General features: G+C 62.2%; 52 protein-coding genes and 1 tRNA gene (1 of these 53 only partly in view). 26 read left to right on the top strand and 27 right to left on the bottom strand.

The features are described 5' to 3' along the window. Window positions 1–231 precede the first annotated feature (231 nt). The gene (gene gltX / locus AC07Y9_RS00820) at window positions 232–1,713 is read right to left on the bottom strand and encodes a glutamate--tRNA ligase (RefSeq protein WP_102678860.1); all 1,482 of its coding nucleotides are present in this window, start codon (window positions 1,711–1,713) and stop codon (window positions 232–234) included. A gap of 236 nt (window positions 1,714–1,949) precedes the next feature. On the opposite strand from gltX, the gene AC07Y9_RS00825 reads away from it, so the two are divergent. Both AC07Y9_RS00825 and AC07Y9_RS00830 read left to right on the top strand, forming a co-directional pair. After that, window positions 1,950–3,011: an HlyD family secretion protein gene (locus AC07Y9_RS00825; RefSeq protein ID WP_102678859.1), complete on the top strand. Its 1,062-nt coding sequence runs from the start codon at window positions 1,950–1,952 to the stop codon at window positions 3,009–3,011. Then, window positions 3,001–4,551, top strand: a complete 1,551-nt coding sequence (locus AC07Y9_RS00830) for an MDR family MFS transporter (RefSeq protein ID WP_102678858.1) — start codon at window positions 3,001–3,003, stop codon at window positions 4,549–4,551. The genes AC07Y9_RS00825 and AC07Y9_RS00830 overlap by 11 nt, the downstream gene beginning before the upstream one ends. Before the next feature lie 126 nt (window positions 4,552–4,677). Here the strand turns inward: AC07Y9_RS00830 and uvrB are convergent, their stop codons facing one another. Continuing rightward, window positions 4,678–6,693, bottom strand: a complete 2,016-nt coding sequence (gene uvrB / locus AC07Y9_RS00835) for an excinuclease ABC subunit UvrB (RefSeq protein WP_007923725.1) — start codon at window positions 6,691–6,693, stop codon at window positions 4,678–4,680. A gap of 336 nt (window positions 6,694–7,029) precedes the next feature. Between uvrB and AC07Y9_RS00840 the strand changes: the two genes are divergently transcribed. Beyond that, complete coding sequence (locus AC07Y9_RS00840) at window positions 7,030–8,226, top strand: amino acid aminotransferase (RefSeq protein ID WP_007923727.1); 1,197 nt, start codon at window positions 7,030–7,032, stop codon at window positions 8,224–8,226. A 134-nt stretch (window positions 8,227–8,360) separates the two neighbouring features. After that, window positions 8,361–8,555: a hypothetical protein gene (locus AC07Y9_RS00845; RefSeq protein WP_102678857.1), complete on the top strand. Its 195-nt coding sequence runs from the start codon at window positions 8,361–8,363 to the stop codon at window positions 8,553–8,555. 6 nt (window positions 8,556–8,561) lie between these two features. Here AC07Y9_RS00845 and AC07Y9_RS00850 read toward each other — a convergent pair whose 3' ends face one another. Further along, a complete protein-coding gene (locus AC07Y9_RS00850) occupies window positions 8,562–8,795 on the bottom strand; it encodes a hypothetical protein (protein ID WP_007923734.1) in 234 nt (77 codons plus the stop codon). 270 nt (window positions 8,796–9,065) lie between these two features. Between AC07Y9_RS00850 and AC07Y9_RS00855 the strand changes: the two genes are divergently transcribed. Next, a tRNA-Asn gene (locus tag AC07Y9_RS00855) sits at window positions 9,066–9,141 on the top strand. 563 nt (window positions 9,142–9,704) lie between these two features. Next, window positions 9,705–10,862, top strand: a complete 1,158-nt coding sequence (locus AC07Y9_RS00860) for an MFS transporter (RefSeq protein WP_102678856.1) — start codon at window positions 9,705–9,707, stop codon at window positions 10,860–10,862. A 52-nt stretch (window positions 10,863–10,914) separates the two neighbouring features. Here the strand turns inward: AC07Y9_RS00860 and AC07Y9_RS00865 are convergent, their stop codons facing one another. After that, on the bottom strand, window positions 10,915–12,453 hold the full coding sequence (locus AC07Y9_RS00865) for a nucleobase:cation symporter-2 family protein (protein WP_102678855.1): 1,539 nt from the start codon (window positions 12,451–12,453) through the stop codon (window positions 10,915–10,917). Window positions 12,454–12,693: 240 nt separating this feature from the next. Here AC07Y9_RS00865 and AC07Y9_RS00870 point away from each other — a divergent pair, with 240 nt between their 5' ends. Beyond that, the gene (locus tag AC07Y9_RS00870; protein ID WP_102678854.1) at window positions 12,694–13,113 is read left to right on the top strand and encodes a hypothetical protein; all 420 of its coding nucleotides are present in this window, start codon (window positions 12,694–12,696) and stop codon (window positions 13,111–13,113) included. Window positions 13,114–13,174: 61 nt separating this feature from the next. Then, the gene (locus AC07Y9_RS00875) at window positions 13,175–13,597 is read left to right on the top strand and encodes a DUF4952 domain-containing protein (RefSeq protein ID WP_087088552.1); all 423 of its coding nucleotides are present in this window, start codon (window positions 13,175–13,177) and stop codon (window positions 13,595–13,597) included. A gap of 12 nt (window positions 13,598–13,609) precedes the next feature. Here AC07Y9_RS00875 and AC07Y9_RS00880 read toward each other — a convergent pair whose 3' ends face one another. Next, window positions 13,610–14,446 carry an arylamine N-acetyltransferase family protein gene (locus AC07Y9_RS00880; RefSeq protein ID WP_102678853.1) on the bottom strand — a complete coding sequence of 279 codons (837 nt, stop codon included), beginning with the start codon at window positions 14,444–14,446 and terminating at the stop codon, window positions 13,610–13,612. A 188-nt stretch (window positions 14,447–14,634) separates the two neighbouring features. Between AC07Y9_RS00880 and AC07Y9_RS00885 the strand changes: the two genes are divergently transcribed. Next, entirely contained in the window at window positions 14,635–15,219 is a 585-nt protein-coding gene (locus AC07Y9_RS00885) for a GNAT family N-acetyltransferase (RefSeq protein ID WP_102678852.1), read from the top strand. Between the two features lie 27 nt (window positions 15,220–15,246). On the opposite strand, the gene AC07Y9_RS00890 is transcribed toward AC07Y9_RS00885, so the two are convergent. Then, the gene (locus tag AC07Y9_RS00890) at window positions 15,247–16,809 is read right to left on the bottom strand and encodes a sensor domain-containing diguanylate cyclase (RefSeq protein ID WP_102678851.1); all 1,563 of its coding nucleotides are present in this window, start codon (window positions 16,807–16,809) and stop codon (window positions 15,247–15,249) included. A 257-nt stretch (window positions 16,810–17,066) separates the two neighbouring features. Between AC07Y9_RS00890 and AC07Y9_RS00895 the strand changes: the two genes are divergently transcribed. Then, window positions 17,067–17,555, top strand: a complete 489-nt coding sequence (locus AC07Y9_RS00895) for a hypothetical protein (protein WP_087088560.1) — start codon at window positions 17,067–17,069, stop codon at window positions 17,553–17,555. Between the two features lie 51 nt (window positions 17,556–17,606). Here the strand turns inward: AC07Y9_RS00895 and AC07Y9_RS00900 are convergent, their stop codons facing one another. Next, window positions 17,607–18,461 carry a LysR family transcriptional regulator gene (locus tag AC07Y9_RS00900; RefSeq protein ID WP_087088562.1) on the bottom strand — a complete coding sequence of 285 codons (855 nt, stop codon included), beginning with the start codon at window positions 18,459–18,461 and terminating at the stop codon, window positions 17,607–17,609. A 94-nt stretch (window positions 18,462–18,555) separates the two neighbouring features. Here AC07Y9_RS00900 and AC07Y9_RS00905 point away from each other — a divergent pair, with 94 nt between their 5' ends. The 3 genes from AC07Y9_RS00905 to tal all read left to right on the top strand — a co-directional run bounded on the left by AC07Y9_RS00905 (window position 18,556) and on the right by tal (window position 21,537). Then, window positions 18,556–19,194, top strand: coding sequence for an FMN-dependent NADH-azoreductase (locus tag AC07Y9_RS00905; RefSeq protein ID WP_102678850.1), 639 nt, complete (start codon window positions 18,556–18,558; stop codon window positions 19,192–19,194). Window positions 19,195–19,419: 225 nt separating this feature from the next. After that, entirely contained in the window at window positions 19,420–20,421 is a 1,002-nt protein-coding gene (dusA, locus tag AC07Y9_RS00910) for a tRNA dihydrouridine(20/20a) synthase DusA (RefSeq protein ID WP_102678849.1), read from the top strand. A gap of 189 nt (window positions 20,422–20,610) precedes the next feature. After that, window positions 20,611–21,537: a transaldolase gene (gene tal, locus AC07Y9_RS00915; RefSeq protein WP_007926971.1), complete on the top strand. Its 927-nt coding sequence runs from the start codon at window positions 20,611–20,613 to the stop codon at window positions 21,535–21,537. Between the two features lie 74 nt (window positions 21,538–21,611). On the opposite strand, the gene rssC is transcribed toward tal, so the two are convergent. Beyond that, window positions 21,612–22,094 (bottom strand): anti-sigma factor antagonist RssC, encoded by a 483-nt coding sequence (rssC, locus tag AC07Y9_RS00920; RefSeq protein ID WP_007926970.1) that lies wholly within the window; start codon window positions 22,092–22,094, stop codon window positions 21,612–21,614. Beyond that, entirely contained in the window at window positions 22,094–23,275 is a 1,182-nt protein-coding gene (gene rssB, locus AC07Y9_RS00925) for a two-component system response regulator RssB (RefSeq protein WP_007926968.1), read from the bottom strand. Before rssB ends, rssC begins: the two co-directional genes overlap by 1 nt. Before the next feature lie 277 nt (window positions 23,276–23,552). Here rssB and AC07Y9_RS00930 point away from each other — a divergent pair, with 277 nt between their 5' ends. Then, window positions 23,553–23,852 carry a PilZ domain-containing protein gene (locus AC07Y9_RS00930; protein ID WP_102678848.1) on the top strand — a complete coding sequence of 100 codons (300 nt, stop codon included), beginning with the start codon at window positions 23,553–23,555 and terminating at the stop codon, window positions 23,850–23,852. Between the two features lie 57 nt (window positions 23,853–23,909). On the opposite strand, the gene AC07Y9_RS00935 is transcribed toward AC07Y9_RS00930, so the two are convergent. After that, entirely contained in the window at window positions 23,910–24,563 is a 654-nt protein-coding gene (locus tag AC07Y9_RS00935; RefSeq protein ID WP_371858174.1) for an MlaA family lipoprotein, read from the bottom strand. A gap of 232 nt (window positions 24,564–24,795) precedes the next feature. Here AC07Y9_RS00935 and pcrP point away from each other — a divergent pair, with 232 nt between their 5' ends. Both pcrP and AC07Y9_RS00945 read left to right on the top strand, forming a co-directional pair. Beyond that, window positions 24,796–25,416 carry an HAD superfamily inactivated hydrolase PcrP gene (pcrP, locus tag AC07Y9_RS00940; protein ID WP_102678846.1) on the top strand — a complete coding sequence of 207 codons (621 nt, stop codon included), beginning with the start codon at window positions 24,796–24,798 and terminating at the stop codon, window positions 25,414–25,416. Window positions 25,417–25,529: 113 nt separating this feature from the next. Next, entirely contained in the window at window positions 25,530–25,793 is a 264-nt protein-coding gene (locus tag AC07Y9_RS00945) for a DUF4404 family protein (protein ID WP_007926964.1), read from the top strand. 45 nt (window positions 25,794–25,838) lie between these two features. On the opposite strand, the gene queF is transcribed toward AC07Y9_RS00945, so the two are convergent. Both queF and copI read right to left on the bottom strand, forming a co-directional pair. Further along, window positions 25,839–26,669, bottom strand: a complete 831-nt coding sequence (queF, locus tag AC07Y9_RS00950; RefSeq protein WP_007926963.1) for an NADPH-dependent 7-cyano-7-deazaguanine reductase QueF — start codon at window positions 26,667–26,669, stop codon at window positions 25,839–25,841. A 68-nt stretch (window positions 26,670–26,737) separates the two neighbouring features. After that, window positions 26,738–27,292 (bottom strand): copper-resistant cuproprotein CopI, encoded by a 555-nt coding sequence (gene copI / locus AC07Y9_RS00955; RefSeq protein WP_102678845.1) that lies wholly within the window; start codon window positions 27,290–27,292, stop codon window positions 26,738–26,740. 155 nt (window positions 27,293–27,447) lie between these two features. On the opposite strand from copI, the gene AC07Y9_RS00960 reads away from it, so the two are divergent. Both AC07Y9_RS00960 and AC07Y9_RS00965 read left to right on the top strand, forming a co-directional pair. Then, window positions 27,448–28,128, top strand: a complete 681-nt coding sequence (locus tag AC07Y9_RS00960; RefSeq protein ID WP_007926961.1) for a heavy metal response regulator transcription factor — start codon at window positions 27,448–27,450, stop codon at window positions 28,126–28,128. Next, window positions 28,128–29,489 carry a heavy metal sensor histidine kinase gene (locus AC07Y9_RS00965; RefSeq protein ID WP_102678844.1) on the top strand — a complete coding sequence of 454 codons (1,362 nt, stop codon included), beginning with the start codon at window positions 28,128–28,130 and terminating at the stop codon, window positions 29,487–29,489. Before AC07Y9_RS00960 ends, AC07Y9_RS00965 begins: the two co-directional genes overlap by 1 nt. A 57-nt stretch (window positions 29,490–29,546) precedes the next feature. Here the strand turns inward: AC07Y9_RS00965 and AC07Y9_RS00970 are convergent, their stop codons facing one another. From AC07Y9_RS00970 to AC07Y9_RS00980, 3 genes are all read right to left on the bottom strand, one after another. Beyond that, window positions 29,547–30,791, bottom strand: a complete 1,245-nt coding sequence (locus tag AC07Y9_RS00970; RefSeq protein ID WP_102678843.1) for a lipoprotein-releasing ABC transporter permease subunit — start codon at window positions 30,789–30,791, stop codon at window positions 29,547–29,549. Window positions 30,792–30,855: 64 nt separating this feature from the next. Then, on the bottom strand, window positions 30,856–31,539 hold the full coding sequence (gene lolD / locus AC07Y9_RS00975; RefSeq protein WP_164523762.1) for a lipoprotein-releasing ABC transporter ATP-binding protein LolD: 684 nt from the start codon (window positions 31,537–31,539) through the stop codon (window positions 30,856–30,858). A 7-nt stretch (window positions 31,540–31,546) separates the two neighbouring features. Then, window positions 31,547–32,797 (bottom strand): lipoprotein-releasing ABC transporter permease subunit, encoded by a 1,251-nt coding sequence (locus AC07Y9_RS00980; protein WP_007926943.1) that lies wholly within the window; start codon window positions 32,795–32,797, stop codon window positions 31,547–31,549. Between the two features lie 94 nt (window positions 32,798–32,891). Here AC07Y9_RS00980 and AC07Y9_RS00985 point away from each other — a divergent pair, with 94 nt between their 5' ends. Together AC07Y9_RS00985 and AC07Y9_RS00990 are read left to right on the top strand one after the other, a co-directional pair. Further along, window positions 32,892–33,479 carry a PilZ domain-containing protein gene (locus AC07Y9_RS00985; protein ID WP_007926941.1) on the top strand — a complete coding sequence of 196 codons (588 nt, stop codon included), beginning with the start codon at window positions 32,892–32,894 and terminating at the stop codon, window positions 33,477–33,479. Window positions 33,480–33,540: 61 nt separating this feature from the next. Then, a complete protein-coding gene (locus tag AC07Y9_RS00990) occupies window positions 33,541–34,263 on the top strand; it encodes a glycerophosphodiester phosphodiesterase (protein ID WP_007926940.1) in 723 nt (240 codons plus the stop codon). 42 nt (window positions 34,264–34,305) lie between these two features. Here AC07Y9_RS00990 and sthA read toward each other — a convergent pair whose 3' ends face one another. Together sthA and AC07Y9_RS01000 are read right to left on the bottom strand one after the other, a co-directional pair. Continuing rightward, complete coding sequence (gene sthA, locus AC07Y9_RS00995) at window positions 34,306–35,700, bottom strand: Si-specific NAD(P)(+) transhydrogenase (protein WP_007926939.1); 1,395 nt, start codon at window positions 35,698–35,700, stop codon at window positions 34,306–34,308. A 201-nt stretch (window positions 35,701–35,901) separates the two neighbouring features. Continuing rightward, window positions 35,902–36,879: an FAD:protein FMN transferase gene (locus AC07Y9_RS01000; protein ID WP_102678842.1), complete on the bottom strand. Its 978-nt coding sequence runs from the start codon at window positions 36,877–36,879 to the stop codon at window positions 35,902–35,904. A gap of 373 nt (window positions 36,880–37,252) precedes the next feature. On the opposite strand from AC07Y9_RS01000, the gene AC07Y9_RS01005 reads away from it, so the two are divergent. Further along, entirely contained in the window at window positions 37,253–38,551 is a 1,299-nt protein-coding gene (locus AC07Y9_RS01005) for an MFS transporter (RefSeq protein ID WP_092418195.1), read from the top strand. A gap of 185 nt (window positions 38,552–38,736) precedes the next feature. On the opposite strand, the gene AC07Y9_RS01010 is transcribed toward AC07Y9_RS01005, so the two are convergent. Then, window positions 38,737–40,200 (bottom strand): glyceraldehyde-3-phosphate dehydrogenase, encoded by a 1,464-nt coding sequence (locus tag AC07Y9_RS01010; RefSeq protein WP_007921292.1) that lies wholly within the window; start codon window positions 40,198–40,200, stop codon window positions 38,737–38,739. A gap of 350 nt (window positions 40,201–40,550) precedes the next feature. On the opposite strand from AC07Y9_RS01010, the gene mfd reads away from it, so the two are divergent. The 3 genes from mfd to AC07Y9_RS01025 are packed head-to-tail and all read left to right on the top strand — an operon-like array spanning window position 40,551 to window position 47,279. Then, entirely contained in the window at window positions 40,551–44,000 is a 3,450-nt protein-coding gene (gene mfd, locus AC07Y9_RS01015) for a transcription-repair coupling factor (RefSeq protein ID WP_102678841.1), read from the top strand. A 10-nt stretch (window positions 44,001–44,010) separates the two neighbouring features. Then, entirely contained in the window at window positions 44,011–44,574 is a 564-nt protein-coding gene (locus AC07Y9_RS01020; RefSeq protein ID WP_092418193.1) for a CsiV family protein, read from the top strand. Between the two features lie 11 nt (window positions 44,575–44,585). Further along, window positions 44,586–47,279, top strand: coding sequence for a DEAD/DEAH box helicase (locus AC07Y9_RS01025; RefSeq protein WP_102678840.1), 2,694 nt, complete (start codon window positions 44,586–44,588; stop codon window positions 47,277–47,279). A gap of 125 nt (window positions 47,280–47,404) precedes the next feature. On the opposite strand, the gene AC07Y9_RS01030 is transcribed toward AC07Y9_RS01025, so the two are convergent. The 3 genes from AC07Y9_RS01030 to AC07Y9_RS01040 all read right to left on the bottom strand — a co-directional run bounded on the left by AC07Y9_RS01030 (window position 47,405) and on the right by AC07Y9_RS01040 (window position 50,070). Then, window positions 47,405–48,148, bottom strand: a complete 744-nt coding sequence (locus tag AC07Y9_RS01030; protein ID WP_102678839.1) for an S-methyl-5'-thioinosine phosphorylase — start codon at window positions 48,146–48,148, stop codon at window positions 47,405–47,407. Between the two features lie 11 nt (window positions 48,149–48,159). Next, on the bottom strand, window positions 48,160–49,158 hold the full coding sequence (nagZ, locus tag AC07Y9_RS01035; protein ID WP_173679758.1) for a beta-N-acetylhexosaminidase: 999 nt from the start codon (window positions 49,156–49,158) through the stop codon (window positions 48,160–48,162). 204 nt (window positions 49,159–49,362) lie between these two features. Beyond that, a complete protein-coding gene (locus AC07Y9_RS01040) occupies window positions 49,363–50,070 on the bottom strand; it encodes a TetR/AcrR family transcriptional regulator (RefSeq protein ID WP_102678837.1) in 708 nt (235 codons plus the stop codon). 252 nt (window positions 50,071–50,322) lie between these two features. Here AC07Y9_RS01040 and lexA point away from each other — a divergent pair, with 252 nt between their 5' ends. Together lexA and sulA are read left to right on the top strand one after the other, a co-directional pair. Continuing rightward, on the top strand, window positions 50,323–50,931 hold the full coding sequence (lexA, locus tag AC07Y9_RS01045) for a transcriptional repressor LexA (protein WP_007921301.1): 609 nt from the start codon (window positions 50,323–50,325) through the stop codon (window positions 50,929–50,931). A gap of 10 nt (window positions 50,932–50,941) precedes the next feature. Further along, complete coding sequence (gene sulA, locus AC07Y9_RS01050; RefSeq protein ID WP_102678836.1) at window positions 50,942–51,415, top strand: SOS-induced cell division inhibitor SulA; 474 nt, start codon at window positions 50,942–50,944, stop codon at window positions 51,413–51,415. A 104-nt stretch (window positions 51,416–51,519) separates the two neighbouring features. Here the strand turns inward: sulA and AC07Y9_RS01055 are convergent, their stop codons facing one another. The 6 genes from AC07Y9_RS01055 to fadA all read right to left on the bottom strand — a co-directional run. Continuing rightward, complete coding sequence (locus AC07Y9_RS01055; RefSeq protein WP_009042980.1) at window positions 51,520–51,753, bottom strand: hypothetical protein; 234 nt, start codon at window positions 51,751–51,753, stop codon at window positions 51,520–51,522. Between the two features lie 110 nt (window positions 51,754–51,863). Beyond that, complete coding sequence (locus AC07Y9_RS01060; protein ID WP_256580872.1) at window positions 51,864–52,040, bottom strand: hypothetical protein; 177 nt, start codon at window positions 52,038–52,040, stop codon at window positions 51,864–51,866. Then, window positions 52,030–52,554 (bottom strand): DUF6586 family protein, encoded by a 525-nt coding sequence (locus AC07Y9_RS01065; RefSeq protein ID WP_007921306.1) that lies wholly within the window; start codon window positions 52,552–52,554, stop codon window positions 52,030–52,032. Before AC07Y9_RS01065 ends, AC07Y9_RS01060 begins: the two co-directional genes overlap by 11 nt. A gap of 142 nt (window positions 52,555–52,696) precedes the next feature. Continuing rightward, on the bottom strand, window positions 52,697–55,309 hold the full coding sequence (gene topA, locus AC07Y9_RS01070; RefSeq protein WP_007921310.1) for a type I DNA topoisomerase: 2,613 nt from the start codon (window positions 55,307–55,309) through the stop codon (window positions 52,697–52,699). 114 nt (window positions 55,310–55,423) lie between these two features. After that, entirely contained in the window at window positions 55,424–55,660 is a 237-nt protein-coding gene (locus tag AC07Y9_RS01075) for a DUF1653 domain-containing protein (RefSeq protein ID WP_007921312.1), read from the bottom strand. A gap of 89 nt (window positions 55,661–55,749) precedes the next feature. Beyond that, window positions 55,750–56,581 carry the 3' portion of an acetyl-CoA C-acyltransferase FadA gene (fadA, locus tag AC07Y9_RS01080; protein ID WP_053260302.1) on the bottom strand. 344 nt of this gene lie beyond the right edge of the window, so only the last 832 of its 1,176 coding nucleotides appear in the window; its start codon lies off the right edge, out of view; it ends in the stop codon at window positions 55,750–55,752.

The following is a 56,581-nucleotide window of genomic DNA, read 5'->3' on the forward strand; positions in this document are numbered from 1 at the left end:
AGCCCCTCGTCGGTGAGGACGGGGCGAATCTTAAGGGCGTATCGGAAGGCTGTCAAATTTTTTTTCAGCTTTTTTTAAAAAAATTTGCCGGCATAACAATCACTTACCGCCCTCCCCCGTAAATCCGGGGCTTTTTCCGACCGTTGTGCCCTCCAGCAACGGTCGCGATCTCACTTCTTGCGCAGGTCCGTGGGAGCCAGCATGCCGGCTCCCGCGAATCAGCAGGCTGAATCAGGCGATCGCGCCCAGCAGCTTTTCCCACTCTTTGTTTTCTTTCTTCGACACGCCACCCAGCAGGTCGATGGCCTGGCGCAGGCGGAAACGGGTCAGGTCCGGGCCCAGAATTTCCATGGCATCAAGCACCGAGACCGAGCTGGCCTGACCGGTGATCGCAGCGAACATCAGCGGCATGGCATCACGCAGCTTCAGCCCCAGGGATTCGACCACGGCCTGGATGGTCGCGGTGATGCTGTCCTTTTCCCACTGGCGCAGGCTTTCCAGCTTCCATAGGATCAGTTGCATCAACTGCCGCACCTGATCGCCCGAAAGCTTCTTCGACTCGAACAGCTTGGCATCCGGGGTCACGCCACCGGCGAAGAAGAACCCGGCCAACGGCGCGATCTGGCTGAAGGTTTCCACCCGGCCTTGCACGTGCGGCGCGATCTTCATCAGGTATTCGGGGTTCAGCGCCCAGGTCTGCACGCGGCTGGCGAACTCTTCCACCGGCAGGTCGCGCAACCACTGGCCATTGAGCCAGGACAGTTTCTCGATATCGAAAATCGGTCCACCCAGGGAGACCCGCGACAGGTCGAAGTTGTCGACCATTTCCTGCAGCGAGAACTTCTCGCGCTCGTCCGGCATCGACCAGCCCATGCGGCCCAGGTAGTTGAGCATGGCTTCCGGCATGAAGCCCATGCGCTCGTAGAAAGTCACGGAGGTCGGGTTCTTGCGCTTGGACAGCTTGCTCTTGTCCGGGTTGCGCAGCAGCGGCATGTAGCACAACTGCGGCTGCTCCCAGCCGAAATACTCGTAGAGCAGAATCAGTTTCGGCGCCGAAGGCAGCCATTCTTCGCCACGCAATACGTGGGTGATGCCCATCAGGTGGTCGTCGACCACGTTGGCCAGGAAGTAGGTCGGCAGGCCATCGGTCTTCATCAGCACCTGCATGTCCATGCGATCCCACGGGATCTCGACATCGCCACGCAGCATGTCCGGCACCACGCAGACGCCTTCGCTCGGCACCTTCATGCGGATCACGTGCGGTTCACCAGCAGCCAGGCGACGCGCGACCTCTTCCTTGGACAGCAGCAGCGCGCGACCGTCGTAGCGTGGCGTCTCGCCACGGGCCATCTGCTCGGCGCGCATCTGGTCCAGTTCTTCGGCGGTGCAGAAGCACGGGAAGGCATGGCCCATGTCGACCAACTGCTGGGTGTACTTCTGGTAGATCTCGCTACGTTCGCTCTGCCGGTAAGGACCGTGCGGGCCGCCCACGTCCGGGCCTTCGCTCCAGTTGATGCCCAACCAGCGCAAGGCGTCGAAAATCTGCTGCTCGGACTCGCGGGTCGAACGCAGTTGATCGGTGTCTTCGATGCGCAGGATGAACTCACCGCCATGCTGCTTGGCGAAGCAGTAGTTGAACAAGGCGATGTAAGCGGTACCTACGTGGGGATCCCCGGTAGGCGATGGCGCGATGCGCGTGCGGACGGTGGTCATGGCATGTCTCGGAAAGAATATGAAAAGCGAAGATCAAACAAGAGGCGAATGGTAACAGGCGATGCCGGCCCCGCTCCAGTGAGCAGGGCATTTAAGCCAAGGTTGAGGCTACTCGAGTCGCCCGGGCCGCCGAACCGTCGATTGTCCGCCCGTGGCATTTACCACTGGTCGGCCGTATGCCAGATTCGCCCTCTGACAAATTTCCTTACATTTACCAGAGCGCAGCCTGCCGCCCCATGCCAGTTCAACTCAAGCGTCGCCTGTTTATTTTCCTGTTCCTGGTCCTGCTGATTGCCCTGGGCTTTCTGGCGCAGTGGTTTTTCCATGGACGCTTTTATGAAAGCACCGATAACGCCTATGTCCAGGGTGAAATCACCCGTGTTTCCAGCCAGCTTGGCGCGCGTATCGACGAGGTGCTGGTGCAGGACAACCAGCACGTCGAAAAAGGCCAGCTGCTGATCAGGCTCGAAGGCGATGATTTCCACCTCGCCGTGGATCGCGCCAATGCCACCCTGGCCACCCGCGAGGCCGAACGCCTGCAAGCCCAGAGCAGACTCACGCAACAGGCCAGCCTGATCGCCGCCGGCGAGGCCCAGGTGGCCTCCAGCCAGGCCAGCCTCGGGCGTTCGCAGATCGACCTGTCCCGCGCGCAAACCCTGCGCAAGCCGGGTTATGTCTCGGAAGAGCGGGTCACCACCCTGTCCGCCGACAACCATATCGCCCGCTCGCAAGTGGCCAAGGCCCAGGCCGACCTGCAAGGCCAGCGCCAGCAGGTCAACGCCCTGAGTGCCGAGATCAAGCGCCTCGACGCGCAGATCGCCAACGCCCGCACCGACCTGGCCCAGGCCGAACTGAACCTGACCCGCAGCGAAATCCACGCCCCCATCAGCGGCCTGATCGGCCAGCGCGCGGCGCGTAACGGCCAGTACGTGCAGGCTGGGGCCTATCTGCTGTCGATCGTGCCGGACCAGGACATCTGGGTTCAGGCCAACTTCAAGGAAACCCAGATCGGCCATATGCAACCCGGACAAAAGGCCGAGCTGCTGTTCGACGCCTACGGCGACACGCCCATCGAAGCCCGCGTCGACAGCCTGTTCGCCGCCTCGGGCGCGCAGTTCAGCCTGCTGCCGCCGGACAACGCCACCGGCAACTTCACCAAGGTGGTGCAGCGCATTCCGGTGAAGCTGACCTTTGCCGCCGACAACCCGCTGCACGGCAAGATCCGCCCGGGCATGTCAGTCACTGTCAAAGTGAATATCCAGCTCCTGAACCCAGAACCCTCGAACGATGGCCGGTGACCAACTGTTGCGCCCGGTCGGCGAACCGACCCGGCGCGACTGGATCGCGGTGATGAGCGTGATGCTCGGCGCCTTCATGGCGGTGCTGGACATCCAGATCACCAACGCCTCGCTCAAGGACATCCAGGGCGCGCTGTCGGCGACCCTCGAAGAAGGCTCGTGGATCTCCACTTCCTACCTGGTGGCGGAGATCATCATGATCCCCCTCACCGCCTGGCTGGTGCAGCTACTGTCGGCGCGGCGCCTGGCGGTCTGGGTGTCGGCGGGTTTCCTGATCGCCTCCCTGCTCTGCTCCATGGCCTGGAGCCTGGAAAGCATGATCGTGTTCCGCGCCCTGCAGGGCTTTACCGGCGGCGCGCTGATCCCGCTGGCATTCACCCTGACCCTGATCAAGCTCCCCGAGCACCATCGCGCCAAGGGCATGGCCATGTTCGCCATGACCGCCACCTTCGCCCCGTCCATCGGCCCGACCCTGGGTGGCTGGCTCACGGAGCACTGGGGCTGGGAATACATCTTCTATATCAACATCCCGCCCGGCCTGATCATGATCGCCGGCCTGCTCTATGGCCTGGAGAAGAAGGAAGCCCATTGGGAACTGCTGAAAAGCACCGACTACGCCGGCATTCTCACCCTGGGTGTCGGCCTCGGTTGCCTGCAGGTGTTTCTCGAGGAAGGTCACCGCAAGGACTGGCTGGAATCGAAGCTGATCGTCAGCCTGGGCAGCATCGCCCTGCTGAGCCTGATCACCTTTGTCATTGTCCAGGTGTCCAAGCCCAACCCGCTGATCAACCTGGGCATCCTGCGCAACCGCAACTTCGGCCTGTCGAGCATTTCCAGCCTGGGCATGGGCGTCGGGCTGTACGGTTCCATCTATCTGTTGCCGCTGTACCTGGCGCAGATCCAGAACTACAACGCCTTGCAGATCGGCGAAGTGATCATGTGGATGGGGGTGCCGCAGCTGTTCCTGATTCCGCTGGTGCCGAAGCTGATGCAGTTCATCTCACCCAAATGGCTATGCACCCTGGGCTTTGGCCTGTTCGGCCTGGCGAGTTTTTCTTCGGGGGTGCTCAACCCGGACTTCGCCGGACCGCAGTTCAACCAGATCCAGATCATCCGCGCCCTGGGACAGCCGTTGATCATGGTCACCATTTCTTTGATCGCCACCGCCTACATCCTGCCCCAGGACGCCGGCTCGGCCTCCAGCCTGTTCAACATCCTGCGCAACCTCGGCGGCGCGATCGGCATCGCCCTGCTCGCGACCCTGCTGGATGCGCGGACCAAGACTTACTTCGACTACCTGCGCGAATCCATAGTGCCGAGCAACCCGCAAGTGGCCGAACGCCTGGCGACCCTGGCCGAGAAGTTCGGCAGCGATACCGCCGCCCTCGGCAAACTCAGTGAAATCACCCACCAGCAGGCGCTGATCATGGCCTACAACGACGCCTTCCATTTTGTCGGGATCGCCCTGGGCGTCAGCATGCTGGCGATTCTGCTGACCAAGGCGCTGCCGGCCGGGATCAAGGCCGGGGAAGCGCACTGACTTGCCAGGGTAACCGCTGCAGCCGCTGCCGCAGGCTGCGATAGGCCCGAAGGACCTTCAGCGGTAGTGATATCGCCACGGCCGTACCGGCCGATCGCAGCCTGCGGCAGCGGCTACAGGTGAGGCTCAAACCGTCAGCAAACGCTCGCGCAGCTTGCCGATTTCGTCACGCATCTGCGCCGCGGCTTCGAACTCCAGATCGCGGGCCAACTGGTACATCTTCTCTTCGAGCTGGCGAATGCGCTTGGTGATCTCGCTGGGCGAGCGCAGTTCGTTTTCGTAGCGGGCGTTTTCCTCGGCGGCCTTGGCCATGCCTTTTCGCTTCTTGCTGCGCGAACCCGGCACGGTAGCGCCTTCCATGATGTCGGCGACGTCCTTGAACACGCCTTTGGGGGTGATGCCATTGGCCAGGTTGAAGGCGATCTGCTTGTCGCGACGGCGCTCGGTCTCGCCGATCGCCCGCTCCATGGAGCCGGTAATGCGGTCGGCGTAGAGAATCGCCCGGCCGTTGAGGTTACGCGCGGCCCGGCCGATGGTCTGGATCAGCGAACGCTCGGAACGCAGGAAACCTTCCTTGTCCGCATCGAGAATCGCCACCAGCGACACTTCCGGCATGTCCAGGCCTTCGCGCAGCAGGTTGATCCCCACCAGCACATCGAAGGTGCCCAGGCGCAGGTCGCGGATGATCTCGACCCGCTCCACGGTATCGATGTCCGAGTGCAGATAACGCACGCGCACACCGTGATCGGCGAGGTAATCGGTCAGGTCCTCGGCCATGCGCTTGGTCAGGGTGGTCACCAGGACCCGCTCTTCCACGGCCACGCGCTTGGTGATTTCCGACAGCAGGTCATCGACCTGGGTCAGCGCCGGACGTACTTCCACCTGCGGGTCGACCAGGCCGGTCGGGCGCACCACCTGCTCGACCACGCGGCCGGCATGCTCGGCTTCATAGTTGCCCGGCGTGGCCGAGACAAAGATGGTCTGCGGGCTGACCCCTTCCCACTCGTCGAAGCGCATCGGCCGGTTGTCCAGCGCCGAGGGCAGGCGGAAACCGTACTCCACCAGGGTTTCCTTGCGGGAGCGGTCGCCTTTGTACATGGCGCCGACCTGCGGCACGCTGACGTGGGACTCGTCGATCACCAGCAAGGCGTCCGCCGGCAAATAGTCATACAGGGTCGGCGGCGCGGCCCCGGCAGGCCGCCCGGACAGGTAGCGCGAGTAGTTTTCGATGCCGTTGCAGTAGCCCAGCTCGAGGATCATCTCCAGGTCGAAACGGGTGCGCTGCTCCAGGCGCTGGGCTTCCACCAGCTTGTTGTTGCTGCGCAGGTACTCCAGGCGCTCCTGCAACTCGACCTTGATCCCCTCGATGGCATCCAGCAGGGTTTCCCGCGGCGTCACGTAGTGGCTCTTGGGATAGAAGGTGAAACGCGGCAGCTTGCGGATCACTTCGCCGGTCAGCGGGTCGAAAGCGGAGATGCTTTCCACCTCGTCATCGAACAGCTCGATACGGATCGCTTCCAGGTCGGATTCCGCCGGGTAGATATCGATCACGTCGCCGCGCACGCGGAAGGTGGCGCGGGCAAAATCCATGTCGTTGCGGGTGTATTGCAGGTCGGCCAGGCGGCGCAGCAAGGCGCGCTGGTCGAGCTTGTCGCCGCGATCGACGTGCAACACCATCTTCAAATAGGTTTCCGGGCTGCCCAGACCATAGATGCACGACACCGTGGTGACGATGATCGCGTCCTTGCGTTCCAGCAGCGCCTTGGTCGCCGACAGGCGCATCTGCTCGATATGGTCGTTGATCGAGGCATCTTTCTCGATAAAGGTGTCGGACGAAGGTACATAGGCTTCCGGCTGGTAGTAGTCGTAGTAGGAAACGAAGTACTCCACCGCGTTGTTCGGGAAGAACGCCTTGAACTCGCCGTACAACTGCGCGGCCAGGGTCTTGTTCGGCGCCAGCACCAGCGTCGGACGCTGTACCTGGGCGATCACGTTGGCGATGCTGAAGGTCTTGCCCGAGCCGGTCACACCGAGCAGCGTCTGGTGCGCCAGCCCGGCCTCGATGCCCTCGACCATCAGCCGGATGGCCTCCGGCTGGTCGCCGGCGGGCTGGAAGCGGGTGACTAGCTGGAATTCAGACATAACGTACCTCTGGGTTCACTCCAGCACGACGCCGCCGCACAGGAACGAGAAAGACCACAAACGACGAGTGTCGCCGGGAAAATACTGGATTGTGCTGGATGTGGAGGCAAATTCCACAGCTTTCAAGGCAAAGGTCCCTGGGCCCTGTACGACTTTGACGTTGCAATAAGACTAACGGTCGAAAAATAAACCGAAAAACTTGCCGGAAAAGCCCTTTCAGCTGTCGCCGCGCGCAGTGATGTGCCTCTATACTAGCTCCCCGTTTGTGCACCGCTCTAGTGCATTCGGCTGGAGCGCGACACGTCCCTCCACACTCCATTCAGAGCCGCCGTAATAATGAGCCTGTTCTCCGCTGTCGAAATGGCACCACGCGATCCTATCCTGGGCCTCAACGAAGCATTCAACGCCGATACCCGTACCAACAAGGTCAACCTGGGGGTCGGTGTTTACTGCAACGAGGAGGGGCGAATTCCACTCCTGCGCGCCGTTGTCGAAGCCGAGACGATCCGCGCCGCTCAACATGCCTCCCGTGGCTACCTGCCGATCGACGGTATCGCCGCCTACGACCAGGCCGTGCAGAAGCTGCTGTTCGGCAACGACTCGCCGCTGCTGGCCGCCGGTCGCGTGGTCACCACCCAGGCCGTCGGCGGTACCGGCGCGCTGAAGATCGGCGCCGACTTCCTCAAGCAGCTGCTGCCTGACGCGGTCGTGGCCATCAGCGACCCAAGCTGGGAGAACCACCGCGCGCTGTTCGAAACCGCCGGTTTCCCGGTGCAGAACTACCGCTACTACGACGCCGCCACCCACGACGTGAACCGCGTCGGCCTGCTGGAAGACCTGAATGCCCTGCCAGCCCAGTCGATCGTGGTCCTGCACGCCTGCTGCCACAACCCGACCGGCGTCGACCTGAGCCCGGAAGACTGGAAAAACGTGCTGCAGGTGATCAAGGCGAAAAACCTGGTGCCGTTCCTCGACATGGCCTACCAGGGCTTCGGTGACGGCATCGCCGAAGACGCCGCCGCCGTGCGCCTGTTCGCCGAATCGGGCCTGACCTTCTTCGTCTCCAGCTCGTTCTCCAAGTCGTTCTCGCTGTACGGCGAGCGCGTTGGCGCCCTGTCGATCGTCAGCGAATCGAAAGAAGAAAGCGCGCGCGTGCTGTCGCAGGTCAAGCGCGTGATCCGTACCAACTACTCCAACCCGCCGACCCACGGTGCAAGCATCGTCGCCGCCGTGCTCAACAGCCCGGAACTGCGCGCCCAGTGGGAAGCCGAACTGGCCGAAATGCGCCTGCGGATCCGCGGCATGCGCCTGCAGATGGTCGACCTGCTGGCCAAGGGCGCGCCACAGCGCGACTTCAGCTTCGTGGCCCGCCAGCGCGGCATGTTCTCCTACTCCGGCCTGACCGTCGAACAAGTGACGCGCCTGCGCAACGAGTTCGGCATCTACGCCCTGGACACAGGCCGCATCTGCGTGGCCGCGCTGAACCAGAACAACATCGACGTCGTGACCAAGGCCATCATCCAGGTGATCTGAGCCACCCGCGGTGAGTGAAAGGGGGAAGCCTTTGGGCTTCCCCCTTTTTTGTGGGCCGCCCTCGCCGACCCGATGCCCACTAGACTGAATTCAGCTTGCCTTCTTCCCTATCGCTTCCCTATCGAGAACGCCCCATGAGACACGACGACCTGCGAGCCGACCGCGACGAACTGGACCACTTCCCCCGCCCGCAGAAACGCGAAAGGAACCTGGTCCTGCAAATTGCCCTGGGGGTATTTCTCGGTGGCCTGGCGCTGTGGCTGGTGCAACTGGCGGTCACATCGCTGGCCGCGAAATTCATGCTGGGCACCTTCACTTTCGGCGGTTGAGAACGCTCAACCGGCCAGTTCAGCGCTGCGCTGGCTGGCGGCATCATCGAAAGCCACGTACAGCGACTCGGCGACCTGGCTCTTGATGGCCTTGGCGCTTTCCAGCCCGAGGACAAAACCTTCGGCCTTGCCACCCGCGCGGTTCAATTCAGCAGCCGACCCGGCCTGGGTAATGGCATCCCACAGTTTCATGGCCTGGGGACCGACACCTTTGGGCAGGCTGATCTGCTCGATGCTCATAAAACCTCCTCAGGCAGAGGCGACAGGGCAAGCAGTGTGGCGGGTAAAAACTTGAACAGGGTCATGAGCGTTACCTTTTCGGCTGGAGGCCGGGAGCGCGTGAAACCACTGCCGGGGCGCCATGGTAGACCTGTGCTGCGATTCCGGTAACCGCCAACGGCCAAATAGCCGCGGATTGGCACAGTGGCCAGGGTCGACCAGGCTCACTCAAGCGGAAAATTATTTGGGGATGCTTGACTTCTCCTTCTTAATCAGTAAGATACGCCGCATTCCGCGATAGCTCAGTTGGTAGAGCAAGTGACTGTTAATCACTGGGTCCCTGGTTCGAGTCCAGGTCGTGGAGCCATCTTCCTACACTGATTGGCCAGCAACACGTCAAGGAGCGCCCTGCTCCTGCGGCGAATCAGTTCAGCGTCACCCTCCCCCAAGATCGATTCAGCGCATGCCAGACCGGCATGCGGATACGCGTTTGCGCTGCAGCCGATTCCAGCCTGTCTCCGATTGCCTGGCGCCAGCGCCTGAAGTAGGCTGTGCCCCTTCTCACGCCAGCCGTCACGACTCATGTTTTTCCCCACACAGCTCCATAACAGCTTTCTCTCGATGAGCCCATCGCAGACCTTCGCGGTGTCGCAATCCGACTGCGCGATCAATCGACGCCGCCGCAGCGTGCTGTTCGCCTTCACTTTCTCCCCTCACGCCTGAACCCCACCGTTGCGCCTGAAGCCGGCGCGGACCTGATACAGCTGCAGCGCTTGTTCGCCGCGCACTGCCCCATCCGCCGCTTTGCACCGCAGAACCCCGGCCCGACCTACGCCCGCGTATGCCGAACCGCAACCCTGCCCGAGCAAAAGCGCCGCGCCACAACAAACCGTCTTTAAGCACCCGCCCCATCGGGTGCAGGTGTATTCCATGAATAAAACCCTGTTGGCCGCGCTGATCCTCGGCATCTCGATTGTCGGCCTGAGCATCGGCTCCACCGTGCCGGTCATTGCCTTGCGCCTGTATCAGGCCGGCGCCTCGAACACCCAGATCGGCATCATGTCGGCCCTTCCCGCCGCCGGCATGATGCTGTCGGCATTCCTGGTGAACGGCCTGTGCCGGAAACTCAGCCGCCGGCAGATCTACCTGCTGTGTTTCAGCCTGTGCGCCCTCAGCATCGGCGCCCTGGAACTCCCCGGGATCAGCCTGACCGGCCTGGGGCTGGCGCGGATCGTCATGGGCTTCGGCGCCGGGCTGATCATCATCCTGGGAGAAACCTGGGTCAACGAGATGGCCGCGGACGCCGTGCGCGGCCGAGTGATCGCGGTCTACACCACCTGTTTCACCGTGTTCCAGATGATCGGCCCCAGCCTGGTGGCCCTGCTCGGCCCCGAGGGGCCGGCGGTGATCGCCACGGTCAGCACCGGTTACCTGCTGGCCATTGCGGTGATCTGGCTGACCCTGCCACGCCAGCGCCCCGTTGCCGGACATACCGAGAACCAGAGCTTCTCGGTGCTGGGCTTTATCCGGGTGGCGCCAGCGCTGTGCGTGGGCATTCTGTTCTTCGCCTTCTTCGATACGGTGATTCTCTCGCTGTTTCCGGTCTACGCCGCGACTCACGGCTACGCCATCAAGCTCGCGGCGCTGATGGTCAGCATCATTCTGCTGGGGGATGCGGCGTTCCAGTTTCCTCTGGGCTGGCTGTCGGACAAGGCTGGACGCGCCGCCATCTACCTGGGCTGCGGCGTGGTGTCGTTGGTGATCGGCCTGGGACTGCCGCTGCTGATGAACTACCCGGCACTGCTCTGGCCGAGCCTGGTGATACTCGGCGCGGCGGCCGGCGGGGTGTACACCCTGGCGATCATCCTGATCGGCCAGGAGTTCAGCGGCCCCGACCTGGTCACGGCCAACGCCAGCGCGGGCTTGTTGTGGGGTATCGGCAGCCTGCTGGGACCGCTGCTCAGCGGCGCAGCCATGAGCGGTGGTGCCCACGGCCTGCCCTTGACGCTGTCGGCGGCAGCCGCCGTGGTGGTGCTGTTCGCCTTGGCGCTGGTCCGCCAAGGGCTGCCGGAGCGGGTCGCGGAGTAGCTAGCCGGCCAGGACTGGACTGATTGCGTCCAGCCTGGCGACTCGGCCGACCCTAGACCTTGCTGGTTTCGGCCGCGCCCGAGGCATGGGACGACGCCTGATGAGCAGCCGGAGAATGCTCGCCATGGGACGTATCCACCACCGGAATCTCGTTGCCCTCGGCATCGTGCAGCTTGCCGCCGCTGAAATAATCGCCCTCACGCAACGCTGCCAGGTCCTGGTAGCGCAGGGTGCGCTCGGACGCCACGGCAAACACCGATTGCTGGTCCGAGTTGCCCAGGGTGAAGTGGTTGAAGGTGAGGTTCAGCACAATGGCCATGATCGCCGAGGAGCTGATGCCGGAATGGAAGATGGTGGCGAACCAGCTTGGGAAATGGTCGTAGAAGTTCGGCGCAGCGATGGGAATCATGCCGAAGCCGATCGAGGTGGCAACGATGATCAGGTTGACGTTGTTGCGGTAGTCGACCTTGGACAGGGTCCGAATGCCGCTGGCCGCCACGGTGCCGAACAGCACGATACCGGCCCCGCCGAGCACCGAGGTCGGTACGGCGGCGATCACCCGCCCCATGAACGGCAGCAGGCCGAGGATCACCAGGAACACCCCGCCGGTGGCCACCACATAACGGCTCTTGATCCCGGTCACCGCCACCAGCCCGACATTCTGGGCAAAGGCGCTCTGGGTGAAGGAGCCGAAGATCGGCGCGATCATGCTCGACAGCATGTCGGCGCGCAGGCCATTGCCCAGGCGCTTGGAGTCGACCTTGGTGTCGATGATCTCACCCACCGCAAGGATGTCGGCCGAGGTTTCCACCAGGGTCACCATGACCACGATGCACATCGACAGGATGGCGGCGAAATGGAAAGTCGGCATGCCGAAATGAAACGGCGTCGGGAAGCCGAACATCGGCCCCTGGGTGACCATGGAGAAATCGGCCATGCCCAGGAACACCGCGATGATCGTGCCCACCACCATGGCCAGCAGGATCGACAGCCGGGAGATGGTCGCGCTGCCGATCTTGCTCAGCAGCAACACCAGGACCAGGGTGATCGCCGCCAGGCCGATATTGGCCATGCTGCCGAAGTTTTCCGCATGGCTGTTGCCACCCATGGCCCAGCGCGCCGCCACTGGCATCAGGGTCAGGCCGATGGTGGTGATCACGATGCCCGTGACCAGCGGTGGAAAGAACTTGGTGATGCGTGAAAACACCGGAGTGATCAGCAGACCGATCAACGAGGCGGCGATCACCGCCCCGAGAATCGACTGGAAGCCCCCTTCGCCACCGCTGCTGACAATCGCCACCATGGTCGCCACGCCCGAGAAGGACACGCCCTGGACCAGCGGCAGCTGACAGCCGAAAAACGGCAGGCCGAGGGTTTGCAGGAGAGTTGCCAGACCGCCGGCGAACAGCGACGCCGCGATCAGCAGACCGATGTCCGCCGGCGCCAGGCCGGCGGCCTGGCCAACGATCAAAGGCACCGCAACGATACCGCCGTACATGGTCAAGACATGTTGCAGGCCGTAAGCCATATTCGCGCCAAGACCCAGGTTTTCATCTTCAGGCCGTTGCGGTGAAACAGAGGGCGTTTTCATGGTTGGGGGGTTCCCTGGTTTTTGTTATGGGGCACACTGTATTCAACAGTCGGGACAAATGTCTATAGAGTTGTATACACTTTATTCGGCGCCGCCCAACCTCAAAAACCAGCGAAACCTGATCGCCAGCCTCTGCCTTTTTCCCGCCGAACCCCGTCCCAGACAGCCACCCTGATAGAATCCCAGCCCCCGCGGCGCCCACATAGGTGACGCCCTCCGTCCGCGCATGGAAGCGATCGAATGAATCATCTCTGGCATACCTTCCGCCTCGCCTATGGCAGCTTCCGCACGGTGCTGGCCTTGCAAGGCTTTGTGCTGGCCGTGTTCAGCACCAGCTTCGCCGACAGCCTGTGGCAAGGGTTCTGGGCTGGCCTGGGGACCTTTGCCCTGTTCGTCGCCGGCGGTGCGATATTCGGCTTTCTGCCCATGGCGCTGGCGTTTACCCCGCTGTACGCCCTGCTCTGCGCCAAAGGCCTGGCCAATTGGTTCAGCAGCCTGCTGCTGGGGCTGTCGATCGCCGGTGTACTTTGCCTTCACCCGGCCTTGCGCCTGCTGATGCCGCTCTGGCTGCTGGACAGTGCATTGATTGCGCTGCTGACTCACTGGACGTATCGCCGCCAGCTGAAGGATGGTTATGAGCAGATGCCTTTATGGCGCTGACCCTGAGCTGGCTGGGGGCTTTGCTCAGCAAAAGAGTGCTCAGCCTGGAAGGAATCGCCACGTGAACAGATGCCTCTCGATCCTGATCAGCCCTGCGTTATTGATGCTGGCGTCCGGCGCCCAGGCCGCGCCGGTCTGCGGCGACTTCCTGGCACGGATCGGCAACAAACCCGCCTTTATCGAGTTCCTCGAATGTCACGCCGAACCCGAGTTGCAGACCAAGCCGCTGCGCGCCACCTATCGCCTGGCTGGGCGTGATGCCCAGGCTGCCGAACGCTACCTGGGCGAGCAGTTCCGGATGCCGCCCCTGCGGCGCTCCTGTTGTGTCTGGGATGCGCCGCCTGGCTTCTACCGCGACCCGCGCAGCCAGTTGGGCTACAGCCTGTTCATGGGGTCGGCGGAAACCTTCGTCGATCGCCGCGAAGCCTGGGGGGATATCGACTATTTCTATCTGACTATCGACCTCGACACCGAGGAACCCTGAAGCCCGGACCGATCAGGCCGGTTGCGGCAGCGCGAGCAATTCGCCAAGGACCTCTCGCAGCCGCGGGTGCTGCGGCACCCGAATGGCGAACTCGTTCTGCAACAAGGCAATCAACTCGTCGGGGTCGGTGATCTGCCGGCGCTCGCTGTCCTGGCCCAGGCGATGCACGGCGTAGCTGCCGTTATTCAGGGTCCGGCGCAGGCCTTCGCCCATCAGCGCGACTTTCAGTTGACCGAGAAACGGCGAGTTCTTGTGGGTCGAGACGAACCAGTTACCCATTTCGTAATCCACGGCTTCCTGCCGCTGCAGGTCAAATACATACATCGCCCGCCACTCGCCGGCGACCTTGGCGCGCAGGGTGTAACTGCCATCACGCTGGGTGATGCGATAGGGCTCGTGGGGCGTGGCCTGCTCGTCCTCGGTATCGAGCAGCAGCGGCGCGGTGGGCACCATGCCGCCAAAGCCGACATCCGAGACATAACGCACGCCGTCCAGGGTCAGCAGTACCAGGCGGTGAGCGCGCGCGGACCAGGCATCTTCCGGCCCGCCCATCACCACTCGCCCGGTAATGCCCCGCGTCTCATAGCCCAGGTGCTGCAACAGCACCTGGTACATCTGGTTGAGTTCGTAGCAGTAGCCGCCACGGCCCTCATGCAGGACCTTGTGCTCCACCGAAGCCAGGTCGATCGGCACCGGCACGCGCAACAGGGTCGACAGGCTTTCAAAAGCGAAGGTGCTGGTGTGGCGCAACTGCAGCTCGCGCAAGGTCGCCAGGATTGGTGGCGGTGCGCTGTCATAGCCGAGCCGTTGCAGGTAAAGCGCGAAGTTCATCAGGTGGGGCTGACTCATGGGGTGGTCCTTATGCATGAGGTGTCGCGTATCGGCGCTATGTATAAGCCATTGAAGCCCCGAACCGACAATTGATTTGGCCAATATCCCTGCTCGAAACAGCCCATGAATGGACCTTGCCAAGGCTTAGGTGTCTGCCTGTAATAGACGGCCGAAGCCCACTCCTTCACTGCTGGAAAAAACCTGCCATGGACATACTGGAAGGCCCGCGAATCCTCCTGCGACCGCTGCAACTCTCCGACGCCGACGCCCTGGTCAAGGCCGCCGAGGATGGCCAGTTGTGGAACCTGCCGTTCACCGTGGTGCCGTCCAGCGCGACGGTGGACGACTATCTGCAGATCGCCCTCAGCGGTCGCGACGCCGGTACTGTCCTGCCCTTCGCCACGGTCCTCAAGGCCAGCAACGAGGTGATCGGCTGCACCCGCTTCTGGAAGATCGACCGCAAGAACCGCAAGCTGGAAATCGGCAGCACCTGGATCGCCACGCGCTGGCAGAAAACCTTCGTCAACACCGAAGCCAAGTACCTGATGCTGCGCCACGCCTTCGAGAGGCTCGACTGTGTGCGGGTGCAGTTCACCACCGACGAAATCAATGAAAAGTCGCGTAACGCCATTCTGCGCCTGGGAGCAAAACAGGAAGGCATCGTGCGCCATGAACGGATCATGCCCGATGGCCGCAAGCGCAACTCGGTGCGTTTCAGCATCATCGACGATGAATGGCCTGGCGTGAGGCAACATCTCGAACACAAGCTGGGCTACCTGGATCAGGACTGAGCGCCCAAAGGCACAGGCAACGAGCTGTCAGCGATCCGAGCGGGCCAACGGTTGGCTAACGCTCTCGATCGCCACCTGATTGCGTCCGGACTTCTTGGCCTGGTACAGCGCGGCATCGGCGTGTTCGAGGAACGCCTCGATGCTGTCGTGCCCGTTCGGCACGAAGCAGTAGCAACCCAGGCTGAGGGTGACTCGTGCAAAGGGCGAGCCGGTATGCGGGATGTTTTTCTCCATGACGCCGCAGCGAATCTGCTCGGCCATGGCCAGCGCCCCGTGCATCTCGGTATCGGGCAACAGGATCACGAATTCCTCCCCGCCATACCGCACCGCCAGGTCGGCCTTGCTCTGACAGCAATCCCTCAGCACCTGCGCCACCTCGGCCAGGCACTGATCCCCGGCGACATGGCCGTAGGTGTCGTTGTAGCGCTTGAAGAAATCGATATCGAGCATGATCAGGCTCAGCGGGCTCGCCTGCCGCCCGCCGCGCCCGAACTCGGTTTCCAGCGCCCGCTCGAGCAGCCGGCGATTGGCCAGGCCGGTCAGGCTGTCATGGGTCGCGATCACCTCCAGCGCTGCCTGCGCGGTCCGCAGGTCGGCCTCGATACGCTCGCCGTTGCGTACCTGGTGCACGAAGACCCAGCCGAACAAGCCGATCCCCAATACCACCAGGGCGACAATGGCGCTGGACTGGTAGGCGCTGGCGTACCAGTCCTTGAGGACCGCATCCTTCGAACTCGCCGCGCTCACCACCAGCGGGTAGGCGTCCAGTTGCCGATAGCCGTAGAGCCGCATCTTTCTGTCGACCAGCGAACGAATCATCGCAGTGCCCGAAGAAGACTCAGGCAAGTACTTGCTGAAAATCTCCCCGCGCGCCAGGGATGCGCCGATCTGCCGCTCCTCCAGCGGACGCCGCGCCAGCAGGGTGCCATCGGACAGGGCGAGGAACATGCTGCCGTTGTCATCGATGTCGAAGCTTTTGAAGAACTGGTCGAAATAGGCCAGCCGGATACCGGCCAGCAGCACGCCTTCGAAATTGCCCTGCTTGTCGTTCAGGCGCCGCGTCAGCGGAATGATCCACTCGCCGTTTTCCCGACTGCGGATCGCAGGCCCGACGTGGGCCAGCAAGGAAGCGTTCTGCTGATGAAAGCGGAAGTAATCGCGATGGGCCACGCCTGCGCTGCGTGGCAAGCGCTCGAACGAGGTGACCACCCAATACCCCGCCCGGTCGAACAGGAACAGGCCATGCAGCTGTTTGAGCGCTTGCGCCCTCTGCGCAAAGATCTTCTGCAGGAAAGGCTTCTGCTCAGGGCCATAACCATCCTTCTGAATCCAGTCGGCCAGGCTGGCCAGCACTAGGTCGGCCTCGATGAAGGTGTCCTCGGCCTGTTGCGCCATGGCCCGGGTCAGGTTCGACGAGGCGACCTGCGCCCGCGCCATATCGTAGTGATAGGACTGCGCCAGTTGCAGATAAAGCAGGCCGCACAGGCACAGGCAAACCATCGAAATGAATACCACCGCGGCCTTGAGCAGCGGAAGCCGTTTCAAGGTTCGATCGGAGGCATGGTGAGGATCGTGAATCGGGATAGGCAAAGCATCATCCTGGCAGGGTAAGGCATCCAATGCAGCCGGGCCGGCCAATCCTAAGAGGTAATAGCGGACAGTTCAGGGTGGCGACGTCTGAAAATGTAGAGCATTTTTCTGATGCTCATCAGGGATATATAAAAAACACCCTGCCACAATACAAACATCGGCATCCAACAGATGGTCATGAATCGCTGGCCACCCTCCGCCAAGGTAAAGTACCTTCCGAGACTACACTTACCCTCACATCACGATAGGAAGTCGGAATGAGTAAGGTCGATGAACTCGCCGCAAGGCTGAAACAAAAACAGGACAGCTGGGCCAAGGAAGACATCTCGGCAGACAAGGCCATCGAGCTGTGGCCTGCACAGGTCTATGAGATGTACCACCAGGTCGAGACCTGGCTGACTCCACTTTCAGAGGTCGGCCTGAATATCCGGCGCGTCCCCACTCGCGTGTTCGAGAGCCACCCCTCTGGTGCGACCTTCAACTATGCCATCGATCAACTGCTGATCGAGGGCAACCATAAAAGCATCCTCCTCGACCCTATCGCCCGCTTCACCACCGGTGGCGCCGGGCGTGTCGAAATCCACGGCAAAGGCCCTGAACGCTACCTGCTGCGCAACGGCAGCGAACATGGAGAGGGGCACTGGCTGATCCAGACGGTTCCCGGCTCCGGTAAATCCAGGCCGGACCCGCTCGAACTCAATGAAGACACCTTGTTGTCCGTGATCCAGGAAGGCCTGGATCTCTGAACCCCGCTCAAGCGACTGCCCCTCGGGCAGTCGCGTCGCTGAAGCCGACGGCTAGAGCCGCCGCGCCGCACAATACGCCACTATCACCCGGGACAACGCAGCCACTATGCCCTGATCGGCGTCCTTGGCCGTGAACAGCCGAAACTCCGCGTCAGGCAGTACCGGCAAACCATGCTCAGCCCCCAATACCGCAAGCCCTTGCCCCAACTGACTGGTGGCTATCGGCGCCACCGCGAACCCGGAGAGAGCCGCCGTGCGCAACGCCGCGGTGCTCGGGCAAAGCATTGCCGTGCGCTGGGCGATTCCCGCTTGCGCCAGACGCTGCAGGGCTACCGCCCGATAAGGGCATGGCTCGGGAAACAGTGCCAGTGGCAGCGGAGTCGGCAAGCGACCCACCAGGTACGCGGAACTGGCCCATACCAGCGGTTCCTGCCACAACAGCAGGCCCGGCTCACGGGTTTCACACAGCGAACCTATGACCACCTCCAGGCCGCCCTGCTGCATGCGCTCCAGCAGCGTGCCGGGAATATTCACCTGTATATCGATTTCCATGCCCGGATACTGCGCCGCGAACTCCTGCAAAAGGCGCAGCAGGCGGGGCTCGACAAAGTCCTCGGACATGCCGATCCGCACCCGGCCGTGAAATGGCGAACGCGTCAGCTCGGCCCAGGCATCGCGGTTCAAGGCGAGGATGGCTCGCGCATAGGCCATCAGGCGCTCGCCATCGGCAGTCAAGTGCTGGGAACGCGTGGTACGGGCCAGCAGCGGCTTGCCGACCTGCTCTTCCAGGCGTCGCAGATGCCCGCTGACCGCCGACTGTGTCAGGTGCAGCCGTTCGGCGGCACGGCTGAAACCTTCCTCGTCCACCACCGTTACAAAGGTCTTGAGCAACAGAACATCGAACATATAAAGATACGTGATCAATCAGCCATTTATTTACAATTTATATTCCGTAAATCGCTATGTTGCAATGTCGGCATTCCTCATCCGAGATGCCGTCATGACCCGCCTGCTGCATATCCAATGCTCCCCCCGCAAAGAGCGCTCCGCCTCGCAACAAATCGCCCGAGGTTTTATCGACCGCTATCAGACCCACCATCCACACACCGAAGTCAGCACCCTGGACCTGTGGAGCCTGGACCTGCCGGAATTCGACCAGCACGCCATGGACGCCAAGTACGCCGGCCTGCAAGGCATGGCCCTGTCCCCCGACCAGCAAGACGCCTGGAACACCCTCGAAACTCTCGCCGCCCACCTGCACCACGCCGATCTGCTGGTACTTTCCGTCCCCCTGTGGAACTACAGCATCCCCTACAAGCTCAAGCACTTCATCGACCTGGTCACGCAGAAAGACATCCTCTTCAGCTTCACCGCCGAACACGGCCTGCGCGGCCTGCTGCACAACAAAACCGCGGTCGTCGCCTACGCCCGCGGCCTCGACTTCTCGCCGCTATCCGACACGCCTGCGGAACGCTTTGACTTCCAGAAGACCTATGTCGAGGCCTGGTTGAAGTTCGTCGGCGTCACCCAGGTGCATGCACTGATCGTGGAAAAGACCATCCTGGGGCATGAGGTGGATCAGGTGGCGCGGCGAGAGGCCGGGAATCGGGCCAGGGAACTGGCGGACAGCTTCAAGTGATTCAAATGCAGCGAACATTCGCCTAGCCATGCGGCTATCGAATCACACAAAAAAGCGGGTGACCTTAAGATCGCCCGCTTTTTATTAGCCTGCCGTTGTTCATACAACCGACCGGAATATAGGAACCGAAGACCATTCATCTTCCTGGTACGCGCGCCCTTCCAACCCCGGAACTCCATTCCTGATAAACTTCCCCTCCTTCGCCTCACCCATCCAGATTGCCCAATGCTCTTATCTCCTGCTCCAACTGCCTCGCCAGCCCTCTCCCGCCGCTTTTCCGTGGCGCCGATGATGGACTGGACAGATCGCCACTGCCGCTTCTTCCTGCGCCTGCTGTCCAAGCACGCCCTGCTCTACACCGAGATGGTCACCACCGGTGCGTTGCTCAATGGCGATCATGAGCGTTTTCTGCGTCATGACGAGTCCGAGCATCCCCTGGCGTTGCAGTTGGGTGGCAGTATGCCGGCGGATCTGGCGACTTGCGCGCGGATGGCGCAGGAGCATGGTTACGATGAAGTGAACCTCAACGTCGGCTGTCCGAGCGATCGGGTGCAGAACAATATGATCGGCGCGTGCCTGATGGGGCATCCGGGCCTGGTGGCCGATTGCGTGAAGGCGATGCGCGATGCGGTGAGCATTCCGGTCACGGTCAAGCATCGGATCGGCATCAATGGCCGCGACAGTTATGAACAACTGTGCGATTTCGTCGGCCAGGTGCGCGACGCTGGGTGCACCAGTTTTACCGTGCATGCGCGGATCGCGATTCTCGAAGGGCTGTCGCCGAAGGAAAACCGTGACATTCCTCCGCTGCGTTATGACGTGGCGGCACGCTTGAAGGCGGACTTCCCCGAGCTGGAAATCATCCTCAACGGCGGCATCAAGACCCTGGAAGCCTGCCATGAGCATCTACAGACTTTCGACGGGGTGATGCTGGGCCGCGAGGCCTATCACAACCCCTACCTGCTGGCCGAGGTGGATCAGCAGCTGTTCGGCAGCACGGCACCGGTGATTTCCCGGGCCGAAGCGTTGGCGCAGTTGCGGCCTTATATCGCCAGGCACCTGGCCACGGGCGGCGCCATGCACCACATCACTCGCCATGTGTTGGGGTTGGGCACCGGTTTTCCGGGAGCGCGCAAGTTCCGCCAGTTGCTCTCGGTGGACATTCACAAGGCCAAGGATCCGCTGGCGCTGCTGGATCAGGCCGGGCAGTTGCTCGAAGGTCGCTAACGATCGCTCGGGTTGAACCTGATGGGTGTTTTGGCATCGTAGTAAACGGATAGCGCCCCAGCATTCAAACACCTGTTTTTCAGGTTGTTGCCCTTGGGGCTCGTTTAGGCATCCGGTTACGCATTCGCGCCCTTGAGCGGCTGTCAGCGCTCGGGTAATGTCAACAGACCCACAGGACAGAGCACTCTCATGACTTCCAAGCTGGAACAACTCAAGCAGTTCACCACCGTGGTTGCCGACACCGGCGACTTCGACGCTATCGCCCGGGTCAAACCGGTAGACGCCACCACCAATCCTTCCCTGTTGCTCAAGGCCGCGGCCATTCCGGGTTACGCCGAGCTGCTGAACGCCTGCGTCAGCGACGTCAAAGGCGATGTCGGCCTGGCCAGCGACCGTTTTGGCGTCGCAGTGGGCAAAGAAATCCTGAAAGTGATCCCCGGCCGCATTTCCACCGAAGTGGATGCCCGCCTGTCGTTCGACACCGACGCCATGCTCAAGCGCGCCCATCGCCTGATCGAGCTGTACGACAAAGCAGGCATCGGCCGCGAGCGTGTACTGATCAAGATCGCCTCCACCTGGGAAGGCATCCGTGCCGCCGAGCAGCTGGAACGCGAAGGCATCCAGACCAACCTCACCCTGCTGTTTTCCTTCGCCCAGGCGATCGCCTGCGCCGAGGCCGGGGTGTTCCTGATCTCGCCATTCGTGGGGCGCATCTACGACTGGTACAAAAAGGCCAGCGGCAACGACTACACCGGCGCCGACGATCCGGGCGTGCAGTCGGTGACCCGCATCTACAACTACTACAAGGCCAATGACTACAAGACTGTGGTCATGGGCGCCAGCTTCCGTAACCTGAACCAGATCGAGCAACTGGCCGGCTGCGACCGTCTGACCATCAGCCCGGATCTGATCGAGAAACTGGCCGCCGACACCGGCAAGCTGGAGCGCAAACTGGCGCCCGGCCACGCTGGCGAAGCTCGCCAGAGCCTGAACGAAGCGCAGTTCCGCTGGGCCTCCAACGAAGACGCCATGGCCACCGAAAAACTGGCCGAAGGCATCCGTCAGTTCGCCCGCGACCAGGAAAAACTCGAGGCACTGCTGGCCGCCAAGCTCTGATCGAGCGAGCGCCAACGCAAAAAGGGCGGCCCCTCACGGGTTCGCCCTTTTTTATGTGCTGCCGCTTTATAGGATCAGTTGCGTTCCAGGGCATTCACCAGATCGTGGAAAGCCTCGCGGTTGGAGTCGTTCAAGCCCATGAGGATCTTGTGCGCTTCCAGCACCTTGAGCCGCACCACCTCTTCCGACTGGTCCTGGGATGGCAGGTCGGTCAGGCATTCCGGGCATGGGATCGGACGGTCAACGATGTTGAACACCTGATCAAAGCCCATGGACTGCAGCAGTCGGGTGATGTCTTCGTGGGTGGTGACGACGGTCGGCAACAGGCCGACCTTCTGCCGCGACAGGATCGACAGCTTGGCCAGCAGGCCCAGGGTGGTGCTGTCAATGCTGCGGGTTTCGGTCAGGTCGATCACGATCGCCGAGAAGTTCAGCGCCGTGAAGATTCGCTCAATAGTCGCATCCAGCGCCGAACACAGGGTCAGGCGCACTTCACCGATAAACTTCAGGACAAAGGTGCCGTCCTGCTCGGCGAACTGGATTCTACCGGTACTCATTAAAGATTCCTGCTCAACACCAACAGGGCGATATCATCCGGCATCTCCCCTAGCGTGGCCAATCCAAAAACCTGCCGCAGACCATCCAGGCTGCCGCCTGCCGTTCTCACCCGTTCAGGTAAGGCGGCCTCTTTCTCTTTGAGTGTGGGTTCCGGCAAAAGGTCCAGAATGCCATCAGACATCAGCGTCAAGCTGAAGCTCGGAGGCAGTTCCAGAATGTGGTCTTCATAGGTGGCTTCATTGAACAAGCCTACCGGCAGACCCCGCCCTTCCAGGTAACGCACACTGTCTGGCGTGTACAACACAGGCAATGGCAGGTGTCCGCCAATGCTATAGGTCAACAAGCCCGTCTCCTCGTCGATGACGCCACCGACCATTGTCACGTGTTTGCCCAGCTTACAGCTGATCAGGCCACGGTTGATATGGCCCAGGACTTCCGACGGCTTGAATTCCGGCAAAGTGCCGTTGCGCTTGGACTCGAACAGCAAGCGCGTGGTCATGAACTTGAGCAGCACCGTGACAAAGGCCGAAGACGCGCCATGCCCGGAAACATCCGCCAGGTAAAAGGCTACGCGGCGCTCGTCGACACGAAAGTAGTCGACGAAATCGCCGGACAGGTACAACGACGGAATGATCTGGTGCGCGAACTTGAACTCATCAATGGTCCATGGGCTCACCGGCAGCATGTTCATCTGCACCTGGCGCCCGGCGTTCTGATCTTCCTGCAGCAGGCTCAGGCTGGCTTCGAGCTCGCGGTTGGCGGCTTCCAGCTTCTCCCGATAGCGCTGGTTTTCCAGCAACAGGCGCGCGCGATCCAGGGCCCGGCGCACCGAGTGCTCCAGCACCGCGAGGTCTTCCAGCGGCTTGATCAGGTAGTCCGCCGCGCCCAGGCGCAAGGCCTCGACGGCATCGTTCATCACACCGGCACCGGAAACCACGATGACCGGGGTTTGCGGTTCGATGTCGGTTACCTGACGGATAAGTTCGAGGCCGCCCATCTGCGGCATGCGCAGATCGCAGATCACCAAGTCGGGCTTTTCCTGCTCGAACACCTGAAGTCCCTGCTGACCGTTACTGGCCTGCAGGACGCTGAAGCCACTGTCTTCCAAATAGGCCGCGAGGCTCGCGCGCACTACTTCGTCGTCATCGATTATCAGCAGCGTGGCACTGGTTTTTGGCATGTGGGCAAACGGCGCCAGAATTAGGTTGGCGTAGGTGGCTGGGCACGAGGCCTGGACACACACTACTGGATTCGCTTTCTAGCCACTCTGGAAATGGAGTCAGGGCCCGTAGCCCTGCACGCTCGACCATCAGAGGTGCCCTTCTAAGGCGCAGACGGTACTCCCATCCGCGGGGCGTTTCAAGCTCATGCCGATGGTCGCCGGACGTCTTTACACCTCAAATCACCGGGAGTTATAAGAACAGGCAAATCCGCAACTTAAACGCAGGTTGGAGCCTATGAGCCCAAACGATCGTGACTACAGTGAAAAGCGCGATTACATCCGCATGCGAGTGGATGCAGAGGTCACGCTGATCCACCAGGGCCAGGTGATTGCGGCCGTCTGCATCGACCTTTCCAGCGGTGGCATGCAGGTTCAGGCTCCGCGCTCATTCAAGGTCGGCGACCTGCTCAGCGTGCGTATCGATTCCGAGCACGCCGCCCTCAGGGGACTGGAAGCGGACACCGAAGTGGTCTGGGTCAACGAGCTGGAAGGCAAGGGCCAGAAACTTGGCCTTACAATCCTGAAGATGAGCTGATTCTAAGCTCAACAAAAAAGGCGGCCCCAAGGGCCGCCTTTTTCATGGACAGGTCGCTTAAAAATCGTCTTCGACCTTGCCGTCCTTGACCTTGAATTCGCGGTTCTGCAGGTACGCATTGCGAATGAAGGTGTACTTGTCGCCACTGATCAGCTTCTCGCTCGACAGCAGGCTCGCGCGGGTGTCGACGACCTCCAGGGCAAACACGCTGTTACGCACCGGCACGTCGTTCACATAACGGTAACCGTCGGTGAAGCTGTCCACATACTTGGCCGGCGCATCGCGCAGGGTGCTCGGACCGAAGAACGGCAGCATCACGTAAGGACCACTGCCGACGCCCCAGTAACCCAGGGTCTGGCCGAAGTCTTCATCGTTACGTTGCAAGCCCATCTTGGTGCCCACATCGAAGAAACCCGCCACACCGATGGTGGTGTTCATCAACAGCCGCGCGGTGTCGACGGCAGCGGCATGGGGCTTGGCTTGCAGGATATCGTTGGCCAGGTTGCCGACATCACCGATATTACGGAAGAAGTTGTGAATGCCGTCTTCGAGAAACTGCGGCGTTACTGCCTGATAACCTTGCGCCAGAGGTTTCAGCGCATAGGTGTCGATGGTGTCGTTGAACGTGAAGATCGGGCGGTTGATGCTTTCCCACGGATCGTCTTCCGCAGCGTGGGCCATAACCGGCACCAGCAGCATGCCGGCACACATAAGCTGAACGAGACGATTGCTCCAGCGCATAGCAGAAACTCCTTGGATTGTACTGTCGCGGGCGCTATGCCCTGGCGGTAAGCGCGCTAGTATAAGTCGGATATATCCATTTATGCAGCACTGGTGCAGTGCTTCGCCCTCTCCCCCCTCGTTTGCATGGCCTGTTCACAGGGATGTCACCCAACGGTCATCTGTCGTCGATACTCTTGCAAGGTATTTCAGGGACGTCACGATGCCTCACGCCGAAGCCTTGCCTGTATCCGCCCCCACCTTGACCGCCGTGCTCTTTGGCCTCAGCGGTTGCCTGGTGGATTTCGGCGCGCGGATGCGCCTGCATAGCGCCGACCACCCGGTCCTGGAACAGGCCCACGCCACTCACGGCGCCCTGGACATTCTGCACAGCCTGCAACACCAGGGCGTGCCCTGCGCCTGGCTCGACGAGTTGCCCGCCCCCCTCAGCCAGCACCTGGCAAGTTCACTACCCGACTGGGTCACCCCCTCCCCCAACACAGGCTCCCGCTGGCCGGCTCCCGATGCCTGTTGGCAGGCGCTGATGGCCCTGAATGTCAGCCGCCTGGACGGCTGCGTGCTGGTCAGCGGCGAACCGCGCCTGCTGCAATCTGGCCTCAACGCCGGCCTGTGGACCATCGGCCTGGCGTCCTGCGGTTCGCTCTGCGGCATGAGTCCGACGCAATGGCAGGCACTGAGCCAGCAGGAGCGCGAGCTCAAGCGTGGCAAGGCCACCCTGCATCTATTCAGCCTCGGCGTGCACTCGGTGATCGACCATCTGGGCGAGCTGCCAACCTGCCTGGCCGATATCGGCCAGCGTCGCCAGAAAGGTGAAAAACCCTGACTTGATCAAGATCATGCACATTGCCCGCGAGTGGATTACGCTAAGGCTCAGACATGGACCTTTAGCGAATCGGCGCGGTCCATGGCTGTGCCTATCAATGAAGGGAGAACGCCATGCCTGCCCGCGAACTGCAAGAACAGCTCAATACCCTGCGCGAGCAATTGGAGCAGAACCCACCGCTTTCGGAAGCAGAACGCGCCAATCTGCAGGAATTGATGCAACAGATCGAGCTCGAGCTCAAACTGGAAAACGCCACCCAGGACACCAGCCTGGCCGACGGGGTCAACCTCGCCGTCGAACGCTTCGAGCTTGAACACCCCGCCATTGCCGGCACCTTGCGCAACATCGTGCAAACTCTCGGCAACATGGGGATTTAACCCCTTACAGACAAAAAAGCCCCGCTACCAGAGCGGGGCTTTTCATTACTGGCGAACCAGTCGGAAGTTGGCGAAACTCGCGGTTTCGGTGCTGCGGTACGGGTTGATGTCCAGGCCGCCACGACGCACATAACGCGCATACACCGTCAGCTTCTCCGGCTGCAGCAAACGCTGCAGGTCGAGGAAGATCCGCTCCACGCATTGCTCATGGAAGTCCGAGTGCTGGCGGAAGCTCACCAGGTAGGCCAGCAGGCTGGCGTGGTCCAGCGCCGGGCCACGGTACTCCACCACCACGCTGCCCCAGTCCGGCTGGCTGGTGACCGGGCAATTGGATTTGAGCAGATGGCTGTGCACGCTCTCCTCGACGATTCGCGACCTGTCGCACTGCAGCAGTTCCGGACGTGGGTGTTCATAGCTGCTGACGCTGATATCCAGCTCATCGATGCAGGCACCCGGCAAGGCCACCACACCTTCCGCCTCCACTTCGCCCAGGCTGCGGATGCGCACGCCCACCGGCTTGCCGGCCGCCGCAGAGAGGTCGGCACGCAAGGTTTCCTCCAGGCTCTGGCGATCCGCGAAAGGGGTCTGGTTCAGTGAGTTGAGGTACAGCTTGAACGACTTCGACTCGATGATGTTCGGTGAGTCCGCCGGAATGCTGAACTCGGCGATGGCCACCACCGGCTTGCCGGAGGGCAACAGCCAGGACAGCTCGAAACAGTTCCAGAAGTCCACGCCTTTATAAGGCAGGGTGTCGGCGCTCAGGCCCAGCTCGGCCCATTTTGCCGCCCGCGGGATTGGGAACAGCAAGGATGGCGTGTAGGTGGAGACGTATTCACTGGACTTGCCCAGCGGCGAATGTTCGGCTGCGGGATGCATGGCGGAAACCTGACTGAAGAATCAGGCGATTCTATCAGTCTTTGCCTCCGCCTTTGAGCCCCAGGCGCTTACTGGCTGACCGTCAGCTTGCCGACCATGCCTGCCTGATAGTGCCCCGGGATATTGCAGGCGAACTCCAGGCTGCCGGCCTTGCTGAAGGTCCAGGTCAGCTCAGCGGTCTTGCCCGGCTCCACCAGCACGCTGTTCGGGTCATCGTGCTTCATACCGGGCATCGCGCCATGGCCCATGGCGGCGTGATCCATGGCCCCGGCGGGCATGTTCTTCATCGCGGTGGGCGTGAGCATGCCGCTCTGCTGCATCTTCAGCATTTCCTGCTGGTGCTCGGCATGCATGGTCGCGGTACCGATATTGAGCTCATGCAGCAACTGGCCCTTGTTGATCAAGACAAAGCGCACGGTTTCGCCAGCCTTGATGTCCAGGCTCTTGGGGGTGTAGGACATGTCGTTCATGACCACTTCCACCGTACGCGTGGCCTTGGCCGCCGAGGCCGCCTGACCGAAATCGTAGGTCTGCGCCGGCGATGCCCAGGCCGGCGCACCCAATGCCAGCAAACACGCGGCCAGCGTCAACGAACGAGGTAAAACACCCTTGGGCAAAAACATAATCGCACTCCAATAAGATGAGGTTCAGCTTGTGTGAAACTCTAAGGCCGCAGCGCTGCCAGCTGGCTGACTGCTAGATTACAACTTTGTCAGCTTGTGCCCTGCGGCCGTCACCCAGGGTATAAAGCCCGCGTTCCATTTGCCATGAGCCGCCCATGAAACTGCTGATCGTCGAAGACCAACCGAAAACCGGCCACTACCTGCGCCAGGGCCTGAGCGAGGCAGGCTTCAACGCCGAGCTGGTGGCCGATGGCACCACAGGGCAACACCTGGCGTTGACCGGCGACTACTCCCTGTTGATTCTCGACGTGATGCTGCCGGGCCGCGATGGCTGGCAGATCCTGCAAGCCGTGCGCGGCGCCGGGCTGGAGATCCCGGTGCTGTTCCTGACCGCGCGCGATGCGGTGGAAGACCGGGTCCACGGCCTGGAGCTGGGCGCCGACGATTACCTGGTCAAGCCTTTCGCCTTCTCCGAACTGCTGGCCCGGGTCCGCAGCCTGCTGCGCCGCGGCAGCTCCACGCCCCAGGAAACCACCCTGCAACTGGCGGACCTGCGCCTGGACCTGATTCGCCGACGGGTCGAACGCAACGGCCAGCGCATCGACCTCACCGCCAAGGAATTCTCGTTGCTGGAAATGCTCCTGCGGCGCCAGGGCGAAGTGCTGCCCAAGACGCTGATCGCCTCCCAGGTCTGGGACATGAACTTCGACAGCGACACCAACGTCATCGAGGTGGCGATCCGCCGCTTGCGCCTGAAGATCGATGACGATTACCCGAACAAACTGATCCACACCGTGCGCGGCATGGGCTACGTGCTCGAAGAGCGCCAGGCCTGATGCGCCGCTTGTCCCTGAGCGGCCGCCTGGCCTTGTTGTTCGCCGGCTGCACCGCGGTGGTTTCGTTGCTCGCCGGGGTGCTGTTCAGCCGCGCCAGCGAGGCGCACTTCATCGAACTCGACCAGCAACTGCTGGAGGGCAAGCTCATCGCCATGCGCAGTGCGCTGGAGGGCGCCGACACCCCGCAACGCTTTGCCGAACGCAAGGCGCAGTTGCAGGATGAACTCAGCCATCAACCGGACCTGACGCTGCGGGTCACAGGGGCGGACAGCGCCGTCTGGTTCGACAGCGCCAAGGCACTGCCGGCCACTTCGGCCCAGCCGAGCGGACTGCACAGTCTGCAACATGACGGCACCGCCTACCGTGTCTACAGTGCGGCCCTGGAGCCTGGCCAGGCCGGCTCGCCAGAGCTGACCCTGATGCTCGACATCACCCACCACCAGCACTTTCTGCAGCGTATGCAGCACCTGATCTGGCTGACCGTCGGCCTCTCGGCCCTGGCCACCGCGCTGCTCGGGGCCTGGGCCGCGCGCAGCGGCTTGCGTCCGCTGCGGCGGATGAGCGAGGTCGCCGCGGGCGTGTCCGCCAGCTCCCTGACCCAGCGCCTGCCGGAGCAGCAGATGCCCGGCGAACTGGCCGAACTGGCCCATGCCTTCAATGCCATGCTCGGGCGCCTGGACGACTCCTTCCAGCGCCTCTCCGCGTTCTCGGCGGACATCGCCCATGAGCTGCGCACCCCGCTGTCGAACCTGCTGACCCATACCCAGGTCACCCTCACCCGCCCACGGGCGCTGGAAGACTATCGCGAAGCCCTGCACAGCAACCTCGAAGAGCTGCAATGGATGGCCCAGTTGGTCAACGACATGCTCTACCTGGCCAAGGCCGACCACGGCCTGCTGACGCCGAAACGTGAAGCCCTGGAGCTGGGTGAGGAAACCGACATGCTGCTGGAGTTCTATACGCCGCTGGCCGAAGACGCCGGTATCGCCCTCGGGCGCGAAGGCAGCGCGAAGATCCAGGGCGACCGCAGCATGTTGCGCCGCGCCCTTTCCAACCTGCTGGACAATGCCCTGCGCTTCACCCCGGCCGGCGGCGAAGTGCGGGTGCGACTTGGCGAGACCGCCAAGGGTTCATACCTGCGGGTGGAAAACACCGGCGAAGGCATTGCGCCTGAACGCTTGCCACGGCTGTTCGACCGCTTCTACCGCGCCGACCCGGCGCGCCATGAAGGCAGCAGTGAACATGCAGGCTTGGGGCTGGCCATCACCCAATCGATCATCCGTGCCCATGGCGGGCAGATTCATTGCGAATCGGCGCAGGGCCGGACGAGCTTTGTGATTGAGTTGCCGAGGCAGGAATAGCGCAGGGTTGGCGAGCAAGCTCCCCCCATAGGAGCGAACTTGCTCGCGATAGCGAGATTACGAATAACGCAATGCAGTCGCCGGCTCGACCTTCGCCGCGCGCCAGGCTGGATACAGGGTCGCCAGGAAGCTCAGGACAAAACCCGCGGTACAGATCAGGGCCACATCGCCGCCCTGCAGCTCGGAAGGCAGGTTGCTGACGAAGTACACGTCGGAACTGAAGATGTGCTGGCCGCTGACCCGCTCCAGCCAACCCACCAGCGCACTGACGTTCAACGCCGCGATCACCCCCAGCACGCCGCCGATCAAGGTGCCGACGATACCGATCACCGTACCCTGGACCATGAAGATCGCCATGATCTGCCGTGGCGTGGCGCCGATGGTGCGCAGGATCGCGATGTCCGCACCCTTGTCATTCACCACCATGATCAGCGTGGCGATGATGTTGAACGCGGCCACGGCCACGATCATCAACAGCAACAGGCCGATCATGGTCTTTTCCATCTTCATCGCGCTGAACAGGCTGCCCTGGGTGTGGGTCCAGTCATCGGCCTTGAAGCCAGCGCCCAGGCTGGCCGCGATATCGCCGGAAACCTTAGGCGCGGCGTACAGGTCCTTGACCGCCAGGCGCACGCTCTGCACCTGGTTCGGCTGCCAGTGCTGCATCTCGGCGGCATCGGCCACATGGATCAGGCCCATGGAACCGTCGAGCTCAGCCCCGACCTTGAACACACCAACCACATTCAAACGCTGCATGCGTGGGGTGATGCCGCCCGGCGCAGAGCTGATTTCCGGCACGATCAGGGTCAGCTTGTCGCCAACATTCAGGCGGAAACGCCGTGCCGTGATCTCACCGATCACCACCCCGAACTCGCCCGGCTTCAAGGCATCCAGACGGCCCTGGACGATGTGCTGGGCAACGATGGACACCTTGCCTTCCTGGGCCGGGTCGATGCCGCTGATCTGGATCGGCTGCATCGAGCCCTTGTAGGAGAGCATGCCTTCCATCTCGGTGAACGGCACCGCGGCCGTCACCTCGGGATTTTTCATCGCTGCGGCGGCCACCGGCTGCCAGTCGTCGATCGGTTTGACGCCGACGATGGTGGCGTGGGGCACCATGCCGAGGATGCGCGAGCTCATTTCGCGCTGGAAACCGTTCATCACCGACAACACCACGATCATCGCCAGCACGCCCAGGGCGAGGCCGATCATCGAGGTCATGGAGATGAAGGAAACAAAGCGATTGCGGCGCTTGGCGCGGGTATAGCGCATGCCGATAAAGATCGATAACGGTCTGAACATTCGCTGGGGCACCGTATGGAAATTAAAGACCCGGCACCTGTTTCAGGCGCCGGGCTGCGACCAATCAGATGGGCGTCAGGAAACCTTCCTGCAGGTGCAGGACGCGGTCCATCTGGCGAGCCAGGTTCATGTCGTGGGTCACCACCAGGAACGCGGTGCGCATCGAGGTGCTGAGTTCCAGCATCAAGTCCTGGATGCCTTGCGCGGTGTGGGAGTCGAGGTTGCCGGTCGGCTCGTCGAGCATCACCAGCCCTGGCTTGTTGACCAGGGCACGGGCGATGGCCACACGCTGGCGCTCACCACCGGACAGTTCGGCCGGCTTGTGCTCCAGGCGATGGGCCAGCCCTACCCGCTCCAGCAAGGCGGTGGCCCGCTGACGGGCTTCCGGGATCGCGGTCTTGCCGATCAGCAGCGGCATGCAGACGTTTTCCAGGGCGGTGAATTCCGGCAGCAAATGGTGGAACTGGTAAACGAAGCCGAGGGCGCGGTTGCGCAGCAGGCCGCGGCCCTTCTCGCTCAGCGCTGAAAGCTCCTCGCCGTCGAGCCAGACGCTGCCCTTGGTCGGCGTGTCGAGGCCACCCAGCAGGTTGAGCAAGGTACTTTTGCCCGAACCTGAGGTACCGACGATCGCCACGCGCTCGCCCGGGTGCAACTCCAGTTGCAGGCCGGACAACACCACCACCGATTCCGGACCTTCCTCGTAGGACTTGCCCAGGTCGCGGCAGCTCAGAATTGCTTTTTCACTCATGCCCAACTCACTCATAACGTAGCGCCTCCGCCGGCTGGGTGCGCGCGGCACGCCAGGCTGGATACAGGGTGGCGAGGAAACTCAGGACCAGTGCCGCGCCGCAGACCATCAACACATCCTCGGCCATCAGTTGCGATGGCAGGTAGTCGATGAAGTACACGTCGGCATTGAGGAATTTGTGCCCGATCAAGCCTTCGAGGGCGGAGATCGCCGCGCTCACGTTCAACGCTGCGAACATCCCGACCACGGCGCCGATCAAGGTACCGATCACGCCGATCACCGTGCCCTGGACCATGAAGGTCGCCATGATGCTGGCCGGCGTCGCACCCAGGGTACGGAGGATCGCGATATCGCCCTTCTTGTCGTTCACCACCATCACCAGGGTGGAGATGATGTTGAAGGCGGCCACGGCGACGATCAGCAGCAACAGCAGGCCGATCATGGCCTTTTCCATGCGGATGGCCTGGTACAGGTTGCCGTGGGTACGGGTCCAGTCACGGGCGTAGTACTGGTTCTCGCCCAGTTGCTCGGCAATTTCCCAGGCGGTGCGTGGCGCCTGGAACAGGTCGTCGAACTTCAGGCGCAGGCCCTGCACCTGATCCGGTTTCCAGCGGTGCAGGCGGCCCAGGTCGTCGAGGTTGGTCAGGCCCAGATAGCCGTCCAGCTCGCCGGCGCCGACATGGAAGATGCCGACCACAGTAAAACGCTTCATGCGCGGGAACATCCCGGCCGGGGTCACCGTGACCTCGGGCGCGACAAAGGTCAGCTTGTCGCCCAGGCCAACCCCCAGCTTGGTCGCGGCCTTGTCGCCGATCACGATGCCGAAGCTGCCGGGGGCCAGGTCGTCCAGCTTGCCCTGCTTCATGAAGTTATCGATGATCGAAACCTGGCGTTCCTTGGCCGGATCGATGGCGTTGAGCAGGACTTTCTGCACCTGGCCGTTATTGGTCAGCAACCCCTGCATCTGGGTGAACGGCGCAACCGCCAGCACCTTGGGGTTCTGCTTGACCTTGTCGGCCAGGCCTTGCCAGTCGCTGATCGGCTCACCGGACTCGATGGTCGCGTGGGGCACCATGCCCAGCACGCGGGTGCGCATCTCATGGTCGAAGCCGTTCATCACCGACAGCACGACGATCATCACGACCACGCCAAGGGCGAGTCCGATCATCGAGGTCAGGGAAATGAATGACACGAAATGATTGCGGCGCTTTGCACGGGTATAACGCGTGCCAATAAATACGAAGAGAGGTCTGAACATGTCGGGGCTTGTTCGGAGGAAAAGAAGACGTCCTTGTGGCGGGTCCTGGTAAGCAGCTTTACACTCAGACCACCGCCGCTACCATGGGTTCGCCATGTCGACATTAGATGAAGAAGATCGCCGCGAATACTACCGTATCGAGGACACGATCGCACTGGAAATTAGCCCCTTGTCCGCCCACGAAGCGGCGAGCAAGGAAGTGTTGCAGGATGCGTCGCCGCTGTTCAACCTGCTAAGCGAACTGCATCTGAGCGAATTCGAATCGCAGCACCTGCTGCGCCAGGTCAGCGAGCGTGACCGGACCCTGGCCAACTACCTCAAGTCCATGAACAAGCGCATCGACCTGCTCAGCCAGGTGGTGGCGCAGACTGTGCTCGGCAAGTTCGGCGAGCCGCAGCGGGTGATTCTCTCCGAAGGCGGCATCGAATTCGAACATCACCTGTCCTACCCGGCCGGCACCCACCTGGCGGTCAAGCTGCTGCTGATGCCCCAGGCCTTGGGCCTGTTGTTGCGGGCCAAGGTCACCCATTGCGAAACCCGCAGTTTCGGCACGTTCGAAATCGGTACCGAGTTCGAATCATTGACCGACGCCCAACGCCAGTTGCTGGCGCGCTATATCCTGCAGAAGCAAGCCCAGGAACGTCGCCAGGCCCGAGAACAGAACGACCCGGCAGCCGATTGACCTGCGGCCCCACCGCGCAGCACTGACCATCTAATGGAAAAATTTCCGTGAAGGAGCAATCGTGACCCTGATTTATGGCCACCGCGGCGCTAAAGGCGAAGCACCGGAAAACACCCTGACCAGCTTCCAGCAGTGCCTCAAGCATGGCGTGCGTCGCTGCGAACTGGACCTGCACCTGTCCATGGACGGCGAGTTGATGGTGATCCACGACCCGACCCTCAAGCGCACCACCGACCGCCGCGGCAAGGTGGTCGAACACAGCGCCGAAGAACTGGTGTCCTATGACGCTCGCAAGGGCGGCCCGGGCTGGGTCACGCCCTGCCCGATCCCGCGCCTGGAAGAACTGTTCGAAAAATGCGACTTCGAGCACTGGCAGCTGGAGGTCAAGAGCGCCTCGCGCACCCGTGCCGCCACCACGGTGCTGGCGATTCGCGAGATGGCACAGCGTTTCGGCCTGCTGGACAAGGTCACCGTCACCTCCAGCTCACGGGAAGTGCTCAAGGCGGCTGTCGAGCTGACCCCGGATCTGTCGCGCGGGCTGGTGGCCGAATACGCCTGGCTCGACCCGTTGAAGGTCGCGCAAAGCTACGGCTGCGAGATTCTGGCGTTGAACTGGACACTCTGCACCCCGGAGCGGCTGCAACGGGCGCAGCGTCAGGGCTTGCATGTGTCGGTATGGACAGTCAACGAGCCTGCGCTGATGCGCAGACTCGCCGACTTCGGCGTAGACAGCCTGATTACAGACTTTCCCGGTTTGGCCAGCGCCACGCTCGAGAGTTACTGAAATCGGTCTCCCCGGCCGGCTCAGGCCACCGGCCGGAGTCGCTCAAAAAAGCCGGTTGAGGCCGTCGTAAGCGGCTACCCGATAGGCTTCGGCCATGGTCGGGTAGTTGAACGTGGTGTTGACGAAGTACTTCAGGGTATTGAGTTCGCCCGGCTGGTTCATGATCGCCTGGCCGATGTGCACGATCTCCGAAGCCTGGTAACCGAAGCAGTGCACGCCCAGGACTTCCAGGGTTTCGCGGTGGAACAGGATCTTCAGCATGCCTTGCGGCTCACCGGCGATCTGCGCGCGGGCCATGCTCTTGAAGAAGGCCTTGCCCACTTCGTACGGCACCTTGGCCTGGGTCAGTTCCTGCTCGTTCTTGCCGATCGAACTGATCTCCGGAATGGTGTAGATCCCGGTCGGCACGTCGTTGACGAAGCGCCAGCTGCCGTTGTCGACGATGCTGCCGGCGGCCGAACGCCCCTGGTCATGGGCGGCACTGGCCAGGCTCGGCCAGCCGATCACGTCGCCGGCGCCGTAGATGTTCGGCACGCAGGTGCGGTAGTTCTCGTCCACCTCGATCTGGCCACGGCTGTTGACCTTGACCCCGATGTTTTCCATGCCCAGCCGATCGGTGTTGCCGGTCCGGCCATTGCACCAGAGCAAGGCGTCGGCCTTGATCTTCTTGCCCGACTTGAGGTGCAGGATCACGCCATTGTCGAGGCCTTCGACGCGGTCGTATTCCTCGTTGTGGCGCACGGTGATGTTGTTGTTGCTGAAGTGGTAGCTCAGCGCCTGGGAGATCTCGGAATCCAGGAAGCTCAGCAACTGGCCGCGGTTGTCCACCAGCTCGACCAGTACCCCCAGGCCACTGAAGATCGAGGCGTATTCACAACCGATCACGCCAGCGCCGTAAACGATGAGTTTGCGCGGGGTGTGGCCGAGGCTGAGGATGGTATCGCTATCGTAGATGCGCGGGTGGTGGAAATCGATATCGGCCGGGCGATACGGACGCGAGCCGGTGGCGATGATGATGTGCTTGGCCACCAGCTTCTCGACCACACCGTTGGCGCAGACCACTTCGATGGTCTGCTCGTCGGCGAAGCTGCCGGTGCCGAAGAACACGTCGACCCGGTTACGCGCGTAGTAGCCGGTGCGCGAGGCGACCTGCTTGGAAATGACCTTCTCGGCGCTTTTCAGTACGTCGGGGAACGAGAACCAGCGTGGCTCGCCAATGGCCCGGAACATCGGGTTGGTGTTGAACTGCATGATCTGCCGGACCGAGTGACGCAAGGCCTTGGACGGGATGGTGCCCAGGTGGGTGCAGTTACCGCCGACCTGGCGACGGCTATCGACCATCGCTACCTTGCGCCCAGCTTTTGCGGCGTTCATCGCCGCACCTTCTCCAGCGGGGCCTGAACCCAGCACCACTACGTCGTAGTTGTAGACAGCCATGCGTACTCCTCAGAACAGGCCGCGGCACCCGATGTGGCACCTGCGGCTAAATCATGCCGCGGCCAGCGGCATGAAGGATCAATTTGGCTCGGTTACGAACCCGGGCACAGTCTATAGAAGCGTCGCCGCCGCGCACATTAACCCTTGGTCGCGTCGCCGGCTACTTTTGCCTGCGACATCGCGCCGCGGCACCGCGCAAGATTACTGCTTTTGTCCGGCAAACAGGCGATCAAACGCGCGGTTGCTGCGTGTGACGAAGCCTGTATCGGCACGAATCACAAAAAATGCGGCGATATCGTGTTTTTCCGCGTAATCCCAACCGCGCTCGGGACCGAGGATCAGCAGCAGGGTCGACAGACCATCGGCCATCACGGCCGCGGGATGAATCACCGTGACCGAAGCCAGCCCATGCTCGACAGGCCTGCCGGTGCGGGCGTCGAAGGCGTGGGAATAACGCTGTCCGTCGCGCTGGAAATAATTGCGGTAGTCGCCGGAAGTCGAGACCCCATAACCATCGACGGCGATGACCCGCTCGGCCAGCTGTCGATCGTCCCGCGGCTCCTCCAGGGCAATGCGCCACGCCGAACCGTCGGGTTTCCTGCCGACGGCCTTGAGTTCGCCGGTGGCTTCGACCAGGTAACTGTCGATGCCCATTTCCGCGAGCCTGGCGGCAATCCGGTCCACCGCATGACCGGCGGCGATGCTGTTGAAATCCACCTCGACCGCGGCGTCCTTGCACAGCTGGTCGCCCTCGATACGCAGATGGGTATAGCCGACTCGCTGCCGCACCTGCGCCAGCGCCGTATCGCTCGGCACCGCCTCCCCGCGCCCCTGCGGACCGAAGCCCCAGAGGTTGAGCAACGGCTCGACCGTCAGATCGAAGGCGCCCTGGCTGTCCCGCGACAGCTGCTGGCCAATCTCGATCAAGCGCAGGACCGCCGCCGGCATCGCCTGGCAGCTATTGGCCGGCAGATCGTTGAAGCGTTCGATGTCCGAGTCGCTGCGATAGGTCGACATCTGCCGGTCGATCTGCGCAAGTATCCGCTCGACCTGGGCCTGCACCTCACTCGGCGCAGCCAAGCCTGCCCGCCTCACGTACTTGATCGAGTAGGTGCTGCCCATGGTCGGGCCGCCAAAACTTTCCAGCGAGTCGCCCCGACCGCATCCGGCCAGGGCCATTGCCAGAACGACAGGAAGCCACCCTCGCACCCAAGATCCACCCAGCAAGACTTCGCCTCCCGACAATCAATTTCCCTCTCGGCTTCGTCCGACCAGGGCGGGCCATTATGCGGCAGACAGCGCGGATTTGATGCAGGCCGAACCCGGCTCATCGCGAGCTCGCTCCTGCGGGTTTATTCCGCGAACTGGCTGGCAATAAATCCCAAGCCGTCCATCTACTTAGCAAGCAAGCTAAGAGTTTTTGTTGCCTCGGCAGACTCATACACATATTGTTACAAACTGTCTGGCCTGCGGCTTAGCCGCCCCAGACCGTGCAGCCAGGACGGATAACGACCAGGGATCGCTAACAAAATAGCCAAAGTGAGTGAATAAAATGTCCACGACCACGGGCAAAGGCAAGGCGATCTTTCGCGTTGTCAGCGGCAACTTTCTGGAGATGTTCGACTTCATGGTCTACGGCTTTTACGCCACGGCCATTGCCAAGACCTTCTTCCCTGCCGACAGTGCTTTCGCGTCATTGATGCTGTCGCTGGCGACCTTCGGCGCCGGCTTCCTGATGCGCCCGCTGGGCGCGATCTTTCTTGGCGCTTATATCGACCGTCATGGCCGGCGCCGGGGCCTGATCATCACCCTGCTGCTCATGGCCGCGGGCACCGTGCTGATCGCCTGCGTCCCGGGTTATGCCACCCTCGGCGTCGCCGCGCCGTTGCTGGTGCTGCTCGGCCGCTTGCTGCAGGGCTTCTCTGCCGGGGTGGAACTGGGTGGCGTCTCGGTTTACCTGGCGGAAATCTCCACCCCGGGCCGCAAGGGCTTCTTCGTCAGCTGGCAATCGGCGAGTCAACAGGCCGCCGTGGTCTTCGCCGGCCTGCTGGGCGTTGGCCTGAACCACTGGCTGAGCCCGGAACAAATGGGCGACTGGGGCTGGCGCATGCCGTTCCTGGTGGGCTGCATGATAGTGCCGGCGATCTTCATGATCCGTCGTTCGCTGGAAGAAACCCCGGAGTTCCAGGCACGCAAGCACCGCCCTACCCTGCGGGAAATCATCCGCTCCATCGGCCAGAACTTCGGCATCGTCCTGGCCGGCATGGCACTGGTGGTGATGACCACTGTGTCCTTCTACCTGATCACCGCCTACACCCCGACCTTCGGCAAGGCCGAATTGCAGCTGTCGGACCTGGACGCTCTGCTGGTCACCGTGTGCATCGGCCTGTCGAACTTCTTCTGGCTGCCGGTGATGGGCGCCGTATCGGACAAGGTCGGGCGCAAGCCGCTGCTGCTGGCGGCGACCGTCCTGGCGATCCTCACGGCTTACCCGGCCCTGTCCTGGCTGGTGGCCAACCCGAGTTTCAGCCACCTGCTGATCGTCGAGCTGTGGCTGTCCTTCCTCTATGGCTCGTACAACGGCGCCATGGTGGTGGCTCTCACCGAAATCATGCCGGTTGAAGTGCGCACCACCGGCTTCTCCCTGGCCTACAGCCTGGCCACCGCCACCTTTGGCGGCTTCACGCCGGCGGCCTGCACCTACCTGATCCATGCGCTGGACAACAAGGCGGCGCCGGGGATCTGGCTCAGCGGCGCAGCGGTGCTGGGCCTGATCGCGACCCTGGTGCTGTTCCGCGGCAACAAGCATGAACTACGCACCGCGCAGGCAGCAGTAGTGGGTGGCGCCTGATCGACCGTCTTCGCGGGCAAGCCTCGCTCCTGCAGGTTATGCGTCAGTTCTGAAATCGCATACGCCCCGTAGGAGCGAGGCTTGCCCGCGAAAAGGCCCGCCCAATCAACTCATCCCTCCAGCCATCAAACGCCACAAACAAAAACGCCCCGACAAGTCGGGGCGTTTTCATATGCGGCTAAGGCTTAGCGCGGGAACGCAGGCGGGTTCACACCAGCCATGTCTTCCATCACGCGAACCACCTGGCAGCTGTAACCGAATTCGTTGTCGTACCAGACGTACAGAACAACGCGGTTATCCTGGGTGATGGTCGCTTCAGCGTCCACCACACCGGCGTGGCGCGAGCCCACGAAGTCGGTGGAAACCACTTCCTGGGAATTGACGAAGTCGATCTGCTTGTGCAGATCGGAGTGCAGCGCCATGTAGCGCAGGTACTCGTTCATCTCTTCACGGGTAGCGGCTTTCTCAAGGTTCAGGTTGAGAATGGCCATCGACACGTTTGGCGTCGGAACGCGGATCGCGTTACCGGTCAGCTTGCCGGCCAGCTCAGGCAGGGCCTTGGCGGCAGCGGTGGCAGCACCGGTCTCGGTGATCACCATGTTCAGCGCGGCGCTACGGCCACGACGATCGCCCTTGTGGAAGTTGTCGATCAGGTTCTGGTCGTTGGTGTACGAGTGAACGGTTTCGACGTGACCGTTGACGATGCCGAACTTGTCGTTCACGGCCTTGAGCACCGGCACGATGGCGTTGGTGGTGCAGGAAGCGGCGGAAACGATCTTGTCGTCAGCGGTGATTTCGGCGTGGTTGATACCGTGAACGATGTTCTTCAGCTTGCCTTTGCCAGGCGCGGTCAGAACGACACGGTCGATACCCGGGCAGGCCAGGTGCTGACCCAGACCGTCGGCGTCACGCCATACACCGGTGTTGTCCACCAGCAGCGCGTCTTTGATGCCGTACTGGGTGTAGTCCACCTCGGTCGGGTTCTTCGCGTAGATAACCTGGATCAGGTTGCCGTTGGCGGTGATGGTGTTGTTGGCTTCGTCGATGGTGATGGTGCCGTTGAACGAACCGTGCACCGAATCGCGACGCAGCAGGCTGGCGCGCTTGGTCAGGTCGTTTTCGGCGCCTTTGCGCACCACGATGGCACGCAGGCGCAGGCCGTCGCCGCCACCGGTTTTTTCGATCAGGATGCGCGCCAGCAGACGGCCGATACGACCGAAGCCGTACAGGACCACGTCGGTGCCTTTGCGGGGCGAAGCGTTTTGCTGGCCAACCACGTCAGCCAGTTCTTCGCGAACGAATTGCTCGGCGGTGCGGCCATTGCCTTCGTTACGGAATTTGAACGCCAACTTGCCCAGGTCCACCGAAGCCGCGCCGAGCTTGAGCTCGCTCATGGCCTTGAGCAGTGGGAATGTTTCGTGGACGGAGAGTTCGCTATCGTCGGAAGAGCGATGGCGAGCAAAGCGGTGAGCTTTGAGAATCGCGATGACAGACTGGTTGATCAGGCTGCGGCCATAGATCGAACTCACCACATTGTTATTGCGGTAGAGCTGACCGATAAGCGGAATCATCGCTTCTGCGAGCGCTTCACGGTCGATCCATTCACCAAGACACTGGTCGGGCTTCTGAGTCACGGGAACCTTCCACATGTAGGGGCTGAAAAAAGGGGCTACATTATGCAGCCGAGTCCCCTGCGTAGCAATGCGCGCCTGTCGCGCGGAACGTAACAAAAACCCATCCGGAAAAAACACACCCCGCTCCAGCCCAGTAAATACGCGGGTTCCAGAAAGGCCTCATTTTGCGCGGTATCCCAGCGTTGTCTGTAACCCTCCGTAACACCGCCCCGATTCGGCACTACATTTCCCGCCAAGAAACGCGTTTTTTTGTCATAACCACTACATTTTCCGCAACCGCGTAATAGACACATCAGCAACTGACAGCCGGTACGCCGGACCGCTACAATTACCGACTTTGTCGCAACGCTGGAGCTCAACCTTCCGTGCCCGTTCTGCGTCTACCGCAACTCCCTGCCGCCGCCGGCAAACAGCACTGGGGCAATCTGCCCGGTGCCGCCCTCAGCCTCGCCATTGCCGAGGCTGCCAGCGCCGCCAAGCGCTTCACCCTGCTGCTGACCGCCGACAGCCAAAGTGCCGAACGGCTGGAGCAGGAGCTGAGTTTCTTCGCCCCGGATTTGCCCGTGCTGCATTTCCCGGACTGGGAAACCCTGCCCTACGACCTGTTCTCGCCGCACCAGGACATCATCTCCCAGCGGATCGCCAGCCTGTACCGGCTGCCGGAGCTGGAGCATGGCGTGCTGGTGGTGCCGATCACCACGGCCCTGCATCGCCTGGCGCCGACCAAGTTCCTGCTGGGCAGCAGCCTGGTGCTGGACATCGGTCAGAAGCTGGATGTCGAACAGATGCGCACTCGCCTGGAAGCCAGTGGCTATCGCTGTGTCGACACGGTCTACGAGCACGGCGAGTTCGCGGTGCGCGGTGCCCTGATCGACCTGTTCCCGATGGGCAGCAAACTGCCTTATCGCATCGACCTGTTCGACGATGAAATCGAGACCCTGCGCACCTTCGATCCGGAAACCCAGCGCTCCATCGACAAGGTCGATTCGGTGCGCCTGCTGCCGGCGAAAGAATTCCCGCTGCAGAAAGAAGCCGTCACCCGCTTCAAGGCCCGTTTCCGCGAACGCTTCGACGTCGATTTCCGCCGCTGCCCGATCTTCCAGGACCTGAGCAGCGGGATCACCCCGGCCGGCATCGAGTATTACCTGCCGCTGTTCTTCGAAGACACTTCGACCCTGTTCGACTACCTGCCCCAGGACACCCAGGTGTTTTCCCTGCCGGGCATCGAGCAAGCGGCCGAAAACTTCTGGAACGACGTGCGCAACCGTTACGAAGAACGCCGCGTCGATCCGTCCCGTCCTTTATTGCCGCCCGCCGAGTTGTTCCTGCCGGTGGAAGACTGCTTCGCCCGCCTGAAAAGCTGGCCGCGGGTGGTCGCCAGCCAGCAGGACATCGAGGCCGGTGGCGGCCGCGAGCGCTTCCCGGCGCAGCCCCTGCCCAACCTCGCCATTGAAGCCAAGGCCAACCAGCCGCTGGCGGCCCTGGCGAATTTCCTCAATGAATTCTCTGGACGCGTGCTGTTCACCGCCGAATCCGCCGGGCGCCGCGAGGTGCTGCTGGAATTGCTGGAGCGCCTGAAGCTGCGGCCGAAGACTGTCGACAGCTGGCCGGACTTCGTCGCGGGCAAGGATCGCCTGGCGATCACCATCGCACCGCTGGACGAAGGCTTGCTGCTGGACGATCCGGCCCTGGCGCTGGTGGCCGAAAGCCCGCTGTTCGGCCAGCGCGTGATGCAGCGCCGGCGCCGGGAGAAACGCGCCGACGCCAACAACGATGCAGTGATCAAGAACCTCACCGAGCTGCGCGAAGGCGCGCCGGTGGTGCATATCGATCATGGCGTGGGCCGCTACCTGGGCCTGGCCACCCTGGAAATCGACAACCAGGCCGCCGAATTCCTCACCCTCGAATACGCCGAGGGCGCCAAGCTCTATGTGCCGGTGGCCAACCTGCACCTGATCGCCCGCTACACCGGTAGCGACGACGCCCTGGCGCCGTTGCACCGCCTGGGTTCGGAAACCTGGCAGAAAGCCAAGCGCAAGGCCGCCGAACAGGTGCGCGATGTCGCCGCCGAACTGCTGGACATCTACGCCCGCCGCGCGGCCCGCGAAGGTTATGCCTTCGCCGACCCGAAAGCCGACTACGCCACCTTCAGCGCCGGCTTCCCGTTCGAAGAAACCCCCGACCAGCAAACCACCATCGAAGCGGTGCGCGAGGACATGCTCGCGGCCAAGCCAATGGACCGCCTGGTCTGCGGCGACGTCGGCTTCGGCAAGACCGAAGTGGCGATGCGCGCCGCTTTCATCGCCGTGCACGGCGGCAAGCAAGTGGCGATCCTGGTGCCCACCACCCTGCTCGCCCAGCAGCACTACAACAGCTTCCGCGACCGCTTCGCCGACTGGCCGGTGACCGTGGAAGTGATGAGCCGCTTCAAGTCCGCCAAGGAAGTGAATGCCGCGGTGGCCGACCTGGCCGAAGGCAAGATCGACATCGTCATCGGCACCCACAAGCTGCTGCAGGACGATGTGAAGATCAAGAATCTCGGGCTAGTGATCATCGACGAAGAGCACCGCTTCGGCGTGCGCCAGAAAGAACAGCTCAAGGCCCTGCGCAGCGAGGTCGACATCCTGACCCTGACCGCGACACCGATTCCGCGCACGCTGAACATGGCGGTGTCGGGCATGCGCGACCTGTCGATCATCGCCACGCCACCAGCCCGACGCCTGTCGGTGCGCACCTTCGTCATGGAGCAGAACAAGAGCACGGTCAAAGAGGCCCTGCTGCGCGAGCTGCTGCGTGGCGGCCAGGTCTACTACCTGCACAACGACGTGAAGACCATCGAGAAATGCGCCGCCGACCTCGCCGAACTGGTGCCGGAAGCGCGCATCGGCATCGGCCACGGGCAGATGCGCGAACGCGAACTCGAACAGGTGATGAGCGACTTCTACCACAAGCGCTTCAACGTGCTGATCGCCTCGACCATCATCGAGACCGGCATCGACGTGCCGAGCGCCAACACCATCATCATCGAGCGCGCCGACAAGTTCGGCCTGGCCCAGCTGCACCAGTTGCGCGGCCGGGTCGGTCGCAGTCACCACCAGGCCTACGCCTACCTGCTGACGCCACCGCGCCAGCAGATCACCCCGGACGCGGAAAAGCGCCTGGAGGCGATCGCCAACACCCAGGACCTCGGCGCCGGCTTCGTGCTCGCCACCAACGACCTGGAAATCCGCGGCGCCGGCGAACTGCTGGGAGATGGCCAAAGCGGGCAGATCCAGGCGGTGGGCTTCACCCTTTATATGGAGATGCTCGAGCGCGCGGTGAAAGCCATCCGCAAGGGCGAGCAGCCGAACCTCGACCAGCCCCTGGGTGGCGGTCCGGAAATCAACCTGCGTCTGCCGGCGCTGATTCCCGAAGACTACCTGCCGGATGTGCATGCGCGACTGATCCTGTACAAGCGCATCGCCTCGGCCACCGACGAGGACGGCCTGAAGGACCTGCAAGTGGAGATGATCGACCGCTTCGGCCTGCTGCCGGAACCGACCAAGAACCTGGTACGCCTGACCCTGCTGAAACTGCAGGCCGAGCAACTGGGGATCAAGAAGGTCGACGGCGGCCCGCAGGGCGGTCGTCTCGAGTTCGCCGCCGATACCCCGGTGGACCCGCTGGCGCTGATCAAACTCATCCAGGGCCAACCCAATCGCTACAAATTTGAAGGCGCCACGATGTTCAAATTCATGGTGCCGATGGAACGTCCGGAAGAACGCTTCAACACATTGGAGGCGCTGTTCGAGCGCCTCACCCCGAAAACTGCTTGAAGGACGCCCCATGCGCCTGTTTCGCTCACTGACCTTGCTTCTGACCCTGGTCGCTCCCTCGGCGTTTGCCGACATGTATCAGGTCGAAATGATTCTGGTCCGGCAGAACGCGGTTCCCGCCATCGTCAGCCGCGCCGCCCCCGAAGACTGGGCCGCCGGCGCCCAACGCCTGGGCGCCGACAGCCAGCGCACCCCGGCGCTGGGCGGCGTGGTCGAGAAACTCACCGCCAGCGGTGACTACAGCGTGCTGATGCACAAGGCCTGGCAACAGGCGCTGGACGAAAACCCGGTGAAAGTCGCGGTCAGCGAGGGCCAGGAACAGTTCGGCCAGTTCCCGATCGAGGGCACCCTGACCCTCAAGCTCGGGCGCTTCACCGATGTGGATGCGCAGTTCTGGGTCAACCGGATCGACAGCAACGGCCTGGTGACCGCCAGCGAACGCCTGAAACAGGAAAGCCACACCAAGAACGGCCAGCTCAACTACCTCGACAACGGTCACTTGGCCCTGCTGATCAAGATCACCTCGCTGTCGGCCCCCACGCCGCGCGAGGCGCCGCCTGAAATCGTGGACTGACAGAAGTCCCTATGCCCCCGACCCTGACCAAACCCCTGGCACCTTCCTGGGTCAGCCGATTCAAGGAACAAGCCCTGGAGCGTGGCCGCCGCTACGCCCTGGAGAACCGCGTCAGGATCGTCCAGGCCGGCGACAGCGTCATCACCGCCAGTTGCGAGGGTTCGGGGGGCAACGTCTATCGACAGACCATCAGCCTGCGCGAGTCGGCCAAGAACACCTTGCTGATGGTCGAAGCCTCCTGCACCTGCCCGGTGCGCAGTAATTGCAAACACATTGCCGCGGTGCTGCTGAAAATCGAGGAGACCCTGGCCTACCCGGCGGCGGCGAAAGACGCCGAGCTGCTGGAAAAACTCCAGGCCGTCCTGGAAAACCGCAGCCCTGCCCCGCTGCCACAACAGATCGTCGACAATGTGCAACCGGTGCCCCGGTTGTGGCTGGCCAGTATTGAGTTCAGCGCCTTCGAACCGCGCAACGGCAAGATGCAGCGCTACATCCAGCACCGTGCCGCGCTGTCGTTCAGCTATCTGGAGGAATACGTCAGCGGGCAGAAAAACGCCGACGTGGTGATTCGCCAGGAACACCAGACCCTGCGCATCAGGCGCCAGCCGGAAGTCGAACAACGCTATCGCGAACAGCTGCGGGCGCTGGGTTTCAAGATTGCCACCCGGCAAAGCAAAGCCCTGCCGGAAAGCGCCGGCGAGCTGTATGAAATGGTCAATGACAGCGCCTGGCTGACCTTCACCCTCAACGAACTGCCCAAGCTGCGCACCCAGGGCTGGGAGCTGCAGATCGACGACGACTTCGGCTTCGACCTGACCGCCGTGGACGACTGGTACGCCACGGTGGACGAAGCGCCGGGGCGCGACTGGTTCGACCTGGAACTGGGCATCATCGTCAACGGCGAGCGCCTGAGCCTGTTGCCGATCCTGCTCAACCTGATGCGCTCCCACACCGAGATCCTCAACCCGGAGCGCCTGGCCAGACGCCGCGACGACGAGCTGATCCTGGTGAACATTCCCGGGCGCCCCAACTCGCCCAACGGCCCCCTGCAAGTGGCGCTGCCCTATGGCCGGCTGAAGCCGGTGCTGGCCACCCTGGGCGAGTTCTATCTGCAGGAACCCGGCGAAACCACACTGCGCCTGAGCAGTGCCGACGCGACCCGCCTCAATCCGCTGGAAGACCTGCCCCTGCTCTGGGAAGGCGGCGAACACATCCGCTCCTTCGCCCAGCGGCTGCGCGACATCAAGGACTACTCGGCCCCCCCGCCGGCGGGCCTGAACGCCACGCTGCGCCCCTATCAGCTCGAAGGCCTGAGCTGGATGCAGTCCCTGCGCCAGCTGGAAGTCGGTGGCATCCTGGCCGACGACATGGGCCTGGGCAAAACCCTGCAGACCCTGGCCCATGTGCTCAGCGAAAAGAACGCCGGGCGCCTGGACCGGCCGTGCATGGTGGTGATGCCCACCAGCCTGATCCCCAACTGGCTCGACGAGGCGGCGCACTTCACGCCGCAACTCAAGGTCCTGGCCCTGTATGGCGCCGGCCGCCATAAGCACTTCGCCCGGCTGAGCGACTACGACCTGATCCTGACCACCTACGCGCTGCTGCCCAAGGATGTCGAGCAACTTGCCGCCCTGCCCCTGCATGTCCTGGTGCTGGATGAGGCGCAATACATCAAGAACCCGTCAAGCAAGGCGGCCCAGGCCGCGCGCGCGCTCAATGCCCGGCAGCGCCTGTGCCTGAGCGGCACGCCGCTGGAGAATCACCTGGGCGAGCTGTGGTCGCTGTTCCATTTCCTGTTGCCCGGCTGGCTGGGGGACGTGAAGAGCTTCAATCGCGATTACCGCGTGCCGATCGAAAGGCACGCCAGCGAAGTACGCCTGCAGCACCTCAATGGGCGGATCAAGCCCTTCCTGCTGCGCCGCACCAAGGAACAGGTGGCCACCGAACTGCCGCCCAAGACCGAGATCATCCATTGGGTGGAGCTCAATGAAGCCCAGCGCGATGTGTACGAAACCATGCGCCTGGCCATGGACAAGAAAGTCCGCGACGAGATCACCCGCAAGGGCGTGGCCCGCAGCCAGATCATCATTCTTGAAGCGTTGCTGAAACTGCGCCAGGTGTGCTGCGACCTGCGCCTGGTCAACGAAGACGCGGTGCCGGCGCGAGGCAGCTCCTCCGGCAAGCTCGACAGCCTGATGGAGATGCTCGAGGAACTGTTCGACGAGGGTCGGCGCATCCTGCTGTTCTCGCAATTCACCTCGATGCTGAGCCTGATCGAAGCCGAACTGAAGCGCCGCAATGTCGCCTACGCCCTGCTGACCGGACAGACTCGCGATCGCCGCACGCCGGTCAGGGACTTCCAGGGCGGCAAGTTGCAGATCTTCCTGATCAGCCTGAAAGCCGGCGGCGTCGGCCTCAACCTGACCGAAGCCGACACCGTGATCCACTACGACCCCTGGTGGAACCCGGCCACGGAAAACCAGGCCACCGACCGCGCCTATCGGATCGGCCAGGAGAAGCCGGTGTTCGTCTACAAGCTGATTGCCCGCGGCACGGTGGAAGAGAAAATCCAGCACCTGCAGCAGGAGAAATCCGACCTGGCGGCGGGCGTGCTGGATGGGCGCAAGGCCGGGGACTGGAAGCTGCAGAGCGAAGACATTGAAGCCCTCTTCGCCCCGCTGCCCGACAAGAAAGGCGGACGCTGATCTGGAGCCGCTGGCGCAGCCTGCGATCGGCTGAGCAGCAGACGTAAAGCCTCACGATGTTTCAGTAATATCCCAGACTCAGGTTTTGCGAGCGCTGCGCGCTCGATCGCAGCCTGCGGCAGCGGCTACAGGTTTGCTGCGAGGATTCGCGCCAACGTCGATTTCACCTTACCCATGCCGTCCTGCAACGCCTGCTCGATCTCGGCCATGGTAATCACCGCAGCGGACTTGCCCGCCGCGGGGTTCACCACCAGCGCCAGGCAGGCGTAATCCAGCTCCAGCTCACGGGCCAGCGCCGCTTCCGGCATGCCGGTCATGCCGACGATGTCGCAGCCGTCACGCTCCAGGCGGGTGATCTCCGCCACGGTTTCCAGGCGCGGCCCCTGGGTGCAGGCGTACACACCCTGGCTGCTGAATTCGCGGCCTTCGGCGGTCAGTGCGGCGATCAATTGCTGGCGCAGCGACTCGCTGTAGGGATAGCTGAAGTCGATGTGGGTGACCTGCTCCAGGTCGTCGGCAAAATAGGTGTGCTCGCGACCGCTGGTGTAGTCGATCAGCTGATGCGGCACGCAGAAATGCCCGGAACCCATCGCCGGATGAATGCCACCCACCGCGTTGACCGCCAGAATCGCCTCGGCGCCAGCCTGCTTCAGCGCCCAGAGATTGGCCCGATAGTTCACCTGATGCGGCGGGAAGCGATGGGGATGACCGTGACGCGCCAGAAACAGCACCTCGCGCCCGGCGTATTCACCCTTCTGGATATCCGCCGACGGAGCGCCATAGGGCGTATCCAGGGGCAAGGATTGGTGAATGCTCAAGCCTTCGAGCCGGGTCAGGCCGGTACCGCCGATAATCGCGTAAACCGTCATCGCAAAAGCCCTTAATCGATCAGTTGGGCATCTTTGAGGGCGCCGAGCGCCGTCAGCCAACGCGGATCCTGACGATAGTCGGTGCAGGCAAACGCCTGGCCACGCATCCGCGCAATACGCGCCGACGGCGTCACTTTCAGACGCTGGGCCGCGCTCAGGGCCAGCTCGGCCGCCGCCCGGTCGTTGCACACCAGGCCCATGTCGCAACCGGCCGACAGCGCCGCTTCGATCCGGCTCGCGGCATCGCCCACCACATGGGCACCGGCCATCGACAGATCGTCACTGAAGATGACACCGTCGAACTGCAATTCACCGCGCAGGATCTCCTGCAACCAACGGCGGGAGAACCCGGCTGGCTGGGCATCGACCTGAGGGTAGATGACGTGGGCCGGCATCACCGCCGCCAGCTGCTTGCTCAGGCGCGCGAAAGGCACCAGGTCCTTGGCGCGAATCTCGTCAAGGCTGCGCTCGTCATTGGGGATCGCCACATGGGAGTCCGCCTCGGCCCAGCCGTGCCCGGGAAAATGCTTGCCCGTGGCCGCCATGCCGGCGCTGTTCATGCCACGGATAAAGGCGCCTGCCAGCAAGGCGGCGCGCTCGGGATCGCCCTCGAAGGAACGGGTGCCCACCACGGCGCTGCGCTGATGATCGAGGTCCAGCACCGGCGCGAAGCTCAGGTCCAGGCCGACGGCCAGCACTTCGGTGGCCATGATCCAGCCGCACTGCTCGGCCAGGTACTCGGCATTCGAGTTGTCGGCAATGGCGCGCATGGCCGGCAGCCGCACGAAGCCCTGGCGCAGGCGTTGCACGCGACCGCCTTCCTGGTCCACCGCCAGCAGCAGGTCCGGGCGAATCGCCCGGATGGACGCGCTCAGCTCACGCACCTGCCGCGGATGCTCGATATTGCGGGCAAAGATGATCAGCCCACCCACTTCGGGCTGGCGCAGGAGTTGGCGATCTTCAGCCGTCAGCCAGGTACCGGCGACATCCACCATCAAGGAGCCTTGCAGGCCTGTGGTCATAGCAATTCCTTAGTAACGAAGTGCGCGCACGGCACCGCAAAGTGTGCTGGCGTGGCGCAGACGCACGAGTCCATTGCCGGCGGCAAGGCCCGGCAAGCGACGATCGGCGAAGGGTATGAAGAGAAGTAGGAAACAAGAGTCGACATGGGCGGCTAGCTTAGCGGATGTAAGCTGCCGCGCCCACCCGGACGGTCAGGCCTTGGCGACCGCCGGAGTCGATTTGCTGCGCGGCTTGAGCTGCGCCGTGGCCATGGCATCGTCGGTGACGCCGGTTTCGGCGCGCATGCCGGCCGCAAGGAATGGCACCATCAGGCGCATTACCTGCTCGATCGAGGTATTGACCCCGAAGTCGGTCTCGGCAATCGCACGCAAGGCCTTGATCCCCGACATGCTGAAAGCCGCCGCTCCCAGCATGAAGTGCACACGCCAGAACAGTTCGATCGGTGGGATACGCGGCGCGGCTTCGTTGACCAGCAGCATGTAGCGGCGGAACACCTTGCCGTACATGTCTTCCAGATAACGTCGCAGGTGCCCCTGGCTCTGGCTGAAGGCCAGGCCCAGAAGGCGCATGAAAATGGACAGGTCGTTGCCGCTGCGAGGCTGGACTACCAGGGCCTGCTCGACGAGGATTTCCAGCAGCTCTTCGAGGCCTGGCTTGCTGTCCGGCTTGGCCGAACGCCGCTCCAGCTCACGGTCGAGGCTGACGCAGAACGGCCCGAGGAAGCGAGAGAACACCGCCTGGATCAGGGCCTTCTTGGAGCCGAAATGATAATTCACCGCCGCCAGGTTGACCCCGGCCTTGCTGGTGATCAGCCGCAATGAGGTTTCGGCAAAACCTTTTTCCGCGAACAACTGCTCGGCAGCATCGAGAATGCGTTCAACGGTTTCCGACTGGGCCATGGCTACTCCGCCTGACAAACACTTGTTTGAAACATACGTTTCAGCCCCAGCCTTGTCAAGCCTGCCTGTCCGTTTTGCGGCCGGTCAGTCAGCTATTTAATCATACCTGCCGCTTCCTGTAGCCAGCCACACGACACCAGGCATGCGCAGCGGCGACCCGACCGTCCAGCGGCGATTGGAAAAAGGAGGATTGCCAAGCGGCATTCACTGTATATAATTCCAGTCACTGTATAAAAAGACAGAGCGATCGATATGCTAAAACTGACGCCACGCCAAGCTGAGATTCTGGCTTTTATCAAACGTTGCCTCGAAGACAACGGCTACCCACCGACCCGCGCGGAAATCGCCCAGGAACTGGGTTTCAAGTCGCCCAACGCCGCTGAAGAACACCTCAAGGCGCTGGCCCGCAAGGGCGCGATCGAAATGACTCCAGGCGCCTCCCGCGGCATTCGCATCCCGGGGTTCGAAGCCAAGCCCGACGACTCCAGCCTGCCCATCATCGGCCGGGTTGCCGCCGGTGCTCCAATTCTCGCCGAGCAGCACATCGAAGAGTCCTGCAACATCAATCCGGCCTTCTTCCATCCACGTGCCGACTACCTGCTGCGAGTTCACGGCATGAGCATGAAGGACATCGGCATCTTCGACGGCGACCTGCTGGCCGTGCATACCACTCGCGAGGCCCGCAACGGCCAGGTCGTCGTCGCCCGCATTGGCGACGAAGTCACCGTGAAACGCTTCAAGCGCGAAGGCAGCAAAGTCTGGCTGATTGCCGAAAACCCTGAGTTCGCCCCTATCGAAGTCAACCTGAAAGATCAGGACCTGGTGATCGAAGGCTTGAGTGTCGGCGTCATTCGCCGCTAAAGGAGGCTGTATGCAGTTCCCTCACACACCACAGCATGCACAACTGCCACTGTTCGAAGCGTTCATGGCCCAACCCCTGGCGCCTATCCTCAAAGAGGTCGTCGAATCGCCCTGGAGTAACGAACCGGAAGCCTTCAGTGAACTGTCGTTACGCGGTGCCGCCGGGAACTGCCTGAGCCTGCTGGCGCCCATCCTCAGGGAACTGAGCCAGGACCAGGACGCGCGCTGGCTGACATTGATTGCCCCGCCGGCCAGCCTGACCCAGACCTGGTTGCGCGATGCCGGCCTGAACCGCGAACGAATTCTGCTGCTGCACCCGCGCGGCGCCCAAAGCGCGCAACAACTGGCTTGCGAGGCGCTGCGCCTGGGACGCAGCCACACCGTTGTCAGCTGGCTCAACCCGTTGAACAGCAGCGCCCGTCAACAGCTCATCAGCGCAGCCCGCACGGGCGACGCACAAAGCCTGAATATTCGTCTGGGCTGACCGCTAGAAGCGTCGATGGACACGCTTGAATGACACAAGGCTTCTCTAGGATTGAGAAGCCGAAAGGAGGCGACGAACGACAGCAAAAAAACCGACAAACGGACTCAGTGAAGAATCCGTGGCCCCTCTTCTTTCTCCAATTCGCCTTCAACCAGGCGACCCGCCATCTGCACACCCACGCTCAACATGGCCTTGGCCACCTCGACATGCTGGCCTTGCAAGAAGGCTTTGGCATCCTCTGAAAAGTCCAGAGTGACCAGAGAACCCTCGTCCTCGGCCCTGCGCAGCTCGATACGACCGTCTGGCAATTCGACAATTTCTAGAAAGGACGTTGGCATAAAGGTCTGTTCTCCACGAAAGGCCGGGATTATATCAGTCATCACCCCGACCTCGCGCGGGCCCAAACGGTTTTCTTTATTGGCCTGGCGTTACAAACAGGCATTTGCCATCAGAAATTCGGCTTGTAATCAAAACTCGCGGCGGCTTCCTTATCGGAAAACGGCGTAATAGCCTGCTTCTTGTTGATGACCGCGCTGACCATCGAACTGGGGAACATCTGGATGCAGTTATTGAACGCCCACGCATCTTGAATGATGGGTCGTACTAGCGGCGGCTCAACACTCATTCAGGCCGTCACGGAAGCGAATCGCCAAAGCCTTGAGGTTCTGACGCCATTGCTCCAGCTCTTCCCGGCTCAGCTGCGGTGCCTGCTCTTCTTCATCGAGGTTCACTGCGACAATCAACGGCTGGGTGACATCGCCCTTGGGTTTATGCGGCACCCGCGGTGGCTGGAACATCGCCGAATGGGCTGCCAGCAGCTTCGCCAGCCAGGTCTCCGGGTTATGGGCCAGCTCCACCAGCTCGGCCAGTTCGGGGATGGCGATGCTTTCCAGCACCTCACGGGTCAGCAGTAGCTCCGCGCGGGGCGCATTGGCCTGTGGGAGGCGATAGAAGCCGGCGATTTCATGGCACAAGCCAAGCAGCGCACCGTACAGGTGAAACAACACTGACTCTCGTCCCGCCTGCACCAGCGCCTGAGCATTCATTGCCCCGCCCGCTTCGGCTCGCGCCAAGGCTTCCAGCGACAGGCCGGCGAAATAAATTTTCTGGTTGGTACGGGTATAGAGTTCGTGGGCCATGACGGCAATCTCCACAACGAATAGATACAGCAGGCTGGCCTTACAGTGTCATGGAACACTCCAGCCCACCGCAAGCCCAAAAGAAAGGCCGCGTACCCTTGAGAGGTTTACGCGGCCTTTTCAGAAGCGTCCGATGCGGACCTTAACGCTTGTCTTCGACCTTCCAGCTACCACCGTCGTAGAACGCGCGCCAACCAGTCGGCTTGCCGTCGACTTCGGTCTGCACGTACTGCTCCTTGGTCTTGCGGCTGTAACGGATCACCGCCGGGCGACCGTCCGGGTCCTTCTTCGGCGCTTCGCAGAGGAAGTGATACTTCGGATCGATCTCGTCCTTGTGCGGGATCAGCTCAAGCACCAGCGGTGCGCGGGTTTCACGGTTTTTCGGGAACTGGCTGGCCGCCAGGAACAGACCCGATGCCCCGTCGCGCAGGATGTAGGTGTCGTTGACCTTCTCGCATTTCAGCTCGGGCATCTTCACCGGATCCATCTTCGGTGGTGCCGCGTCACCGCTCTTGAGCAGCTTGCGGGTGTTCTTGCAGGTCGGGTTGGTGCACCCGAAGAACTTGCCGAAACGGCCGGTCTTGAGCTGCATCTCGCTGCCGCACTTGTCGCATTCCAGGCTCGGACCTTCGTAGCCCTTGATGCGATAGCTGCCCTCTTCGATCTCATAGCCCGCGCAATCCGGGTTGTTACCGCAGATGTGCAGCTTGCGTTTCTCGTCCAGCAGATAGGCGTCCATCGCCGTGCTGCAGATCGGGCAACGGTGCTTGCCGCGCAGTACCAGCGACTCGGATTCACCCTCGTCGTCCGCGGCGATCTCATCGCCCGGCACCAGGTTGACGGTAGCCTTGCAGCGTTCTTTCGGCGGCAGGCTGTAACCCGAACAACCGAGGAATACACCAGTGGACGCGGTGCGAATCTGCATCGGACGGCCACAGGTGAGGCACGGGATATCGGTCATCACCGGCTGGTTGGCGCGCATGCCGCTGTCGCTGCCTTCGGCCACTTCGAGCTTCTTCTTGAAGTCGCCGTAGAACTCGTCGAGGACGTTTTTCCAATCGCGCTCGCCCTGGGCCACGTCATCGAGGTGCTCTTCCATCCCGGCGGTGAAGCCGTAGTCCATCAGGTTGGAGAAGCTCTCGGACAGACGCTCGGTGACGATGTCGCCCATCTTTTCCGAATAGAAACGACGGTTGTGCAACGCCACGTAGCCGCGATCCTGGATGGTGGAAATGATCGCCGCGTAGGTCGAAGGACGACCGATGCCACGTTTTTCCATTTCCTTGACCAGGCTGGCTTCGGAGTAACGCGCCGGCGGCTTGGTGAAGTGCTGGCTCGGATCGAGCTTGATCAGTTTCAGCACATCGCCCTGCGCCATGTCCGGCAGGACATCATCATCGCCCGGCTTGCTCATCTGCGGCATGACCCGGGTGTAACCGTCGAACTTGAGGATGCGGCCCTTGGCACGCAGCTCGAAGCCGCCAGCGGCGACGCTGACGGTGGTCGACAGGTATTGCGCCGGCAGCATCTGGCAGGCCACGAACTGGCGCCAGATCAGCTCGTAGAGCCGCTCGGCGTCACGCTCCATGCCCGACAGCTTGCTTGGATGGGTGTTCACGTCGGACGGACGAATCGCTTCGTGCGCCTCCTGGGCCCCTTCCTTGCTGCTGTAGAAGTTCGGCGAGGACGGCAGGTATTTGTTGCCGAACTCTTCTTCGATATAGGTCCGCGCCATCGTCAGGGCATCAGCCGAGAGGTTGGTCGAGTCGGTACGCATATAAGTGATGTAGCCGGCTTCATACAGACGCTGGGCCATCATCATGGTTTTCTTCACCCCGAAGCCCAGGCGGTTGCTCGCGGCCTGCTGCAGGGTGGAAGTAATGAAGGGGGCCGACGGCTTGCTGCTGGTCGGTTTGTCTTCGCGCTTGGCGATGGTGTAGGTCGACGCCTTGAGCTTCTCCAGCGCCGCCATGGCCTGGGCTTCGTTCAGCGGCTTGAAGGCCTCGCCGTTTTCCCGCGCCACTTCGAAGCGCACATTGGCGCCCTTGGCGGTGCCGAGGTCGGCATGAACTTCCCAGTACTCTTCAGGGATGAAGGCACGAATTTCGCGCTCACGCTCCACCACCAGCTTCACCGCCACCGATTGCACGCGACCGGCAGACAGGCCACGGGCGATTTTCGCCCACAGCAGCGGCGAGACCATGTAACCCACCACGCGGTCGAGGAAACGACGCGCCTGCTGAGCGTTGACCCGATCGATATCCAGCTCGCCCGGCTGGGAGAAGGCTTCCTGGATCGCCTTCTTGGTGATTTCGTTGAACACCACGCGCTTGTAGCGGCTGTCATCCCCACCAATGGCTTCCCGCAGGTGCCAGGCAATGGCCTCCCCTTCGCGGTCCAAGTCCGTTGCGAGATAGATGGTGTCAGCATCCTTGGCGAGCCGGCGCAGCTCTTCGATGACTTTTTCCTTGCCTGGAAGGATCTCATACTTGGCTTTCCAGCCGTGGTCCGGATCGACTCCCATGCGCGAGACCAGCTGCTTGCGCGCCTTCTCCTTGGCCGACAGCGCCGGTGCTTCACCAGCAGCCGCCTTGCCACGCTTGGCGGCAGGCTCTTTGGCGGCGCTCGCCGAACCACTGGTGGGCAGGTCTCGGATATGGCCGATACTCGACTTCACCACGTATTGGTTACCCAAGTACTTGTTGATGGTCTTGGCCTTAGCCGGGGATTCCACAATGACCAGCGATTTGCCCATGGATCGGAAAATTCCTGAATTCGAGAAGTGAGAGGCGGTTGGCGCCTGACGCGGCACCGCTATATATAGTGGCAACAAGGTGAGGTCAAGCGCAGGGTTCTGCGCGACCTCAGCTTAAGGCTGCGAAAAAAGACTGGGTTCGGCCTGCACCAAAGCAAAGCGTGGCACCTGCTCGCCGTCAACCTCGACCGACTCCAGGAACATGCTCAAGGGGCGCACCCAAAAGCCGTAATCGCCATACAGGGCTTGATAGAACACTACTTCCTCTTCCGTCTCGGAATGCCGCGCCACGCTGAAAACGCGGTACTGCGGTCCCTTGTAATGCTGATAGAGCCCGGGTTGTAATTGCATGTTCTGGCCCTCGTGCAAAATAAAAAATAATAAATCTTCAGAAAAACAAAAACCGGGGCACTGGGCCCCGGCTTCCATCAACGCAACGCTTAAACGCGTTCGAAGACAGTGGCAATGCCCTGGCCAAGGCCAATGCACATGGTGGACACGCCAAAGGTGCCGCCATTCTGCTTCATGACATTGAGCAAGGTGCCGGAGATACGCGCACCGGAACAGCCGAATGGGTGACCCAGGGCGATCGCGCCGCCGTGCAGGTTAACCTTCTCGTTCATCTTGTCGAGCACTTTCAAATCTTTCAGCACCGGCAGAGCCTGCGCCGCGAAAGCTTCGTTGAGCTCGAAGAAGTCGATATCGGTGATTCCCAGGCCCGCGCGCTTCAGTGCTTTCTGCGTGGCCGGTACTGGACCATAGCCCATGATCGCCGGATCCACACCCGCCACCGCCATCGAGCGGATCACCGCCAGCGGCTGGATACCCAGGTCCTGGGCACGCTGCGCCGACATCACGATCATGCACGAAGCACCGTCGGTGATCTGCGACGAAGTACCGGCCGTCACGGTGCCGCCCTTCGGATTGAAGGCCGGCTTGAGGGCCGCCAGGCTTTCCAGGGTGGTCTCGGGACGAATGGTTTCGTCGTAGTCGAACAGTTTCAGGAAACCGTTCTCGTCGTAACCCTGCATCGGGATGATTTCGTCCTTGAACTTGCCTTCCACCGTCGCCTTGTGGGCGAGTTGGTGGGAGCGCAGGCCAAAGGCATCCTGTTGCTCACGGGTAATGCCGTGCATCTTGCCGAGCATCTCGGCGGTCAGGCCCATCATGCCCGAGGCTTTCGCCGCGTACAGGGACATGTGCGGGTTCGGGTCGACGCCATGCATCATGCTCACGTGGCCCATGTGCTCGACGCCACCCACCACGAAGACG

Source organism: Pseudomonas sp. GW456-L12, assembly GCF_059424045.1.

Coding starts and splice junctions, on each gene's coding strand:
- AC07Y9_RS00905 (WP_102678850.1), top strand. CDS start 18,556: ATGACCCGCCTGCTGCATATCCAATGCTCCCCCCGCAAAGAGCGCTCC.
- AC07Y9_RS00900 (WP_087088562.1), bottom strand. CDS start 18,461: ATGTTCGATGTTCTGTTGCTCAAGACCTTTGTAACGGTGGTGGACGAG.
- pcrP (WP_102678846.1), top strand. CDS start 24,796: ATGCCTCACGCCGAAGCCTTGCCTGTATCCGCCCCCACCTTGACCGCC.
- AC07Y9_RS01000 (WP_102678842.1), bottom strand. CDS start 36,879: ATGGCCCTGGCCGGATGCGGTCGGGGCGACTCGCTGGAAAGTTTTGGC.
- AC07Y9_RS00980 (WP_007926943.1), bottom strand. CDS start 32,797: ATGTTCAGACCTCTCTTCGTATTTATTGGCACGCGTTATACCCGTGCA.
- copI (WP_102678845.1), bottom strand. CDS start 27,292: ATGTTTTTGCCCAAGGGTGTTTTACCTCGTTCGTTGACGCTGGCCGCG.
- sulA (WP_102678836.1), top strand. CDS start 50,942: ATGCAGTTCCCTCACACACCACAGCATGCACAACTGCCACTGTTCGAA.
- AC07Y9_RS01055 (WP_009042980.1), bottom strand. CDS start 51,753: ATGCCAACGTCCTTTCTAGAAATTGTCGAATTGCCAGACGGTCGTATC.
- AC07Y9_RS01005 (WP_092418195.1), top strand. CDS start 37,253: ATGTCCACGACCACGGGCAAAGGCAAGGCGATCTTTCGCGTTGTCAGC.
- AC07Y9_RS00860 (WP_102678856.1), top strand. CDS start 9,705: ATGAATAAAACCCTGTTGGCCGCGCTGATCCTCGGCATCTCGATTGTC.
- AC07Y9_RS01065 (WP_007921306.1), bottom strand. CDS start 52,554: ATGGCCCACGAACTCTATACCCGTACCAACCAGAAAATTTATTTCGCC.
- AC07Y9_RS01060 (WP_256580872.1), bottom strand. CDS start 52,040: ATGAGTGTTGAGCCGCCGCTAGTACGACCCATCATTCAAGATGCGTGG.
- lolD (WP_164523762.1), bottom strand. CDS start 31,539: ATGAGTGAAAAAGCAATTCTGAGCTGCCGCGACCTGGGCAAGTCCTAC.
- AC07Y9_RS00985 (WP_007926941.1), top strand. CDS start 32,892: ATGTCGACATTAGATGAAGAAGATCGCCGCGAATACTACCGTATCGAG.
- AC07Y9_RS00825 (WP_102678859.1), top strand. CDS start 1,950: ATGCCAGTTCAACTCAAGCGTCGCCTGTTTATTTTCCTGTTCCTGGTC.
- AC07Y9_RS00885 (WP_102678852.1), top strand. CDS start 14,635: ATGGACATACTGGAAGGCCCGCGAATCCTCCTGCGACCGCTGCAACTC.
- topA (WP_007921310.1), bottom strand. CDS start 55,309: ATGGGCAAATCGCTGGTCATTGTGGAATCCCCGGCTAAGGCCAAGACC.
- AC07Y9_RS00935 (WP_371858174.1), bottom strand. CDS start 24,563: ATGTGTGCCGGCATGCTGCTGGTGCCGGTTATGGCCCACGCTGCGGAA.
- AC07Y9_RS00895 (WP_087088560.1), top strand. CDS start 17,067: ATGAGTAAGGTCGATGAACTCGCCGCAAGGCTGAAACAAAAACAGGAC.
- AC07Y9_RS01030 (WP_102678839.1), bottom strand. CDS start 48,148: ATGACGGTTTACGCGATTATCGGCGGTACCGGCCTGACCCGGCTCGAA.
- rssC (WP_007926970.1), bottom strand. CDS start 22,094: ATGAGTACCGGTAGAATCCAGTTCGCCGAGCAGGACGGCACCTTTGTC.
- sthA (WP_007926939.1), bottom strand. CDS start 35,700: ATGGCTGTCTACAACTACGACGTAGTGGTGCTGGGTTCAGGCCCCGCT.
- AC07Y9_RS01025 (WP_102678840.1), top strand. CDS start 44,586: ATGCCCCCGACCCTGACCAAACCCCTGGCACCTTCCTGGGTCAGCCGA.
- AC07Y9_RS00865 (WP_102678855.1), bottom strand. CDS start 12,453: ATGAAAACGCCCTCTGTTTCACCGCAACGGCCTGAAGATGAAAACCTG.
- AC07Y9_RS00830 (WP_102678858.1), top strand. CDS start 3,001: ATGGCCGGTGACCAACTGTTGCGCCCGGTCGGCGAACCGACCCGGCGC.
- queF (WP_007926963.1), bottom strand. CDS start 26,669: ATGCATCCCGCAGCCGAACATTCGCCGCTGGGCAAGTCCAGTGAATAC.
- gltX (WP_102678860.1), bottom strand. CDS start 1,713: ATGACCACCGTCCGCACGCGCATCGCGCCATCGCCTACCGGGGATCCC.
- AC07Y9_RS01010 (WP_007921292.1), bottom strand. CDS start 40,200: ATGTGGAAGGTTCCCGTGACTCAGAAGCCCGACCAGTGTCTTGGTGAA.
- AC07Y9_RS00870 (WP_102678854.1), top strand. CDS start 12,694: ATGAATCATCTCTGGCATACCTTCCGCCTCGCCTATGGCAGCTTCCGC.
- dusA (WP_102678849.1), top strand. CDS start 19,420: ATGCTCTTATCTCCTGCTCCAACTGCCTCGCCAGCCCTCTCCCGCCGC.
- AC07Y9_RS00840 (WP_007923727.1), top strand. CDS start 7,030: ATGAGCCTGTTCTCCGCTGTCGAAATGGCACCACGCGATCCTATCCTG.
- AC07Y9_RS00880 (WP_102678853.1), bottom strand. CDS start 14,446: ATGAGTCAGCCCCACCTGATGAACTTCGCGCTTTACCTGCAACGGCTC.
- AC07Y9_RS00960 (WP_007926961.1), top strand. CDS start 27,448: ATGAAACTGCTGATCGTCGAAGACCAACCGAAAACCGGCCACTACCTG.
- AC07Y9_RS00970 (WP_102678843.1), bottom strand. CDS start 30,791: ATGTTCAGACCGTTATCGATCTTTATCGGCATGCGCTATACCCGCGCC.
- lexA (WP_007921301.1), top strand. CDS start 50,323: ATGCTAAAACTGACGCCACGCCAAGCTGAGATTCTGGCTTTTATCAAA.
- AC07Y9_RS00945 (WP_007926964.1), top strand. CDS start 25,530: ATGCCTGCCCGCGAACTGCAAGAACAGCTCAATACCCTGCGCGAGCAA.
- AC07Y9_RS00850 (WP_007923734.1), bottom strand. CDS start 8,795: ATGAGCATCGAGCAGATCAGCCTGCCCAAAGGTGTCGGTCCCCAGGCC.
- AC07Y9_RS00845 (WP_102678857.1), top strand. CDS start 8,361: ATGAGACACGACGACCTGCGAGCCGACCGCGACGAACTGGACCACTTC.
- AC07Y9_RS01020 (WP_092418193.1), top strand. CDS start 44,011: ATGCGCCTGTTTCGCTCACTGACCTTGCTTCTGACCCTGGTCGCTCCC.
- rssB (WP_007926968.1), bottom strand. CDS start 23,275: ATGCCAAAAACCAGTGCCACGCTGCTGATAATCGATGACGACGAAGTA.
- AC07Y9_RS01040 (WP_102678837.1), bottom strand. CDS start 50,070: ATGGCCCAGTCGGAAACCGTTGAACGCATTCTCGATGCTGCCGAGCAG.
- AC07Y9_RS00930 (WP_102678848.1), top strand. CDS start 23,553: ATGAGCCCAAACGATCGTGACTACAGTGAAAAGCGCGATTACATCCGC.
- AC07Y9_RS00965 (WP_102678844.1), top strand. CDS start 28,128: ATGCGCCGCTTGTCCCTGAGCGGCCGCCTGGCCTTGTTGTTCGCCGGC.
- uvrB (WP_007923725.1), bottom strand. CDS start 6,693: ATGTCTGAATTCCAGCTAGTCACCCGCTTCCAGCCCGCCGGCGACCAG.
- AC07Y9_RS01075 (WP_007921312.1), bottom strand. CDS start 55,660: ATGCAATTACAACCCGGGCTCTATCAGCATTACAAGGGACCGCAGTAC.
- tal (WP_007926971.1), top strand. CDS start 20,611: ATGACTTCCAAGCTGGAACAACTCAAGCAGTTCACCACCGTGGTTGCC.